The organism is Streptomyces sp. NPDC093089 (assembly GCF_044754405.1).
In the GTDB taxonomy this organism is placed as follows: domain Bacteria; phylum Actinomycetota; class Actinomycetes; order Streptomycetales; family Streptomycetaceae; genus Streptomyces.
Map to the genome: position 1 here is coordinate 57672 of NZ_JBIVPA010000022.1, position 56024 is coordinate 113695.

General features: G+C 69.2%; 49 protein-coding genes, 1 tRNA gene and 9 pseudogenes (2 of these 59 cut by a window edge). 28 read left to right on the forward strand and 31 right to left on the reverse strand.

Annotated features, from left to right (window positions below):
- Positions 1-79 carry the 5' portion of a peptidoglycan-binding domain-containing protein gene (locus ACIQFX_RS36400; RefSeq protein ID WP_402472248.1) on the reverse strand. The gene continues 332 nt to the left of window position 1, outside the view, so 79 of the gene's 411 nt are visible here — the first part of the coding sequence; it begins with the start codon at positions 77-79; the stop codon falls past the left edge of the window.
- A 164-nt stretch (positions 80-243) separates the two neighbouring features.
- Here ACIQFX_RS36400 and ACIQFX_RS36405 point away from each other — a divergent pair, with 164 nt between their 5' ends.
- Positions 244-1248, forward strand: a complete 1005-nt coding sequence (locus tag ACIQFX_RS36405; RefSeq protein WP_402472251.1) for a helix-turn-helix domain-containing protein — start codon at positions 244-246, stop codon at positions 1246-1248.
- Positions 1249-1570: 322 nt separating this feature from the next.
- On the opposite strand, the gene ACIQFX_RS36410 is transcribed toward ACIQFX_RS36405, so the two are convergent.
- From ACIQFX_RS36410 to ACIQFX_RS36420, 3 genes are all read right to left on the reverse strand, one after another.
- Positions 1571-2290, reverse strand: coding sequence for an SGNH/GDSL hydrolase family protein (locus ACIQFX_RS36410; protein WP_402472253.1), 720 nt, complete (start codon positions 2288-2290; stop codon positions 1571-1573).
- Complete coding sequence (locus tag ACIQFX_RS36415) at positions 2287-2757, reverse strand: cupin domain-containing protein (RefSeq protein WP_402472254.1); 471 nt, start codon at positions 2755-2757, stop codon at positions 2287-2289. The genes ACIQFX_RS36410 and ACIQFX_RS36415 overlap by 4 nt, the downstream gene beginning before the upstream one ends.
- A 111-nt stretch (positions 2758-2868) precedes the next feature.
- Positions 2869-3711 carry a helix-turn-helix domain-containing protein gene (locus tag ACIQFX_RS36420; RefSeq protein WP_402472257.1) on the reverse strand — a complete coding sequence of 281 codons (843 nt, stop codon included), beginning with the start codon at positions 3709-3711 and terminating at the stop codon, positions 2869-2871.
- Positions 3712-4500: 789 nt separating this feature from the next.
- Here ACIQFX_RS36420 and ACIQFX_RS36425 point away from each other — a divergent pair.
- Together ACIQFX_RS36425 and ACIQFX_RS36430 are read left to right on the forward strand one after the other, a co-directional pair.
- Positions 4501-5364, forward strand: a complete 864-nt coding sequence (locus tag ACIQFX_RS36425) for a hypothetical protein (protein ID WP_402472260.1) — start codon at positions 4501-4503, stop codon at positions 5362-5364.
- A 126-nt stretch (positions 5365-5490) separates the two neighbouring features.
- The gene (locus tag ACIQFX_RS36430; RefSeq protein ID WP_402472262.1) at positions 5491-6216 is read left to right on the forward strand and encodes a dienelactone hydrolase family protein; all 726 of its coding nucleotides are present in this window, start codon (positions 5491-5493) and stop codon (positions 6214-6216) included.
- On the opposite strand, the gene ACIQFX_RS36435 is transcribed toward ACIQFX_RS36430, so the two are convergent.
- Positions 6206-6373: a hypothetical protein gene (locus ACIQFX_RS36435; RefSeq protein WP_402472386.1), complete on the reverse strand. Its 168-nt coding sequence runs from the start codon at positions 6371-6373 to the stop codon at positions 6206-6208. The genes ACIQFX_RS36430 and ACIQFX_RS36435 overlap by 11 nt on opposite strands.
- A gap of 18 nt (positions 6374-6391) precedes the next feature.
- On the opposite strand from ACIQFX_RS36435, the pseudogene ACIQFX_RS36440 reads away from it, so the two are divergent.
- Positions 6392-6523, forward strand: a pseudogene (locus ACIQFX_RS36440) (transposase); the annotation flags it as partial.
- 51 nt (positions 6524-6574) lie between these two features.
- Positions 6575-6882: pseudogene (locus ACIQFX_RS36445) on the forward strand (transposase); the annotation flags it as partial.
- Positions 6883-6922: 40 nt separating this feature from the next.
- Here the strand turns inward: ACIQFX_RS36445 and ACIQFX_RS36450 are convergent.
- The gene (locus ACIQFX_RS36450; RefSeq protein WP_402472264.1) at positions 6923-7417 is read right to left on the reverse strand and encodes an HIT family protein; all 495 of its coding nucleotides are present in this window, start codon (positions 7415-7417) and stop codon (positions 6923-6925) included.
- A gap of 679 nt (positions 7418-8096) precedes the next feature.
- On the opposite strand from ACIQFX_RS36450, the gene ACIQFX_RS36455 reads away from it, so the two are divergent.
- Positions 8097-8927 (forward strand): class E sortase, encoded by an 831-nt coding sequence (locus ACIQFX_RS36455; protein ID WP_402472267.1) that lies wholly within the window; start codon positions 8097-8099, stop codon positions 8925-8927.
- Between the two features lie 44 nt (positions 8928-8971).
- Here ACIQFX_RS36455 and ACIQFX_RS36460 read toward each other — a convergent pair.
- Positions 8972-9376 (reverse strand): annotated as a pseudogene (locus ACIQFX_RS36460) (transposase); the annotation flags it as partial.
- Between the two features lie 284 nt (positions 9377-9660).
- Positions 9661-9948 (reverse strand): hypothetical protein, encoded by a 288-nt coding sequence (locus tag ACIQFX_RS36465; protein ID WP_402472269.1) that lies wholly within the window; start codon positions 9946-9948, stop codon positions 9661-9663.
- A 113-nt stretch (positions 9949-10061) separates the two neighbouring features.
- On the opposite strand from ACIQFX_RS36465, the gene ACIQFX_RS36470 reads away from it, so the two are divergent.
- Positions 10062-11027: a HEAT repeat domain-containing protein gene (locus ACIQFX_RS36470; RefSeq protein ID WP_402472271.1), complete on the forward strand. Its 966-nt coding sequence runs from the start codon at positions 10062-10064 to the stop codon at positions 11025-11027.
- 173 nt (positions 11028-11200) lie between these two features.
- Here ACIQFX_RS36470 and ACIQFX_RS36475 read toward each other — a convergent pair whose 3' ends face one another.
- Positions 11201-11836, reverse strand: coding sequence for a TetR/AcrR family transcriptional regulator (locus ACIQFX_RS36475; protein WP_402472272.1), 636 nt, complete (start codon positions 11834-11836; stop codon positions 11201-11203).
- Between the two features lie 77 nt (positions 11837-11913).
- Here ACIQFX_RS36475 and ACIQFX_RS36480 point away from each other — a divergent pair, with 77 nt between their 5' ends.
- Genes ACIQFX_RS36480 through ACIQFX_RS36490 form a run of 3 tightly spaced genes read left to right on the forward strand, consistent with a single transcriptional unit; the run spans position 11914 to position 13746 of the window.
- Positions 11914-12768: a class I SAM-dependent methyltransferase gene (locus tag ACIQFX_RS36480; protein ID WP_402472274.1), complete on the forward strand. Its 855-nt coding sequence runs from the start codon at positions 11914-11916 to the stop codon at positions 12766-12768.
- Positions 12765-13478 (forward strand): IS5 family transposase, encoded by a 714-nt coding sequence (locus ACIQFX_RS36485; protein ID WP_402472277.1) that lies wholly within the window; start codon positions 12765-12767, stop codon positions 13476-13478. Before ACIQFX_RS36480 ends, ACIQFX_RS36485 begins: the two co-directional genes overlap by 4 nt.
- Entirely contained in the window at positions 13405-13746 is a 342-nt protein-coding gene (locus ACIQFX_RS36490) for a DUF5713 family protein (protein ID WP_402472279.1), read from the forward strand. Before ACIQFX_RS36485 ends, ACIQFX_RS36490 begins: the two co-directional genes overlap by 74 nt.
- 51 nt (positions 13747-13797) lie before the next feature.
- Here ACIQFX_RS36490 and ACIQFX_RS36495 read toward each other — a convergent pair whose 3' ends face one another.
- Positions 13798-14277, reverse strand: coding sequence for a resolvase (locus ACIQFX_RS36495; protein WP_402472281.1), 480 nt, complete (start codon positions 14275-14277; stop codon positions 13798-13800).
- A 103-nt stretch (positions 14278-14380) separates the two neighbouring features.
- Here ACIQFX_RS36495 and ACIQFX_RS36500 point away from each other — a divergent pair, with 103 nt between their 5' ends.
- The gene (locus ACIQFX_RS36500) at positions 14381-15631 is read left to right on the forward strand and encodes an MFS transporter (RefSeq protein WP_402472283.1); all 1251 of its coding nucleotides are present in this window, start codon (positions 14381-14383) and stop codon (positions 15629-15631) included.
- 452 nt (positions 15632-16083) lie between these two features.
- Here ACIQFX_RS36500 and ACIQFX_RS36505 read toward each other — a convergent pair whose 3' ends face one another.
- Positions 16084-16296, reverse strand: coding sequence for a hypothetical protein (locus ACIQFX_RS36505; RefSeq protein WP_402472286.1), 213 nt, complete (start codon positions 16294-16296; stop codon positions 16084-16086).
- A gap of 92 nt (positions 16297-16388) precedes the next feature.
- On the opposite strand from ACIQFX_RS36505, the gene ACIQFX_RS36510 reads away from it, so the two are divergent.
- A complete protein-coding gene (locus tag ACIQFX_RS36510) occupies positions 16389-17105 on the forward strand; it encodes a hypothetical protein (protein WP_402472288.1) in 717 nt (238 codons plus the stop codon).
- Positions 17106-17116: 11 nt separating this feature from the next.
- On the opposite strand, the gene ACIQFX_RS36515 is transcribed toward ACIQFX_RS36510, so the two are convergent.
- Positions 17117-18214 (reverse strand): ArsR/SmtB family transcription factor, encoded by a 1098-nt coding sequence (locus ACIQFX_RS36515; protein WP_402472290.1) that lies wholly within the window; start codon positions 18212-18214, stop codon positions 17117-17119.
- A 213-nt stretch (positions 18215-18427) separates the two neighbouring features.
- Entirely contained in the window at positions 18428-19228 is an 801-nt protein-coding gene (locus tag ACIQFX_RS36520; RefSeq protein ID WP_402472293.1) for a M23 family metallopeptidase, read from the reverse strand.
- A gap of 232 nt (positions 19229-19460) precedes the next feature.
- Between ACIQFX_RS36520 and ACIQFX_RS36525 the strand changes: the two genes are divergently transcribed.
- From ACIQFX_RS36525 to ACIQFX_RS36535, 3 genes are all read left to right on the forward strand, one after another.
- Positions 19461-20684, forward strand: a complete 1224-nt coding sequence (locus ACIQFX_RS36525) for a hypothetical protein (protein WP_402472295.1) — start codon at positions 19461-19463, stop codon at positions 20682-20684.
- A gap of 51 nt (positions 20685-20735) precedes the next feature.
- Positions 20736-22022 (forward strand): hypothetical protein, encoded by a 1287-nt coding sequence (locus ACIQFX_RS36530; RefSeq protein ID WP_402472298.1) that lies wholly within the window; start codon positions 20736-20738, stop codon positions 22020-22022.
- A 543-nt stretch (positions 22023-22565) separates the two neighbouring features.
- Complete coding sequence (locus tag ACIQFX_RS36535; RefSeq protein ID WP_402472300.1) at positions 22566-24143, forward strand: peptidoglycan-binding protein; 1578 nt, start codon at positions 22566-22568, stop codon at positions 24141-24143.
- Between the two features lie 1519 nt (positions 24144-25662).
- Here ACIQFX_RS36535 and ACIQFX_RS36540 read toward each other — a convergent pair.
- From ACIQFX_RS36540 to ACIQFX_RS36550, 3 genes are all read right to left on the reverse strand, one after another.
- Positions 25663-26817 (reverse strand): hypothetical protein, encoded by a 1155-nt coding sequence (locus ACIQFX_RS36540; protein WP_402472302.1) that lies wholly within the window; start codon positions 26815-26817, stop codon positions 25663-25665.
- 938 nt (positions 26818-27755) lie between these two features.
- Positions 27756-29108: a hypothetical protein gene (locus ACIQFX_RS36545; protein WP_402472304.1), complete on the reverse strand. Its 1353-nt coding sequence runs from the start codon at positions 29106-29108 to the stop codon at positions 27756-27758.
- Positions 29109-29249: 141 nt separating this feature from the next.
- Positions 29250-29528, reverse strand: a complete 279-nt coding sequence (locus ACIQFX_RS36550; protein WP_402472306.1) for a hypothetical protein — start codon at positions 29526-29528, stop codon at positions 29250-29252.
- 529 nt (positions 29529-30057) lie between these two features.
- Between ACIQFX_RS36550 and ACIQFX_RS36555 the strand changes: the two genes are divergently transcribed.
- Positions 30058-30687 carry an HAD-IA family hydrolase gene (locus ACIQFX_RS36555; RefSeq protein WP_402472308.1) on the forward strand — a complete coding sequence of 210 codons (630 nt, stop codon included), beginning with the start codon at positions 30058-30060 and terminating at the stop codon, positions 30685-30687.
- Between the two features lie 52 nt (positions 30688-30739).
- Here the strand turns inward: ACIQFX_RS36555 and ACIQFX_RS36560 are convergent.
- A pseudogene (locus ACIQFX_RS36560) lies at positions 30740-30903 on the reverse strand (ATP-binding protein); the annotation flags it as partial.
- 68 nt (positions 30904-30971) lie between these two features.
- Between ACIQFX_RS36560 and ACIQFX_RS36565 the strand changes: the two are divergent.
- Both ACIQFX_RS36565 and ACIQFX_RS36570 read left to right on the forward strand, forming a co-directional pair.
- Positions 30972-31148 (forward strand): annotated as a pseudogene (locus ACIQFX_RS36565) (cold-shock protein); the annotation flags it as partial.
- Between the two features lie 65 nt (positions 31149-31213).
- A tRNA-Met gene (locus tag ACIQFX_RS36570) sits at positions 31214-31287 on the forward strand.
- A 312-nt stretch (positions 31288-31599) separates the two neighbouring features.
- On the opposite strand, the gene ACIQFX_RS36575 is transcribed toward ACIQFX_RS36570, so the two are convergent.
- The 3 genes from ACIQFX_RS36575 to ACIQFX_RS36585 all read right to left on the reverse strand — a co-directional run bounded on the left by ACIQFX_RS36575 (position 31600) and on the right by ACIQFX_RS36585 (position 35072).
- Positions 31600-31731, reverse strand: coding sequence for a hypothetical protein (locus ACIQFX_RS36575; protein WP_402472310.1), 132 nt, complete (start codon positions 31729-31731; stop codon positions 31600-31602).
- Between the two features lie 377 nt (positions 31732-32108).
- A complete protein-coding gene (locus ACIQFX_RS36580; protein WP_402472312.1) occupies positions 32109-32744 on the reverse strand; it encodes a hypothetical protein in 636 nt (211 codons plus the stop codon).
- Positions 32745-32978: 234 nt separating this feature from the next.
- Positions 32979-35072, reverse strand: a complete 2094-nt coding sequence (locus tag ACIQFX_RS36585) for an RICIN domain-containing protein (RefSeq protein ID WP_402472315.1) — start codon at positions 35070-35072, stop codon at positions 32979-32981.
- A gap of 1206 nt (positions 35073-36278) precedes the next feature.
- Between ACIQFX_RS36585 and ACIQFX_RS36590 the strand changes: the two are divergent.
- Positions 36279-36428, forward strand: a pseudogene (locus ACIQFX_RS36590) (IS5/IS1182 family transposase); the annotation flags it as partial.
- 582 nt (positions 36429-37010) lie between these two features.
- On the opposite strand, the gene ACIQFX_RS36595 reads toward ACIQFX_RS36590, so the two are convergent.
- Positions 37011-37316, reverse strand: a complete 306-nt coding sequence (locus tag ACIQFX_RS36595) for a recombinase family protein (RefSeq protein ID WP_402472316.1) — start codon at positions 37314-37316, stop codon at positions 37011-37013.
- A gap of 907 nt (positions 37317-38223) precedes the next feature.
- Here ACIQFX_RS36595 and ACIQFX_RS36600 point away from each other — a divergent pair.
- Positions 38224-38739 carry an NUDIX hydrolase gene (locus ACIQFX_RS36600; RefSeq protein ID WP_402472319.1) on the forward strand — a complete coding sequence of 172 codons (516 nt, stop codon included), beginning with the start codon at positions 38224-38226 and terminating at the stop codon, positions 38737-38739.
- A 166-nt stretch (positions 38740-38905) separates the two neighbouring features.
- Here ACIQFX_RS36600 and ACIQFX_RS36605 read toward each other — a convergent pair whose 3' ends face one another.
- The gene (locus ACIQFX_RS36605) at positions 38906-39415 is read right to left on the reverse strand and encodes a hypothetical protein (RefSeq protein WP_402472321.1); all 510 of its coding nucleotides are present in this window, start codon (positions 39413-39415) and stop codon (positions 38906-38908) included.
- A gap of 755 nt (positions 39416-40170) precedes the next feature.
- Between ACIQFX_RS36605 and ACIQFX_RS36610 the strand changes: the two genes are divergently transcribed.
- The 4 genes and pseudogenes from ACIQFX_RS36610 (at position 40171) to ACIQFX_RS36625 (ending at position 43567) form a co-directional block, all read left to right on the forward strand.
- Positions 40171-41244, forward strand: coding sequence for a hypothetical protein (locus ACIQFX_RS36610; RefSeq protein ID WP_402472324.1), 1074 nt, complete (start codon positions 40171-40173; stop codon positions 41242-41244).
- A 60-nt stretch (positions 41245-41304) separates the two neighbouring features.
- Positions 41305-41859: pseudogene (locus tag ACIQFX_RS36615) on the forward strand (transposase family protein); the annotation flags it as partial.
- A gap of 58 nt (positions 41860-41917) precedes the next feature.
- Positions 41918-43171: an IS256 family transposase gene (locus tag ACIQFX_RS36620; RefSeq protein WP_402472325.1), complete on the forward strand. Its 1254-nt coding sequence runs from the start codon at positions 41918-41920 to the stop codon at positions 43169-43171.
- Positions 43168-43567: pseudogene (locus tag ACIQFX_RS36625) on the forward strand (VOC family protein). Before ACIQFX_RS36620 ends, ACIQFX_RS36625 begins: the two are co-directional and overlap by 4 nt.
- Positions 43568-43700: 133 nt before the next feature.
- Here ACIQFX_RS36625 and ACIQFX_RS36630 read toward each other — a convergent pair.
- Complete coding sequence (locus tag ACIQFX_RS36630) at positions 43701-44783, reverse strand: DUF2867 domain-containing protein (protein ID WP_402472328.1); 1083 nt, start codon at positions 44781-44783, stop codon at positions 43701-43703.
- Between the two features lie 90 nt (positions 44784-44873).
- On the opposite strand from ACIQFX_RS36630, the gene ACIQFX_RS36635 reads away from it, so the two are divergent.
- The gene (locus ACIQFX_RS36635; RefSeq protein WP_402472331.1) at positions 44874-45431 is read left to right on the forward strand and encodes a TetR/AcrR family transcriptional regulator; all 558 of its coding nucleotides are present in this window, start codon (positions 44874-44876) and stop codon (positions 45429-45431) included.
- A gap of 258 nt (positions 45432-45689) precedes the next feature.
- Here ACIQFX_RS36635 and ACIQFX_RS36640 read toward each other — a convergent pair.
- Positions 45690-46076, reverse strand: a pseudogene (locus ACIQFX_RS36640) (transposase family protein); the annotation flags it as partial.
- A gap of 84 nt (positions 46077-46160) precedes the next feature.
- Between ACIQFX_RS36640 and ACIQFX_RS36645 the strand changes: the two are divergent.
- Positions 46161-46715: a hypothetical protein gene (locus ACIQFX_RS36645; protein ID WP_402472334.1), complete on the forward strand. Its 555-nt coding sequence runs from the start codon at positions 46161-46163 to the stop codon at positions 46713-46715.
- 35 nt (positions 46716-46750) lie between these two features.
- On the opposite strand, the gene ACIQFX_RS36650 is transcribed toward ACIQFX_RS36645, so the two are convergent.
- The 5 genes from ACIQFX_RS36650 to ACIQFX_RS36670 all read right to left on the reverse strand — a co-directional run bounded on the left by ACIQFX_RS36650 (position 46751) and on the right by ACIQFX_RS36670 (position 52057).
- Entirely contained in the window at positions 46751-47557 is an 807-nt protein-coding gene (locus tag ACIQFX_RS36650) for an IS5 family transposase (protein WP_402472337.1), read from the reverse strand.
- Between the two features lie 78 nt (positions 47558-47635).
- A complete protein-coding gene (locus tag ACIQFX_RS36655) occupies positions 47636-48298 on the reverse strand; it encodes a hypothetical protein (protein ID WP_402472339.1) in 663 nt (220 codons plus the stop codon).
- A gap of 2120 nt (positions 48299-50418) precedes the next feature.
- Complete coding sequence (locus tag ACIQFX_RS36660; protein ID WP_402472341.1) at positions 50419-50601, reverse strand: hypothetical protein; 183 nt, start codon at positions 50599-50601, stop codon at positions 50419-50421.
- A 219-nt stretch (positions 50602-50820) separates the two neighbouring features.
- On the reverse strand, positions 50821-51072 hold the full coding sequence (locus ACIQFX_RS36665; RefSeq protein ID WP_402472343.1) for a hypothetical protein: 252 nt from the start codon (positions 51070-51072) through the stop codon (positions 50821-50823).
- 280 nt (positions 51073-51352) lie between these two features.
- Positions 51353-52057, reverse strand: a complete 705-nt coding sequence (locus ACIQFX_RS36670; RefSeq protein ID WP_402472345.1) for a helix-turn-helix domain-containing protein — start codon at positions 52055-52057, stop codon at positions 51353-51355.
- On the opposite strand from ACIQFX_RS36670, the gene ACIQFX_RS36675 reads away from it, so the two are divergent.
- A complete protein-coding gene (locus ACIQFX_RS36675; RefSeq protein WP_402472347.1) occupies positions 52041-52619 on the forward strand; it encodes a fasciclin domain-containing protein in 579 nt (192 codons plus the stop codon). The two genes, ACIQFX_RS36670 and ACIQFX_RS36675, sit on opposite strands and share 17 nt — an antisense overlap.
- 138 nt (positions 52620-52757) lie before the next feature.
- The gene (locus ACIQFX_RS36680; RefSeq protein ID WP_402472349.1) at positions 52758-54869 is read left to right on the forward strand and encodes an MMPL family transporter; all 2112 of its coding nucleotides are present in this window, start codon (positions 52758-52760) and stop codon (positions 54867-54869) included.
- A 43-nt stretch (positions 54870-54912) separates the two neighbouring features.
- On the opposite strand, the gene ACIQFX_RS36685 is transcribed toward ACIQFX_RS36680, so the two are convergent.
- Both ACIQFX_RS36685 and ACIQFX_RS36690 read right to left on the reverse strand, forming a co-directional pair.
- Positions 54913-55809 carry an oxygenase MpaB family protein gene (locus tag ACIQFX_RS36685; protein ID WP_402472352.1) on the reverse strand — a complete coding sequence of 299 codons (897 nt, stop codon included), beginning with the start codon at positions 55807-55809 and terminating at the stop codon, positions 54913-54915.
- Between the two features lie 56 nt (positions 55810-55865).
- On the reverse strand, positions 55866-56024 hold the 3' portion of the coding sequence (locus ACIQFX_RS36690; protein ID WP_402472354.1) for a VOC family protein. 237 nt of this gene lie beyond the right edge of the window; the window shows 159 of its 396 coding nt (coding positions 238-396); its start codon lies beyond the right edge, outside the window; the stop codon is at positions 55866-55868.

Sequence of the window (56024 nt, forward strand, 5' to 3'; positions counted from 1 at the left end):
AGGTGGCCGAACCGAGCGTGATCATTCCGCCGCTCAGCGCCAGGACGGTCGCGAGCAGTGCGTTCACAGGCTTGCGCACAGGGAACTCCTTGTGGGGGATCGGACAGGACTGACGTCGCCAGCCGGTCGTGGTGCGGCGGCTGGACTTCGTTTGTGGTGCGGCAAGACCTTGTCAGCTGCGATCTCCGGCATCCATCATGTTTCGCCATATGTGAAAGATGCATGTCAAATTAGGGGAACTGCTTGCTCCGTATCCATTTCACTGATGCCGATCTCGCCCGTACGCGTGTGGCAGCCGCAGCGGATCCGTTCTGGGAGATCGCCTCCAGCCTGCATCGCTTCCAGACCCGCCGCGGCCGCTGGGCCTATGCCGAATGGCACCGCACCGCCCGGAGCCGCCTCCACGAGGAGCGACTGGAGGCGACCGTGCGCGGCATGCTGTTGCCGCTCTTCCCGCGAGCGGCGTATTTCCCCGATTTCCTGACTCCGGCCGCGGCGGGCGGTGGGTGGGATGCCGGTGTGGACGCGATCATGTCGGTGCCCGCCCCCCAAGTCCTCCAAGAGATCCAGACCCTGGCCCAGGTGAGTGGCGCTCCCACGTGGGCCCCGCGCCTGACCGAGACGAAGATTCGTGCCGAGCTGGTGCAGGTGCTGCGGGCCTACTACAACGCCGTTATCGCGCCCCAGTCCGACCGTGTCCAGGCAAGCCTGGAGGCTGAGCGGTGTCTGCGGGCTCGCGCCCTGCTCACCGGTGGCATCGACGGACTTCTCCAGAGTCTCCGCCCGGCCATGCGCTGGGAGCCGCCGGTGCTGCACGTGGACGCGCACGGCGACGATCGGGATCTGCACCTGGCAGGCCGTGGGCTGCTGCTCGTCCCTTCGTACTTCTGCTGGGGCTCGCCCGTTCCCATCGCGGACCCCGGATTGCCGCCGGTCGTTGTCTATTCGGTCCTCGACGGGGTGCCAAGCCATGACCGGGCCCCGGCCCTGACCACAGTGTCGGCGCTGGCCGGAGTCGTCGGACGCAGTCGCGCCGCGATCCTCCACGCCTGCGCAGCGGGGGCGACCACGAGTGAACTCGCGCGAGCCCTGGCGATCTCCGCCTCGGCGGCTACACAGCACAGCTCTGCACTGCGCGACGCCGGACTGATCAACAGCCGACGGTCGGCCAACACGGTGCTGCACACCCTCACCCCGCTCGGCGCGGCGCTCGTTCAGGCCAACCCCCTGGCACGCGCAGAAGACTAGGCAGTTTCTTTCGGGTCATTTCGCTGCCCAGATGGAGATGGCGGCGAGGTAGAGGAAGGCGGACCAGGATCCGGCCCAGTGGATGCCCCGACGCCGGGTGCCCGCTGCCGATGCGCCACGGAGTGGACCGCAGCCAAGCCTGCGCTGGGACCTGAACGTGGACCCGGCGGAGGCCGCCGCGCTCCAGGCGCTCGCGGCCGAGTGCCCTGCTGCGATGCTGTAGAGCCGTTGGTTGATCTTGGTGCCGTAGATGTTGGCCGCCTGGATCGGATGCCATCTCCGCACGGTGGATGGCATCCGACTGGCCGGGCGCCGGAACCGGCTACGGGCTCTGGACCAGCAGACCGGCGTCGATGACCTCAGCGATGAGGGTGGCGCCGCGGCTGTTCTGGTGGATGTGGTCGGTCGTGAGTACAAGACCACGGCGCCGCGAGATCGTGTCGAGGCTGCGGCGCAGCACCGCGTGCTGGACGAGGACGCCGACGACCGCTGCGGGAGTCACCTCCCGGTACGGAATCGGCGGCGGGTCCGCTTGGCGCAGTTCCTCGATCTGGCGTTCGTGGAGCGGAAGGCAGGCCACCTCGTTGGTGGTGGCGATCTCGGCGATCATCTGGCTGTACGCCTGCGACGCCTGTGCCGCTGTTCCGTCGATTTGTTGGCCGAGGACCGGGAGCGACAGCAGACCGATCGTCGCGTCGGTCTCCGCTCGCAGCCGTGTGACGACGGCTCCCAGACACTGTTGGAACCAGCCGGCTGACGGGCGCTCGGGGAGTTGTTTGCGCTTCATGGCCTGCTCGACGGGGTAGCCGGCGAGGCTCGCTCGGGCGTCGTTGGTCCCGATCAGCACGGTGATCACATCAGGCGGGTCCGCGACGACGGCATCGAGGCGCTGCAAGAGGTTGTAGGCGAAGTCGCCGTTGGCGCCGAAGCGGGCAAGCCGCAGGTCACCGGAAGGGTGGCGTCGTCCGAGGAGATCCAGGTAGTCGACGCTGAACTGCGCGCGGGTGAGGCTGTCGCCGAGGCAAGCGATGCGTGTCGTCACGGCGCTTCCTCCGGGCCGGGTGTGTCGACGTGTTCGGTCGGGTGGGTGTCGGTCCGAGGGCGGTGGTCGGTGCCGAGGCCCGCGGTGATGGACAGGATGGACGTAGGCCCCTCCATGTCGACCACGTGCCATACCCCGGCCGGGTTGATGGTGGCCTCGCCCGGTCCGAGCAGAACGCGGTCGGGAACCCCGTCCACGTCGCGGGTGACGGTCACTGACCCGCTGAGGCAGACGACCAGTTCGTCGCCTGCAGGGTGGCTCTCCCAATGGTCGCCGGGGCCGTCGCCGTCGAAGATCATCACCATCCGGCCCTCGGCGCCATCTGCCGCGACCGCGGCGCTGTAGGCCTGGAGCACCTCCGGGTCCCAGGCGAAGCCCTCGACGGGTTTCGCTCTCGATCCCAGTCCGAGGTGCACGGGGGTGGTCCGCAGATCCATGGCGTTGCGTTCGTGGTTGACGAGTCTCATGCCGACGATCGTCCACGACAGCGATCGGGCGGTCTTGAAGGAAAGGGAAGAGGAGCCAGGGGAGAGAAGCCAGAGGGGGAGAAGCCGACGCGACGGGCAGACGGTTGGCGGCTACCCGGCTCCGAGGAGGACTTCGCTGCGACGCCAGGCCGTCGGTGATCGGCCCGTGAACTCGCGCCAGTCCCGGACGAGATGGGCCTGGTCGGCGTAGCCGGAGAGGGTTGCCACATCGGCCCACGGGAGCGGATCGTGTGCCGTCGCCAGTTCGTGCGCGTGCTCGAAGCGCAAGACTCGGGCGAAAGTCTTCGGTGACAGGCCCATCTCACCGCGAAACCGCTCGGTGAGATACCGACGGCTCCAGCCGAGTTCCGCGGCGACCGCCCCAACCTGGACGCAACCCCGCGCGGCGACGAGACGACGCCACGCCTCGGCTACCTCGGGGCGCACCTGGCGCACGTGGTCGCCTCCGGCGCTCCGGCCGACGGCTCGGAGGAGCAATTCGTCCAGCGCGGCGAACCGCGCGGTCCATGTTGTCGCCGCTCGGAGCCGGTCGACCAACTCGACGGCAAGCGTCCCCAGAAGCTCGTCGAGCGGGACCAGTCGGTGGGCGAGCTCGGCGGCGGGCATGCCGTAAACGGCCCGGGCCCCGAGCGGTGTCAGCGATACCTGCACGCCTTGCTGGCGTCCGTCATGGTGAATCGCGACGGACCGGCACATCAGACCGCCGGCCACGCTGCTGAATCGGGTGACCGGTGACCCGTCGTCGACGCCCGCCGCCACCTCCAAAGGGTCGGACAGGCTGATCACCGTAGTGAGCGCGCGACTCGGCGGGCCGCAGTGCACCCCGGTCGGGAGCCCGCGGAGGTCGAAACCGACGTACGAGTCGACGTACTGCCGCAAGGCGGGCACCGGAAGCGCACCGATCCCGGTGGCCGTGTCCGTGTGGTCCTCCATTTTCGTCAGTGTACGAGCCGCCCAGTCCGGCAAGACCACCACGGGCACGGCCGGGCGCGACGACGACTCCGATGGCGACGACACCGGCGAGAAGGCCCCGCCCCTTCCGGAGAAGGAGGACAGGAACTACGTGAAGGCCGCGTGCCAGTGCTCCCCGCCAGCGGTCATCCGGGTCTCGCCCAGGACCTTCGCCAAGCGAAGGATTCTGTGCAGCGAGTGCATGCAGGACTTCACCTTGCCGGAGCCCGTCGAGTGGTCCCCTTGCGGCCAGCTGTCCGCCCGGCCCGCAGTCTCGCGTCACCGGGCGGCTGCGCTTGAACGGTCGGCGGCCGTGAGTATCGGCGAGAGGGTGTGCCGGTCTCGCGCACGTGCGGGGACGCGGGACCGGCAGTGGGCGCCCGTCCTGAGGGGGGGGCGTGACGACCGTACGGCGGCGCGGAGTGGGGTGCAGGTTCTGATCGGCCGACAGGTGGGGCTGGCCAGTTGGATTCCTGCTCCTTGCAGAGCGCCCCCTACATCGACACCGACCTCGAAGACACCGTCCAGAACTCGAAGTGGAGGACGGTCCGCAAACTCCTCGTCCGCTGCCACGAGCTCAACGGTGTCCGGCGTCTTGTCGCCCTTGGACCAAGGCACGCGAGTTCACGGAATCCTGAGCCTGAAGGAGCTTGACCTCGGCCGACGGTAGCGGCTCGTGCGGTCGTGCCGAGCAAGGCCCCACGCGTTCAAACACCTGATCGGATGGCCGTGAGAGTCCTATAACATGACCGGCTGTCTGGGAGGGCGCACATGAACGACAAGAAGCGGAATCTCATTCCGTGGGTAGTGCTCGTGGCCGCGGCCGGCGGCCTGGTCGCCTACCGCACACCGTGGCTCGACCCGAGCCGCTCCGAGCTCCCCGGACCGGCGAGCGCATCCAGGCCCGCCCACTCGGCCTGGCCTCCATCCCCGGCCCTGCCCACGACCCCGCCGAGGCCGGTGGCCGATGCGGCGCTGCCGGGCGGTGGCACGTTCATCGGAAGCCGGTGCGGTTCCAAGGGCTTCCACCACTTCACACCGCCGGTCACACCCGCCCCCGACCCTATTGGTCGGGGCGAGCGGCAAGGGGGCGGAACACCAGGACCGCAGTTGGTCCTCGGCTCCTACGGCTTCGAGCGAAACGGGGCCCACGACCGGGGAAAGTTCACCCTCGGCCTGCTGCTGGCCCCTGGCACGGAGCGAGTGCTCGAACTGTCGAGCCCGCTCGGCCCGGAGGGCGTGGCCGTGGAGATCGAGGGACCGCAAGGGATCGTCGGCGGCGCGTACGGCCTGCCGACCACGTCCTCCGACGACGGGGCCCGACCCCCCGACGGCAAGATCCGCATGACGCCGGACAGCGGCGGATCAGCGGTGGTCATGCTCCCCGCGCAGGCGCTGTGCCCGGGATACGACGGCTTCGCCCTCCAGCAGATGCTCGAGGCGCCGATCGACTCCTCGAACACCACCATCGGCGAACCGCCCTACCGGCTCACCGTCTCCATCTCCGACCCTGCGATCGGCGCACTCCGACACGCATCCGGATCACCCCTGACCGGCGACGTCCTGAGCGCGGACAACCGGATCGACCCGGAGCACGACGCCTCGGCCGACGACCCTGCGGGGACGTCGGTCTGAGTTCCTCTCAAGCCGCCCCCGCCCCCGCGCCGCTTGAGTTCTAAGCGATGCAGTCGGGACAGACTGCTGTCTGCCATCGGTGAACACCACCCCGAGTGGGCGCAACGGTCATTACCGTCCAGTCGCATGACGACGGTCACAACCCGTACGGTCGAATACCCGGCCGACAACTTGACGATGATCGGATACCTCGCGCTCCCGGCCGGTGCCGAGCGCCGGCCCGCAGTCCTGATCGGACCGGAGGGGATGGGGCTCAGCGATGTCGAGCGTCGGCGGGCCGAGGCTCTGGCCGAGCTGGGGTACGTGGCGCTGGCCTTCGACCTCCACGGCGGACGCTATCTGGAAGAGCCAGAGGAAATGCTGGCCCGTTGCATGCCACTGCTCGCCGATCCCGACCGCATGCGAGGGATCGGTCACGCCGCGCTCAACGTGTTGCGTGCCGAACCACGGGCCGACCCCGACCGGACCGCCGCCATCGGCTACGGCACCGGGGGCGCAATCGCACTGGAACTCGGTCGCGATGGCGTCGACCTGCGCGCGATCGGGACAGTCAACGCACTGACCACGGGCCGACCGGGCGAGGCGGCACGCATTCGCTGCCCGGTATGGGCCGGGGTCGGGTCGGAAGACCCGATCATGCCGCCCGCGCAACGGGAGGCGTTCACCGCAGAGATGCAGGCCGCGGGCGTCGACTGGCGCCTCGTGGTCTACGGAGGAGCCCTTCACGCCTTCCACCACCCGCCGGTCGACCACCCCGCAGTTCCCGGCGTCGGCTACCACCCACAGCACGCACAGCGCGCCTGGCGTGACATCATCGCCCTGCTCACCGAGTGCCTGCCCGTCACGGATTGATCCGATCGGCTCCTGATCCCCATTCCTGCCTGCCGTCGTCCTCTTCGTCCGGCTCTGGGGCATCCGGGTCGCGCAGCGGGCGCAGGGCACCGGCGGCCAGGGCGGAGGCGGTGAAGCTGTAGCGGCCGAGCAGGCCGGGGCGTTCCCCTCGGATCATCTGATCGTTGGTTGATGTGTGTTGTTGGCTGACGCCCAGTGCGCGAGGATCGAGCCGTTGCTGCCGGACCGGACGCCGAAGCGGGGCGGGCGGTGGCGGGACCACCGGCAGGTGATCGACGCGATCGCGTTCAAGTACCGCACCGGCACTCCGTGGATGGACCTGCCCGAACACTTCGGGTCGTGGGAGGGCGCCCACGACCGGCCCAGGACTGCCACGGGTGTGGTCCTAGCCGACAGGCGTATTCGTCTCGGGCGATCCGCAGTCGTCTCCTTCGGCGCGGGATCAGAGCGGTGACTCCGCAGCCGGCCGACCAGGCCGCGAACCGCAAACGGCGCGGCTGGCTCGGCGGCCGTCCGCCGGCCTTCGACCGTAGGACATGCAAGCAGCGGAACACCGTCGAGCGGTGCATCAACAAGCTCAAGCAATGGCGCGGCCGTGCCACCCGCTACGACAAGACCACCACCATCTACCTCGCAGCACTCCACATCGCCGCCATCTTCATCTGATCAGCGAGATGGTCCAATAGAAACTGCCGGACGCTGCCGGTCATCCCGGCCCGAGCACACCCCGGGCGATGACCGCCTCCCGCAGACGTGCGGCCATTGAGGCCGCCTGCTCCGGCGACGGCGTGAGAACACCGCTTTCCGTCATCAGAGCGTGAAACTGCTGCTCAGCATAGGGAACTCCGGGTGGTAGGGCCGCGATGTGCCAGTGCAGATGCGCATTGCCCTGCTGGCTACCGAGCGAGTACAGGTACGTGCGCTCCGGCCCGTAGACCGCCTCGACGGCGAGGGCGATCTCCCGGACGAACAGCATGAGCCGGCTGTAGGCCGCCCCGTCCAAGTCGCGCACGACGTGCTCGACGTGCGCCTTCGGTGCGACCAGGACTTTGCCCGGCAAGGTGGGCCACCTGTCCAGGAACGCCACGTGATCGGCATCCTCAAACACTGTCGCATGCGAGTAGTCCGGGTTTCCCGCCAGGAACGCACAGACAAAACACGGGCCGCTCCGGGTCCGCTCGACATACGCCTCAAGATCCATCGGCTGTCGATCCGTCGGCACCGGCGCACCTCTCCATAGGGGTGCACCAGTCTGCCGCAGCCCTACGCGCTGTACCGGCTGGCTACGTAGGTGAGAAGGGGTTCCGGCTCAACTTCTGTGGTGTGCCGCTTCGGCGGCAGAGGATGTCGGTCCGACACGAGTCCGATGTACCAGCTTCCAGGTCCGGCAGGCAGCGATGACCGCAACCGCGGCTGCGAACGCAGTGAGGAAGCCGACCGCGATGGGGCTCTTGCACCTGGCCGTGATCACGACCAGGTAAACGAAGACAGCCCAGTCCCACCAGGTTCGCTTCAACGTCTCTGCCCCGCCACTCACGCCACTCATGGCACTTCCCGGCGAGACAGGAGCCCACTCGGCGTAGTGCGCCACTCGGCGTTTGCGCATCACAGAAGCTGTGCCTGAGCCAGAACGGGTTCTGGCTCAGGTTCCACGCAGTGGCCACTCTCAGTGACGGCTGAGTGCCTGCGGGGGGTGTTCAAGGTCGCCCAAGAATGAGCCGAGGTCGCCCAAGAACGAGCTGTGGTCAAGGCAGCCCGGCTGGCATTTCGGGGCCGAGTAGACGCCCGCTGATCGCCGAGGCGCGCCTTTTGTTCGGGAATACGTATTCGTTTTCCAGTGTTCTGGCGGCTGACGACCGTCGAATACCCTTCGGAAGGCCATGCAGACACTTCGAGGCGCCTGTTGCGTCCTTGCCGCGACCGTCACAGCCGTACTTGTCGGCTGCTCGGCGGCGGATGGCGCAGGTGGTGTGGCCACCACGTCCCGTACGGCCACCTCGTCCACCGCATCCACCTCCTCCACCGCATCCGGCACGTCCACCGCATCCGGCACGTCCACCGCATCCGGCACGTCCACCGGATCCGGCGCGCCCGCCGCATCCGGTACGGCCGACACGGCACCCGCAGGCTCCGCGTCCACGTCACCAGCGGTGCCCCCGGCGCCATCGCTGCAGGCCCTTGAGCCCGACCCCAGCAAGCGGTCCCGTGCCGCGGTGATGGCCATACCGTCGATAGGAGTCGAGAAGCTCACCGTAGTGCCCTATGAAGGGACGACCGACGACCCGGCGGGCACCCGCATACAGGATCGCGGCGTGGCCGCCAGCCCCTACGGGAGCCGCGGCGGCGTCGGTCCGGGAGAGACGGGCAACTATCTGGTGACCGCCCACCGGCTCTCCGCCGGAGGGCCCCTGCGCGACCTGCCCGCGGTCGACGTGGGCGACAAGGTCTTCGTCACTTTCGGTGACGCTGTCTACGAGTACAAGATCACTGAGACGCGGGAGACGTCCTTCCGCTCCGCCCGCTCCCTCGCCGAGCAGCGCGCCGCGGTGCCGGGTGAGCCGGGCGAGAAGCCCACCCGAGCCATGATCACTCTCTCCACCTGCGCGACGCCGGAGGACAACGCGGTGGGCAACTTCTGGCGAGACGCCCAGGGCAACCCGGAACACCGCATCGACAAGATAGGCGTCCTGACGGCGACCCGTCCGGCTTGAGTCGAGGGCGAGGAAAGCGAAGGGACCAGGTTCTGTCCGGTGGATCATCGCCGGAGCCGGAGCCGGAGCCGGAGTCTGATGGCTGCTGTGGTGATGGTGCCGTGGAAGATGTAGGCGCGTTTGTCGTAGCGGGTGGCGACGGCCCGGTGGTGTTTGAGCCGGTCGATGGTCCGTTCGACTTCGTTGCGACGCTTGTAGAGCTCGCTGTCGAATCCGATGGGCTGGCCACCCTTGCTGCCACGGCGTTTGCGGTTGGCCCGCTGGTCCTTGGGCTCTGGGATCGTGTGCTTGATCTGGCACCTTCGCAGGTGGCCGCGGTTGCGGCGTGAGCCGTATGCCTTGTCGCCGCTGACGTGGCCCGGCCTGGTGCGGGGATGCCCTCCACCAGGTCGGACAACACGAATCCGAGCAAGGACTTCGGTGAACCGGGGTGCGTCGCCCCCTGGACCGCGGCCGGCATCCGTCTGAACGTCCTGTCCAGCGCCCACCTGCGAAGTGCTGGAGCAGGCCCACCGGCTGCCGCGGCGCAAGGAGGTGTTCGCCAAGGACTCCTCGGTCGCGTACCGCCGGGCGAACGCCTTCACCGCGACTCCTCGCCGAACGCAGCGACAAACTCGGCGGCCTGCTCCGCCGCGAGGGCGGCCGGGAGTCCGGCCGAGCCAGGAGATGTGCCGGAGGAATGCCTTCGCCCCGCCGGGACGCCGGCGGGGCGAAGGGGATCTGGGGAGGAGTGTCAGATACGGACGCGGTAGCCGGGGGCTCTGGTGCCGGTGGCGATCACTCCCTTGGTGCCGGTGGTCAGGTCAGTCGTATTGAGCCAGGCGCGGACGGCCCCGTTGTCCTCCACCACCTGCTCGCGCACCTGCAGCCGCTGTGCGAGCGCGACCCGCGTTCCTTCCGGTAGCGCGTACCGCTTCCACCTCGGCAACGGGTCCAACGCTGCGACCGCCGCCAGGATCCGCTGCTGTACGGCTCCCGAGTGCTGGTAGGCGTGGCCGGACATCACTGACCGCACTGCCACCGGATTGCGCCTCCGCCGCCGCGGCGATCTCCTTCGTGTGGTCCGCTGGCGCCCGCTGCTGCCGACGCCGCACCCCCACCGCTTACCGTGCGCGAGCTCGTTAGCATCTCCCCATGGCGACCTTCGTGCACCTGACACCCGCCGCCTGCGCGGCGGGCATTCGGCGGAGCGGGATCAAGGCGAGGGGGGAGCGGCGGGGGGTCTACCTGTTCCCCGTCCTGGCCTCGTACGCGCTGACGCACCAGTGGCTGCGGGAGCTGGCCCGGCGGCCTGGGGCGCGGGGGATCGTCGCCGTGCAGGTGCGGCTGCCGGACGGGGAGCCCGTGGCCGTGGGGCGGTACGGGCGGAGTTTCGACGAGGTCACGGCGGCCGAAGCGGTGCGGCACATAAGGGAGTTGGGGGACGGGGCGCTCGGGTGGGAGGTGTTCCTGCCTCGGGCGATCGCGCGGGGCGAGGTGCGGCAGGTGCGGGCGGTGCGGCAGGTCGCCGGGTGGCGGTACTTCCCCGGGGCCCATGGGGTCACGCCGTGCGTCTGCGCGGGGTGCGTCCAGCCCGGCGCGTACGGGTCCCGGCGGCTGCGGGAGCGGCGGCCGCACCCGTTGGACGGGCCCGCGCCCGCCTCGCGCGTACTCCTCGCACGGCTGGAGCGGGCCGAGGCGCGGGCGGACACGGCCGCGTTGCGCGACACGCTCCAGTGGTACGGGCTCCGCCGGCGCGGCCCGGTGGAACGGCTCGCGCCACTCGCGGGCCACCCGGACGCCCGCGTCCGGCAGGGGCTCGCGCGGGCGGTGGCCCACTGGTCGACGCCGGGGGCGGACGAGCTGCTGCGGGAGCTGGCGGGCGACGCCGTGACCGACGTACGGCAGACCGTCGCCGAGGCCGTCGCCTATCGGCGTACCGAAGCCGCCGCCGCCCTCCTCACGGCGCTCGGCCGCGACCCCTCTCCCGCCGTCCGCGACGCCGCCGTGGAAGGACTCGTCGAATGCGGGACACCTGCGGCGGAGGCCGTGCTCGCACTGCTCGCGGACGACCCCGACGCCACCGTACGCACGACCGTGGCCCTGCTCACGGAGGAGTGAGCAGGGCCGGGTCCGGTCCTGGCTGCCGGCACTCCAGCGGCCAGGCATCGTCCCAGGTCGGACACCAAGGTCCTGCTGGAGTACCAGGGTCTGTCTCCTCGATCACCATCAGAGCCCCCGATGCATCGGCGCTGGCCGATTGCGGATGATGTCGCCCTCAAAGGCCGAGTTACTCAGAGCCCGTTGTCGACCAACAGCTGAGAGCCGAGGGTGTCGTACGCCCATTGCTCCCACTTGGCCGGTGGCCACGCGCGGTCGCGAGTGAGGACCAGGAAGAGCTCTGGACTGAGAATGGCGTAGAGGATGTCCGCCGCTTCTTCGACGGGGATGGCGGGGCGGGCGCCTGGTTTCATGGTCAGGGACTTCGCCGCCGTCGCGATCACTGTGTACCGCGGGTCTGCCTGATCCGGCCACAACTCTCGGATCTCCGGGTTGGTTGCCGTCGCGGCGCGGACCATCTCGTTGATGGCCGCGACGCGTTCGAGTGTCCTGCGGGTGCCGGCGACCAGTGCGGCCAGTGCGGAGTCGGCGGTAGGCGCGGCCGTGACCTCCATGAACCAGGGGCGATCCATCGTCGGCACGGGTTCGTCGTCGCCGGCGATCGCGACATCGACAAGTTCCTTGAGCAGCGAGGGCTTGTTGCGAAAGACGAAGTAGACGGTCTGCACCGCCACCCCTGCCCGGTCGGCGATCTCCTGCAGCTTCGTCGCCCCGTAGCCCTGCTCCACGAAGAGCGCGCCGGCCGCCTCGATGATCCGTCGCCGTGTCTCCTGAGCCTTGCTGCTCTGCTTCCCCTTGCCCGCAACCATGACTGGAGTCTATATCTAGAAGTGAACTCTAGAGTTCACCTCTAGAAGTGAACTCTGACATCGTTGGAGGGCAAGCCGTGCACACGATCGCCAACCGTCAGCAGGCAGAGGCATGGAACGACTGGGAGGGCATCCTCTGGGCCGAACACGCCGAGCGTTACAACGGGATGATGGACTCGTTCAACACGCCCCTCTTCGCCGCCGCGGACATCACAGCCCAGAACCGGATCCTCGACGTCGGCTGCGGCACCGGCCAGACGACGCGCCTCGCAGCGCAACGGGCCTACGACGGAAACGTCGTGGGTATCGACCTGTCCGCGCCGATGCTGGAACGTGCCCGCCGTGACGCAGCCGCGGAAGGTCTCGACAACGTCACCTTCGAGCAGGGTGACGCACAGGTGCATCCATTCCCCGACCGCGGATTCGATGTCCTCATCAGCCGCGGCGGTGTCATGTTCTTCGCCGACCACGTCGCAGCCTTCACCCATCTCAAGCACGCGCTCGTGCCCGCCGGCCGCCTCGCGTTCCTCGGCCCACAGCCCGCGGGCCCGGACAGCGCCTACGCCCGCGCAACCGCCGCACTCTCGCCGTTCCTGCGCGAGGCATCCCCCGCCTCCAGGGGCATGGGGTCGCTCCTCGACCCGGCGCGCATCCGCCAAGTGCTCGCCGCCGGCGGGTTCGCCGACATCGAGGTGGATCCAGTCGAGGCGCCCATGACCTTCGGCGCCAACGCGGGCGACGCCGCCGACTTCGTCTTCTCCATGGGCCCGACGCGCTACAACCTGCGCAATGTCGACCCGAGCACCATCACCCGTATCCGTGCCGAAGTGCATGACGCGCTCACGGAGTTCGAGACCGCAGACGGTGTCTGCATCCCGGGGGCAGTCTGGATCGTCACAGCGACGCGTGAGCGTAACTCTTCGGGCGAGTGACGCATCGTTCCGGAAGCGATCAGCAGGGGGATCTGACCGACGACGAGTGGGCGCTGCTGAAACCGCTGCTGCTGGCGAGCAACAACCGGTGCGGTCGGTGGCGGGATCACCGTCAGGTGATCAGCGGCATCATCCACCGGTTGGGCACCGGCGCGCAGTGGCGTGAGCTGCCGGAACGCTTCGGGCCGTGGCAGACCGTTTGCAAACGGCACGCGCTGTGGTCAGCCGACGGCACCTGGGAGATGCTGCTTCAGCATGTCCAGGCCCAGGTCGACGCCGAGGGCGGCATCGACTGGGACGTCTCGGTCGATTCCGCCGTGATACGTGCCCACCAGCACGCCGCCGGAGCGCCGAAGGCGGCTCCGCCCCCCCCGCGGCCCTCAGAAAGGGCTGCAGAGTCCACTTCAGGGCCTGCGGCGCCTGCTGGCGGAGGCCGTGAGGCAGGCGAGTGTCCGGGCCGCTCGCGTGGCGGGTTCACCACCAAGGTCCACCTGAGCGCGGAGTGCCGTTGCCGCCCGCTGCCGGTACTGATCACACCCGGACAGCAGGCGGACTGCACTCAGTTCGAATGGGGGGTGTTGTCAGTGGGGCCGTGCATGATCGGCGCGTCAGCTTTCGCGGAGGTAGGAGAGTGCCATGCCGATCACAAACCAGCAGGTAGTGGGACACGCGTTCTTGCGGCAGATGTACGACGACTCGTACTTCCCTGATCACGTGGTCGACCAGGGGAAGGCGATCCTGCTGCGGCTGTGCGAACGCGTTGAGGTTGAGAATCCGGCGGACCCGGAGAGCTTGTATGCACTCACCCAGGCTGCAACGGAGGAGTTCAACCTGCTGGACAGCGAGTTCGTGGCGGCCGGAAGCGAGATCGAGACGGTGGCGCGGGAGTGCATCTGTGACGAGTTCCGCTTCGTCGCGTCGGCATACGGTTTCACGGAAGCGGATGCGGAGGAACTGACCGCCGGCCGGGACTGGTGAATGAGGGGCGTGACCCGGATGCGTCAGGAACCCGCCACAGGATGATCTCGGTTACTGGTCGAGATCGCTGACCCGGTTCGCATACATGCGGCGGGCCTTGCGCTGTGCCGGAATGGCTCCGGTCCCGTCCAGGCTCTTGCAGTGGTCGAGGAGTTGGCGGTGGAGCGCGGGTGCGACGGTGACGCGCAGGGTGTAGCCCGTGCCGCGCCGTACGGCCTGGCCGTGGTCGAACGTGGCGCGCTCGGCGGGCTCCAGGTCGGCCGTGCGGAGGAAGTCGGCGATCTTGCCGGGCATGTCGAGGGTGATGGGAAGCTCCGGGGCCGGGACGGCATCGGCGGCGTGCCCGGGCAGGAGGTCGGCGACGGCGGTACGGATGGCGCCGCGGCTGACGTAGTGCTCGCGGGCCAGAGCGGCGATGGAGCGGCCCTCCAGGTATGCGGTGCGTACGTCGTCGGTTTTGTCTGCCGGGACAGCCGGGCGGCGCCTGCCTTTGTGCCCTTGGACACCCGGCGCACCTTCGTTTGCCGACACCGGCCTTCAGGGGATGGAACACGCGTCGGGCCTGCGTCGCCGTCAGGACACGCGATCTTCGTACGACTGCGGCGGGTTCTGCGGCGCTGTTAGCCTGCGGTCCATGATCAAAGACGGTTTGACAGGTCGAATAGGCCGGATGGCGGGGGACAGCGGGCCGGAGCGCGTGCTGGTCGCCGCCAGTTTCGTCAACCGGGTCGGCAATGGTCTGTTCAACGCGGCGTCAGCACTCTATTTCACCTTGGTCGTGGGTCTGCCTGCGGTGCAGGTCGGCGCCGCGCTCACCATCGCCGGAGTGATCGGCTTGTGCGCGGGGATACCTGGGGGGCATCTCGCTGACCGGCGCGGCGCACGCGTGATCATGATGCTGGCCCTTGTGGTCCAAGCGGTATCGATGGCGGCTCTCGTCCTCGTCGAGAGCTGGGCCGCGCTCACGATCATCGCAACGGTCGACCAGATCGCCGCGGCGGTCGGAGGGGCGGCGTGGGGGGCTCTGGTGGCCCGGGTCGGGGGTGAGCGACCGGCCATGTTCCGGGCGAAGCTGCGCACCTTCGTCAACCTGGGCGTCATCCTGGGAACGATGGGTGCCGGGCTAGCGCTGGCCGCGGACACCCGCGGCGCCTATGTCACGCTGATTCTCGGCAACGCGGCGAGCTTCGCCCTGTGCGCGGTGCTGTTGCTCCTGCTGCCCCGCTATCCGGTGCTGGCGGCGCCGCCGCAGCAGCGGCGCTGGCTCGTCTTCGCGGACCGCCCGTTCCTGACGTTCACCGCCCTCTACGGGGCCATGGGACTGCAGTACCCGGTGGTCTCCCTGCTCCTGCCGATCTGGATCTCCGAGCACACCGAAGCGCCGCGTTGGACGGTGGCCGCGCTGTTCGGAGTCAACTCCGCCTTCTGCGTACTGATGCAGACCAGGATCGGCTCCCGTATCGAGACCCTGGACGACGGCGGCAGGGCGTTTCGCACCGCGGGGCTGCTCTTCCTCGTCAGCTGTCCGATGATGGCGCTGGCGGCGTACGCCCCTGTCTGGGCGGCAGCGGGACTGGTCCTGGCGGCGATCTTCGTCCACAGCCTGGCAGAGGTCTGGGAGTCCTCGGCGGCCTTCGCCCTGGGTTTCGGTCTTGCCCCCGACCATGCCCAGGGCCAGTACCAGGGTGTCTTCGGCCTCGGCTTCAACGCGGGCCAGGCTCTTGCCCCTGCGATCCTCACCACGGTGGTACTCGGCCTCGGCACGGCGGGCTGGCTGCTGCTGGCGTTGTTCTTCGCGGCGCTGGGTGCTGCTGGTCCATCTCTTGCCCGCTGGGGTATGCGGACCCGGCCGCAGCCGGGCGTTGCTGCGGAAGCGACGAGATGACCAGGGAGTAGGTGTCAGGAGCCTTCCGATAGGTGTGGATTCTGCGGGAGATGTACGCCTTGTCGGCCCGCACGAGGTCGGGGCGGACGCGTGGCCGGCCCGGCTGATGCGGGGTACGCGGACCTTCTCCAGTACGGGTTCGAACCGCGGCGAGTCCCCGCGCTGTCCTGCCGTGATCACGATCGACATGGGTTTCTGGCCCTGCTCGACGGCCAGGTGGAGCTCGGTGGTGAATCCGCCGCGCGACTGTCCCAGCCCATGATCATGGGGCTCGGTGAAGGCGCCACCCGGTGGTTCCTTCTACAGGTCACCCCGCTTGCGGGCCCCGGCCGCGTGCTGGTGGGCGCGGCAAACCGTGGAGTCGACGCTCAGGTCCCAGTCAACGAGGTGTGACCGTTCTCGGCGAAGCTTGACCGGTGCCGACATCGGGCTCGGCCTGAGCTTCAGGCGCGCTAGAGGATCCGGCCCCACCAGGACTGCCGTGCAGGGGGCGCCGGGGTCTCGGTGGTGACGGGGCCGAGGCGGCTCTCGACCGGAATGTCCCACTCGATCAGAGCGCCGGGGAACCAGGTGACCGGCTTGGTGTCTCCACGAGTGTTCGCCCAGGCGGCGACTTGTAGGGCGGCCTGCCGGTCGGGCAGCAGACCGCGTTCATCGGTATCCACTCCGAGGTGGAGCCTGCCCTCCTCGTACAGGTCGTTGCAGAGCCAGGTGTGGAGCAGGCCGCAGTCGTAGCCGAGTACCCCCAGCCGAGCTCGTGCCCGCCCTCGGCCACTTCCCGGGCGGCCTCGCCGGCGCCCTGACCGTCGAGGTGGGCGAGCAGTACCGGTTCGTCCGTCCCGGCGGCGCGGATGTCGGCGGCGAATCCACCTACATGTTCGGAGGGCACCAGCAGGGCGTACAGGCGTGCCTCCACTGGCAGCTGGAGAGGCAGGCAGGCCGCGAGTGCCTCCTGCGCCGTGCCGAACCAGCAGTCATCATCCGGAAACCGGTTGATCAGGCAGTCGGACGCCGACGTCAGCCGCTCCGTACGGGGCAATCCCGCGACCGTGAGCCGCTCCGGCACCGCGACGAAGTAGCCGGCGAGCAGCATCCTGCCGGGCACGTCAACGTCGGAAGGAAGACCCTCAATCATGCCCGCACCGTACCTGACCTGCGACGTCAAGGTCCGATAGGTGTTGATGTGGTCGGCCGTGCGGGCAAGGACCCGGCGGCCCTCGGCAGCCGGGTCCTGCTGATCTCTGAAAGGTCAGGTGCCGTCGTTGCCTGCCCTGATCATGGGTTCGCCGCAGCGGACCTCTGGCCGGCAGAAGGCGAGAACGCCGCCGTCCTGGCCCGCGCCGGGATCGAAACCACCGCCGTCGACTTCTCCGCCGTGCGGGTCGTACGCGCCCGCAGGTTCCGGGCCGACGAACCGCGCCTTACCTTCGTCCATGCCGAGGCATGTGCCTGCCTGGACGAAAGCACCAGCTGATGAGATGCGATCTACTCGACCTGGGGCGCCGTCTGGTTCACCAACCCCGAGGAGCTGTTCCCGCGGATCGCCGCACGCCTCGCGCCGGGCGGCGTGCTCCCCTTCTCCCACCGCGAACCGACCGCCAGGGCCCCATCGAGTAGTGCCTCGCCCAGCCGGGTCCTGTGATGGAGCACCCGTACGCCCTCACGGTGCGACAGCAGCAGCCCTGCGTCACGGAGCACCGATGCGTGCCGGCTCGCCGTGGAGGGGGCGAGCCGCAGTGCGACGGCGAGGTCGGTGGTGGTCATGGGGCGGTCCAGCATCCGCAGCAGCTCGGCGCGCGAGGGGCCGATGAGCTGCGCCGCCGGGCCGGTCGGGGTGCCGCGCCGACGTTCGAGCCAGCCAGGTGCGGGCGCGAGGGGATGGACGAGGACGGGCGGCAGCGACTCGTTCACCAGGGCCAGCGGGGCGCGCACGCAGAAGAAGGCCGGCACCAGGGTCAGCGCCCTGCCGCGCAGCAGCAGCTCACGGTCCACGGGGTACGGGGCGCGCAGCCGGCCGTGACGGTACTCCCACCCGGGCAGGTCGTCGTAGCCGGTCAGCATGCCCTCCGCGCCATGGGTAAGTGCCGCCTCGGCGCGCTGCGCCCGGTCGGACGCCGCATGGGCCCGCATCGCGGGGAGGTACGGCTCGACGGCAACGCGGTAGTAGGCGCGCAGCGAGTCGCCGAGTCGGCGCAGCGTCCGGGGGCAGCCGTCGGCCAGCAGTCGCACGCCGGGGGGGACCGGGCCTCGGGTATGGGTGTGGAGCCGGGTCAGTTCGGCGAGGAGCCGTCGGCGGGGGGTCGCGAGCAGCCGGTCGAGACCGGCCTCAATGTCGAGGTCTCCGCGCCCGGGTGTCAGGAAATCGGGGAAGTAGGCGCCGTCGGGGCACAGTCGCATGAGGTCGTGTGCGGCCGGCAGTAGTCCGGTGCGGCGTAGCGCGGCGCCCACCTCTCGGCGCCAGGGCCCGAAGGTGAGCGGGGCGGTCCGGTTCTGGAGGAGATGGAGGCTGAGCGCGGTCTCCCAGAGCGGGTCCACGCCGGCGGCCACGCGCAGCCGGACCAGCTCCTGGTTGGTGAAGTCCACCCGAAGCACTGTGCACCCCCAGGAAGTCAGGGGCGCCTGATGGCGCCGGTCCGAAAGTCTACGCGCGTTGAGATCTAGGTGTGGGCATGTCATGAGACTTTTGCCGGCATGCGCCGCCGCGGCTCGGTGCGTGCACCGGCGGGACCGCCAGGGCTCCCCGCCCCGACGGTCCCGCCGGTGTGCACTGCCGCGGCTCTACGGCCCGGCGCCGCGTCAGCAGAGCGGCACGCCGGGGAGCTGGGCGCTGGGGTGATCGATGTAGATGTTGCTGATGAAACCGTTCTGATCGCGGAGCTTGCTCCACCAGTTGTTGGTGTAGCCCTCCGCGTTGACGGTGTCGCCCTGCTTCTGGCAGAGCACGCGCACGGCCGTCGGGCCGCCCAGAGTGGTCACGACCGCGGCGGACAGCCGCGCGTCGGCACGGACTTGGACGCCACTGCCCCAGGTGGTGAACGGGGCGCCGCTACCGCCGCAGCCGTTGTCGCTCGTCAGGTACGCCTGGTTGTAGCTGCCCGGGTAAGACAGCCCGGCACCGTTGATGACGATGTTCTGGCCCACGCCGTTGTAGAGCTGCTCGTAGTGGATGTGCGCGCCGGAGGAGTTGCCGGTGCTGCCGGTGGTGCCGACCTGCTGACCCTGGCTCACCCAGGCGCCGCTGGCCACCGAGTACGCGGCCAGATGGAAGTAGTACGTCTTCCAGCCGCCACCATGGTCCACCACGATGTAGTTACCTGCACCGCTGGGCTGGGAGTACCGGGTGGCCGTACCCGCCGCCGAGGCGAGCACCGGGGTGCCTGCCGTCGCGCCGCCGTCGGCGCGGACGAAGTCGAGGGCGCGCCGGACCTCCGCCGAGTGATGGCTGTAGGTCCACCGCTGCCCGCAAGGGAACGGCGCCTTGAAGGTGGGTGCGGCCGTCACCGCCGCCTCTCCCGCGTGTGCGGGGGAGACGGAAAGACCGGCCAGTGCCAGCAGCGCGGCAGCGGCCAGTGCCGGAAGGCGTTTGAGGAACCTCACGACTGCTCCTAGGTGGTGGGGGGGGTGCCGGGCTGCGACGCTCCGGACGGGGGTGCTGTGAGACGTCGGGAACGTAGCGGGAGGGCATGGCCCTGACAAGCGCGCCTCGTGCTTCTTCGACCAGGAACGAAACCCTTGCGCCGGAGCGCTGTCCCTCCCCACGCTGGCGTCCGCGCACCGGATGCCCGACGCCCCGTCAGCCGTCACCACGCCACCGAGGAGCCATCGACCCATGCCCTGGCATCACCGGCCCTGCGCACCGCGGCGGCACGGTGCCCTACCGGCCATTGCCGCGCTGTTCGTCCTGCTCGGAGCCCTGCCGGCCGGGACGGCCGCCGCCTCTCCCGCATCCCACCGGGCGCCCGGTTCCGTCGTGGAAGCGACGGCCGCCGGGAGGACGGACGCCCGCACCGTGCCCGACATCCCCGCCGGCACGACCGCGGGCGTCGCCGTGTACGACCGGAAGACCAGCAGGTTCACCGAACTCCACGACCCCGAGCGGCAGTTCCGGTCCGCCTCGCTGGTGAAGCTGCTGCTCGCCCTCGACGTCCTCGGCGACGACGGCCCCGCCGCCCTCCCCGAGGCCGACCGGGTGCGCCTCACCGCCATGCTGCGCAGCAGCGACGACGCCGCGGCCGGCCACTACTGGACCACCCGAGGAGGGAGCGCCCTCGTCACCCGCACCGCCTCCCGCCTCGGTCTCACCGGCACGGCCCCGCCGCCCGCATCCCACCCCGGCCACTGGGGCCACACCGCGACCACGGCGGCCGACACCGTCCGCGTCTACCGTCACATCCTCGACACCGCACCGGCCCCCGTGCGCACCTTCATGGTGGACGCGCTGCACTCGGCCACCCGCTGCGGGAACGACGGCTTCGACCAGTACTTCGGCATCCCCTCCGCCTTCGACGGCCCACGGGCCGTCAAGCAGGGATGGTCCGGCTTCACCTCCGGCGGCTGCACCGCAGCCCCCGCTGCCCGCGCCGTCCCGAAGCCCACCCCGGCAACTGCCCCCGACACCCGCGTCGCCTCCCTGGACCTGGTGTCCGAGGCGCTCCACACCACCGGCACCGTCGGCCCCGACGACCGCACCGTGGTCGCCGTCCTCACCCTCCACCCCGACGGCACGCCCTACGGCACCGCGTACGGCAAGGTCACCCGGCTCACCGACTCCCTCGACGTACCGGGCGCCGTCCGCCCGGCGGGCACCCGGTTCGGCACCTGGGGCAGCGGCGTACGCGTCCGGGCAGCGGCGCACACCGGATCCGCCCATCTGACCACCCTCCCGGCCGGGGTCGAGGTCCTGGTGGGCTGCCGGCGCCGGGGCGAGCGCGTCACCGTCCCTCCGTACACCAACGACTGGTGGGCGTACCTGCCGCAGTACGGCGGCTGGATCACCCAGATCTACATCAGCTCGCCCGCCGACAAGTTGCCCGGCGTCCCCGACTGCCCCTGACCCCTCTCCCGCGCACCGTCCTCACCCCCCACGACCCGAAGGAGGCACACCATGCGCCGAACCGGCAGACCTCGCTCCGGCCGCCGCCTGCTCGTGCTCGCCGTCTCACTGACCGCCCTGTCCGCCTTCGCACTCGGCTTCGGTCCGGCCGGCGTTCAGGATCCGGCAGCCCATCGCGCCGCGGGGCCGGTGACCTGGCGCGCCGATCTCAAGGCCGGCTCCGGTGACGAGGTCAACATCATCCGCGCCGGCGGCTCCCTGCGACTGCGTGACGGGCGTCTGCGGCCCGCCTCGGTCCGTACCGGCCAGGCCCAGGGCACCACCGTGCTGCCCGCCCGGGTGCTCGACCAGGCCGTGAACCGCATCGCGGTCGACCTCGACGCCACCTCGCCCGCCGGCACCAGGACGGCCGTCGACGTCCGCGGACGCGACGGACTCGGACGATGGACCGAGTGGCGCGAGGCGCGCGCCGGCGAACCCGCCGTGCTGCCCCGGGCCGTCACCGAGGTCCAGGTCCGCCTCACCCTCGTCGGCACACCGGCAGGCGCCACGCCGGAGATCCGCGGCCTCGGGCTGAGCGCGGAACTCGGCGCGCCCGCCGCCGATGCCGGGGCGAGCGGTGCGGCCGCCTCGGCCGCCGCCACTCAGTTCTCCGCCCGGGTGTTCGCCACGCGCGAGGGCCTGGTCGGCGGGACCACCGCCAACGGCCACGTGATCGTCCCCAACGACCACTTCGTCGCCCTGCCGTCACGGCGCGGGCTGTCCCCCAAGGGCAGCGCCCAGTACTCCGTGCGCGTCTGCGGCCCGGCCCGGTGCGAGACCGCGCCGGTCTGGGACGTCGGCCCCTGGAACACCCACGACGACTACTGGAACCCCTCCTCCGTCCGCGAAACCTTCAAGGACCTTCCCCAGGGCAGGCCAGAAGCACAGGCGGCCTACGAGAACGGCTACCACGGCGGCCTCGACGAATTCGGCCGTCGGGTGCTCAACCCGGCAGGCATCGACCTGGCCGACGGCACCTTCTACAACGTCGGCCTCAACAACAACGGCTGGGTGACCGTCACCTACCTCTGGACCGGCGACGCCACCACCCGGTCCTTCCCCACCTGGGGAACCGGCGTGAACATCCGCAAGCAGGCCACGTCGGCGTCCACCCAGGTCGCCCAACTCTCCGGCCCCACCACCGTCCGCGTCCAGTGCCAAGTGCACGGCCAACTCGTGCAGGTCGACGGCTACAGCAACGACGCCTGGTCCTACCTGCCGGACTACGGCGGCTACATCTCCAACATCTACATCGATGTCCCCGAGGGCTGGCTCCCGGGCGTCCCGACCTGCTGAACCACCCCGTCGGGCCATGAGGACGGCGGCACCGGGGCCCGGGTTGTCCGTAGTGCCGCAGTGAGCGGCAACACCGCGGACGCCACGGCCTGGCGGGACTCCGCCCGGCCATCGTCTGCGAGAGCGTGGCGGTGCCGGCCGACGGCGCCCACATCAACACCGGGCTCGTCGTCCCGCACCGCAAACGCCCCGGCAGGGCCCTCCTGCCCGGCGAGGAGGAGGACAACGCCGAACAAGGGAACCACGTCCACGGAAGCTCGTCCGACACTCCTTCGGCCACGCACCCAGAGCCGGGCGGGGCGCACCCAGTTGATGACCAGTAGGCCTCAAGGACCAAGAGGGAAGGGGCTCTGTCATGGGTGCCATCAATGACGGAGTCGAAGGAGCCGAAGTCCTCGCGCCACAGCGACCAGCACACCATGTTGACGTGAGCATGCAATGTTGGTTGGAGTGGCTCCCTGCACACACCGGAACGCCGTGTCGCGGTCCTAACTGGATCGTCGTGACACCGTTCGATTCGACGCCACCGAGGGGAAACCACCAATGAACCGACGCCAGCGATCATGGAGATACACCACCTCGCTCGTACTCGGTACCGCTGTCGCCGTCCTGCTCACCGGTACGGGCGGGCCTTCCGCCGCCGCGACGCCCGCCGCGCACGACACCGTCGGCCAGTCCTTCGCCCGGGCCGGCGCCGAGTTCGGCGTCCCCCGCGATCTGCTCGTGGCCATCGGGTACGGCGAGAGCCGACTCGACCCCCACGACGGCAAGCCCAGTCACGCGAACGGGTACGGCGTCATGCACCTGGTCAGCAACCCTCGCTCGCACACCCTGGAGCGGGCCGCTGAGCTGACGGGCGCGGCACCGCACGCGCTGCGACACAATACCGCGGCCAACATCCGCGGCGCCGCCGCCGTCCTGCGCTCGTACGCCGACCGGCTGGGACTGCGACCGGAGGACCGCGACGACGCTGGCGCCTGGTACCCGGCGGTGGCCGAGTACAGCGGCAGCACGGACGACCGCACGGCCCGGCTCTACGCGGACTCCGTTTACGACTTCCTCGCGAACGGCGTCCGCGCCACCACGCCCCTGGGCGAGACCGTCGCCGTACACCCTCAGGCCGTACGTCCCGAACGGGGCCGCTACACGGATGTACCCGCCCTGGACGAGGGGGCCTCGGCCGCCGTGGGGCCTTTGAGCACCGACTATCCGCCCGCGCTGTGGGTGGCCGCGAACAGCGGAAACTACACCGTGGGCCGGTCCGCCGCAATTTCCGCCGTCGTCATCCACGTCACCCAGGGGTCGTACGCCGGGTCGATCAGCTGGTTCCAGAACCCGAGCTCGAACGTCAGCGCGCACTACGTGATCCGTTCGTCCGACGGGCAGGTCACCCAGACCGTCCGCGACAAGGACACCGCTTACCATGCGCGTTCGGGCAACGCCTACAGCGTCGGCATCGAGCACGAGGGGTACGTCGACAACCCTGCCTGGTTCACCGACGCCATGTACCGGTCATCCGCCGCCCTCACGCGTCACCTGGCCGACAAGTACGGCATCCCCAAGGACCGGGCGCACATCGTCGGGCACTCCGAGGTCCCGAACAACGACCACACCGACCCGGGGCCGAACTGGAACTGGACCTACTACATGCAGCTCGTCGGGGGCAGCACGAGCGTGCCGGTCAACCTCGACTTCCCGGCCTACAACACGCTCCGCAGCGGGTCCACCGGCCCCCAGGTTGCTGCGGCGCAGACACTGCTCAACGCACAGGGGTTCGCCGCCGGTACCGCGGACGGCGTCTTCGGCACGAAGACCGAGACCGCCGTGAAGGCCTTCCAGAGCGCGCGCGGCCTGTCGCCCGACGGGGTCATCGGCCGTCAGTCCTGGACCGCACTGCTCTCGGCAGGAATCAAGCCCGTCTTGCAGGAGACGTCCTCGGGCGCCGACGTCAAGCGGCTCCAACGGTCGCTGACGGCCGCACTGGGCCGGACCGTAGAGATCGACGGCAGCTTCGGCCCCAGCACGGCGCAGGCTGTCAGGGACTTCCAGACCAGCCGGTCGTTGACGGTGGACGGCGTCGTGGGCCCGGCAACGTGGACGGCTCTGCAGGCCGGCCGGTGAGGTGAACGCGCGCCGGGGCCGGACGCCGGCCACCCGGCTCGCTGGGGTTCGATCCGGATGGCCGGCAGCGTCGTGGCCAGCTTGCGACCCTTGAACACGACGCCCTTGGCCTGACAGGCCGTAGGTCCACCGCTGCCTGCAGGGGAGGCCAGCACGTCGTGCCTGGGACGGGCCCTGAGGAATCTCCTGCGCCCGTGGAGCTTTGAACAGCCTCTTGCGAAGCAGGCCGTCAGACTGCCTGCGAGATAGGCCGCGGCAACTCGACACCTCAGCGCTTGGCCCGACGAGCAGGCATCGCCCGTGGCCGACGGCACAACCTGCGAGGTCCACCTCGGCGAGACGGGCTTCTACCGTCAGATCTGCACGGTTATCTCAGAGGATGGCAAATGTGTGAGCAGTGCGGTTCGGCCAGCACCTCGGCTGAGGCCCCGCGGAGCGGCCGGGTGCAGGGACCGACCCGCCGAGGTGTACTGGCCGGTGCGGGCGCCGGCATCGCCATGGCACTTACGGGATGGCCGACCCTGATGCCGTCGGCTGCGGCGGCCACGCTCAAGCACGGCCGCTGGTGCAACCCCGCCCAGGACTGCTTTCCCGCAGGTGGGCACTACGGCGCGCCACGGGTGCAGTGACCTGGAAGGCTCTCGCCGGATGACGCAGATGCCGCGGTCGGGAGCCCGACCGCGGCATCTGCCCGCGCGAAGAATTGCCCACGGATGAACTGCTCTGACTCTCTACCGCTCCGCTGCCCCTGGTGGAACACCCGCCGGCCAAAACACTGGCACCACGCCTACGCCCAGGCCCTGGCAGCCGCCCGCGCCGACAGCCTCACCTTCCCCGACCTGCGCCCCGACACCGACGAAGCCCCCCCTTGCCCGCCGGCTCGACACCCAGATCGACGCCCTCCCTACCCTCCACAGCGACCAGCATGAACTCCTGGGTACCCTCCCGTTCCGCCACTCCCTGTCCCCCAAGCTCTCGCGCAAGGCGGCAGGTGAAGCCATGAGCTGCTGGTGCGTGGGGGAGTGATGGAGGGCGAAACCGTACCCGTAGTAGACGAGCACGTTGGAGCGAGCCCGCGCCGCTTGGCGCCACTGGCTCGACGAGCTCACCGTTGCGCTGGCGATGACGGTCCCGTCGTCGTGTCGCAGAACCAGCTTTTGACCGGACAACACGAGGGCGACATGCGGAGGCGAGGGGACGGTGGGCTGAGGGCCAACGAACCGGCGCATGCCCTTCTCACATGCCCGGTGGAGCTGAACCTCGACGGATTCGCCCGTGTCCATTGACGTCATGCCGATCACCGTGCGGGGCTGAAGGATCGCCACCGCCCTCGGACGCCGAAGGAACGACCGGCTTTCGGGAAGCAGGACTTCAAGCGACGGGCGCCCGGCGAGACCCCCGTAGACCGGGGCGGAGGACAGGAACAACAGCGCATGACAGCGAGCCCGGGTGAATTCGTCGCGAAGTACCGGATCCTGCTCGAACGAAGGGAGACCGGAAGCCATGATGGCGGCAGGCCTCATCCTGCTGCCACCGATGGATGGTCTCGCTCGCCACGCCGGCGAATCGGGATGAAAGCCCGGCATGGATCCGTTCCCAGACATTTCCGGGATCGTGCGGGTCGGTGAACGTCTTGTAGGTGAGCTGCCGCATCAGCTCCATCACCGTGGGAGAGTCGCCCCTCCTCGGTCATGGCCTTCCAGCCGGTATGCGCCACGCGCAGGAGGGTGAAGCGGGCCACGTCAATGGCCGTCTCGAACACAGGATGCTCCAGGACACCAGTCTCATCGAGCAGCCGGCCGAGCAAGCTCACCACCCGCACGTCTCCCGTGAGCACCCACTTCCAAGCAGACTCGCACCCGACGCTATGCACGAGATGGTGAACCGCCTGCCCATGCAGCGTGTGAGGCCCCGCATATGGCAGGAAGTCCGTCAGCGCGCTACTGGCCTGCTCCCACTTGTCCTGACGGGCCAGCGCCTCGACGAGCAGCCGCTTCAGGTCTGCAACATGAGCGGACCACGGTTCACTGACCTTGGAGAGAGCGGTTAGAATTGCTTCCTCGGCCCTCTCTGCCCCGCCGCTCTGCTGCAGCAGCCCCTGAATCGCAAACAACTCCAGGGCCACCTGCGTCCGTTCCGACGACGGCCCACCGGGAGCCAGATCGCGAAACGCCTCCAGCAGCCGCACCAGCCCCTCATCCGAGCCCGTACGCAGCTGCATCTGCACGATCATCGCGGCCACAGTCGCGAGATCCGACACCTGTTCGCCGGGCGGACCTTCCCAACCTTGCAGATAGCGCAACACCGGACCCAGGTACCGCAAGATACCTGGGACCGCATCGCTGTCCTGACGCAACAGGACAAGCTGCGCCAGCATCACGCCGGCCTGAGCTCTCAAGCCCGGGTCTGGGTCGCCTGCCCGATCCAGCCACTCCAGCTCCAACTCCAGCAGCTCGCGCGCGGCCTCGTACTGGCCGTGGGCCTGGTGAAAAGCCGCAAGATTCCCCATGAGCAAGGCCGTGTGCTCGTCCACGATCTGCGCCGCCTGGATGTGGCCGACGAGAGCACCTGCGTGCTGGGCCAGCTCCCACGACCGCTCCGCTTGTCCAGTGAGCAACGCCCCACGCAGCCACCGGTCGGTATGGAAAGCCAGTTCCGACAGACCGCCCGTCATGGCAGGCCGGGCAAGCCCAGGTGCCGGGACACGAGCTCCTGCAGCATGGAGTACCTCACCGCAATGAGGGGATTCGAATCTGCTCGGCATGAAACGGACAGAGCCCCCTCCGGATGCTGGCGTGATGAGTTGAGATCACCGCGTCAACGACGAGGGGCTTCGCCATGCCGTCACTCTTGAAAAGCGCGGCTCACCTATCGATGGGAAACTCTTCAGATCTTTTTCGTGAGGCACTGATCTACGGCATCGTGTGCCGGCGGAGTGAACCGTGAGGGTTTCCTGATAATGGCCTCTTAATTTCTATCCATGGCGTTCGCGAGAGAAAGAAGCAACCCGCGAGAAGGGCAATGGTCGGTCCGATGATCAGAGCCATGGGTGTCAGATCTGCAATCAGGCAGGCTGTGAGTGCTCCAGTCTGGACTATCGTGGCGAGCCTGACGGGCGGACGTGGAGGCGTGGATCCACTAAGGGCCTTTATGAGTCCGCAGCACGACCAGGCGTTCGCTGCGATTCCAAAGATCCCACAGGCGATCGAGAGGACTGAGCCCGAAGTCCCGGAGGAGAGGCCTGTCTCCTCCGGGACTTCGGGGCCAAGCCCTCCTGCGAGCATGGGAAGGATGAGGAAGCAGTATAGCGCCAGCAGAATCGTCTGTCCGGCTATAAGAAGCAAGGCTCCGATTAGAGAAAAGCGGTAACTGGTTTTCACGATTCTCCTCGACTCGGGTGTGGTTCGGAGTCGATACGAATCCCATTCAGAGCTGCCGCCGAGAATCAGCATTTCAGGGTGTAGAGTTCGCCGTCCTTGACGGAGAGCATGCACCAGGTTCTGACGTTGGCAAATTCCACGACCTGGGCGACATCATGCACGTTTCATCACAGGCGCATGATCGGCCGGACAAGTCCAAGGCCGTTTCCTCGGAATCATCGGATCGTTCGGCCTAGAAGGGCGGGCAGTCGCTGTAGCCCGAAGGAGCCGGCGGGGGGACTTCGGGTACCGGAGTGCGGAGCAGGGCCACCGCCTCCCCTACGCGGCCCAGTTCCACCAGGAGGGGTGCGAGCGCCTGGCGGTGTCGGAGGGGGTCCGTCTCCAGGAGAGCCGCTGCTTCCTCCCGGTGGCCGGAGCCGGCCAGGAGGCGCGCCAGTTCCTCCACCGCGTACCAACTCGCGCCTTCGGGGTGCGCGCGGGCCTGCTCCCTCGCTTCGTCCAGCCGTCCGCAGGCCGCCAGCAGCGGCCCTCGCAGCCGGAACAGCTCCCATTCCTCCTCGCCGCGGCGGGACTTGAGAGCATCCAGGTGAGCGAGGCCCTCCTCGGCCCGGCCCTCGGCGGCGAACATCCCGCACAGCAGGTCGAGAGTGCAGTCGTCGTGGCTATCGCGCGCCCGCATCACCTCGATGGCCTCGCTTCCCCGGCCGTGACGGGCCAGGAGTTGCGCGAGGAGGATCCGGGCGTGCCCAAAGTCCTGCTCAGCGTGCGGCCGGTAGACCTCGGCCGCGCCCGCCACGTCACCCTGCTCCTCCAGATGCTCCGCCAGCCGACGGACCGCCGAGGGGTGGTCACCGGAGGCAGCGTAGGCACGGAGTTCCTCGATCCGGCCATGCTTCACGAGCAGTTCGGCGAGCGGGTCGCGGTTGTTGACAGGGGTCGCGCCGTACGCATACAGAACCGCGATCGCCTCCTGCGTGCGCCCCTGCCGCTCGCGCACAGACGCGATCAAGTTCACCGCGTTGAACGGCTCGGTGCCGCGCCGGGCGCATTCCGAGCTCCCGCACTGCTCGCACGGGCGGTCGGGCGCGAGCCGAGCCGTCAGCAGTTCCGCGACCTCGTCGCCCCGGCCCAGCGCCAAGGCCACGTCGGCCAGAGGTTCGGCCAGATACCAGTCCGCGATGAGCGGCACGAGCAGTGCGTACGCCTCCTCGGCCCGGCCGTGACGGACCAGCAGCGGCGCCAGCTCCCACAGCGCGGAACGTTCGCCGTCCACTGCGAAGGGGTACAGCAGGCCGATGGCCTCCTCGTCCCGGTCCGCCGCGCCGAGCAGCCGAGCGGCTTCCTCCGCTGCGGTGACCCAGCCCGTAGCAAGGTAGGGGGCGAGTACGGAGAGCGCTTCGTCCGCCTCGCCCTGCTCGGCCAGCCGGCGTGCCCATGCCCTGGCGCAGAACCAGTCGCCGTCCTCCGCCAGGGCCTGCGCGCGCACGATGTCGGAGTGCCCGAGGGCCAAGAGCCGCTCGACGAGGTCGGGTGGCACGCATCCCTGCTGCGTGAGGGTGCGGTGGTCAAGTGCGGTGGCGTCCATAGGGTGCACCCTAGGTCGAGACGGGAGGCGACGCGGTGGGGCATCTGCCAGCGGTAGTCGGGGCCGCCATCGACCGACGAGGGCCCAGTGAGGCGCGGTGCAGGGCTCTGCGGGCCCGGCTTGATCCGAAAGGCACCCCTGTTAGTAGCCCCAGAGCTGACCCACGCTGTCGTCGTTGCGGCAGTGAATCGCGCGGCCCTTGGCATCACGCCCGGAGGTGCCGGCATCGACCTTCCGGCATATCTGACCGGCCCGGTAGCAGATACCGGCGTTGGACAGGGGATAGCAGCTGGTGGCCACCAGGGAGGGCTCGGGTGCGGTGGCCTTGGTGGTGGGCGCGACGGAGGGGACCGAGGAGGTCGGCGTTGCAGGGGTGGGCGCGACGCTGGAGGTGACACTGAGACTCGGGTTCTGTGTCATCGAGGGACTGGTGCTCGCGCTGGCGGTGACAGCGGTGTTGGCGGGTTGGCCGGTTCGCAAGCGGCGAGCGACAGGACGGCGGCGACGACGGCGAGGGCGCCTATGTGGCGCTTCGGCATCGGTCCTTGTTCGAGTTGCTCGGCGGCCAGCGCCACCACAGATAGGACGCAGCCGGCCACACCATGGACGACTTCCTACCGCACAGCTGCTCAACGATCTGGGCCCGTCACAGCCACACGGCAGCCGGCTGTGACCATCCCGCCCGGGCGACCCGGCGACCGGGTAGGGGACATGCGGAGGCCCTGCTGGCTTCGATCGCTTCCTGCGGCATTGTCCGGTCGAGGGCTCCGCAGATCGTGAAGGCACCCGCTGGCTGAAGGCAGTCGGGTCGGCGGGTTGCGACAGGGCTGCCACAAGCTTCGAACATCCCTTGACCTTGCTCCACAGGGAGAGACGACAGTGTCCTTCTGCCGATCACATGAGCGGGCGGTCTGTGCTCGCTGGTCAAGGACGAGGAAGGGGAGTTCGCGTGACCGCGACCTGCGTCGTTCTCGACATCGGCGGCGTGCTGGAAATCACGCCGGAAACCGGATGGGCGCAACGATGGGAAGCGCGGCTGGAGCTGCCGCTGGGCACCATCCATACGCGGATGCGCGACGTGTGGCGGGCTGGGAGCGTCGGGAGCATCAGCGAGCGCGAGGTGCACGAGCAGGTGGCACTCCGGCTGGGTCTCGATGCCCCCCAGGGTGAAGCCTTCATGGCCGATCTCTGGGCGGAGTGTCTAGGGACGCCGAACGAGGACCTCATCGACTATGTGCGGGGGCTGCAGGGACGCTGCATCCTGAGCAACAGCTTCGTCGGCGCTTGCGAGCGGGAGACGGCGCTGTATCACTTCGATGAATTGGTGGAACAGATCGTCTACTCCCACGAGATCGGCATTGAGGAGCCCGACCTGCGTGCCTTTGAGGCCGCATGCGCCGGCTTGAACGTGCGGCCGGAGAGCTGCCTGTTCATCGACGATGTTGCAGTCAACGTCGAGGCCGCCCAGGCGGCGGGCATGCAGGCGCATCTGTTTGAGGACAACGTCCGGACCATCACGCGCATCGCAGCTCATTTGGACGCTAGGCCCATGGCTCCAGGGCGTGTCCCGCTCGCATGACGTCGGCCTGGCCGGTCTTCGGCGGTCGCCGACCAGGCGTTGAAGTGGTTGATCAGCCCGCTGCGGTCTGTTCCGCTCGTGCCCGTGTGCTGGCGAGGCGGTAGGAGCGGTGCAAGTCTCGATGATGGTGCCCTTGAAGGTGAGGCGGTCGACGATGGCCGCGCAGAGACGAGGATCGGTGAACGTCTTCGTCCAGCTGCCGAACGATTCGCCACTCACGGTGCCGCTGGCCATGCGCACGTGCGTTCGATCTTGCCGGGGCCCCGGCCCTTGAGGAGCAGGGCTTCAACGCCGAGAAGGGCTTCGGGTTCATCGCCCAGGACGGCGGCCCGGACGTCTTCGCTCACTACTCCAACATCTCCGGCAACGGCTACCGCGAGCTCGCCGCGGGCGAGACGGTCACCTTCGATGGGACGCAGGGCCAGAAGGGCCTCCAAGCCGAGGACATCGTCCGCGGCTGACCCGCCGGGCCCCACAGATAGTGACCGCCGTCCGCGTCGGCTGGCGTGTAGAGTGGTGTCACCGACGCGGGGTGGAGCAGCTCGGTAGCTCGCTGGGCTCATAACCCAGAGGTCGCAGGTTCAAATCCTGTCCCCGCTACGAAAGACAGGGGCTCGGCATCAGCCGGGCCCCTGTCGCGTACCCCGCCGCGAGCGACAAGCGAGCCGCGGCTGGGCTGCGCGGGGCCGCGTTTACGACGCCCCGGCCGCGCCGGACGCGTACCGACGGGGCTCGGCGACAGCCTTTGCGAAGCATGCTTGGACCGGCGTCAGCTCTTGGCGCGTACAGACGTCGCCGTAGCCACGACAGCGGACGCCGCCACGATACCGGCGAGCATTCCGAACAGCTCCGAACAGCCTCCCAGGATCGAGGCGAGGGTGGCGGCTGTGAAGGGCGCGAGTGTTGAGGCTGTCATGGCGGGGGACTGAGGAGGGCGGAGAGTCGGCCGTAGTGCTGTGTGCCCCAGCGGTCGGTGATGGCGGTGGCCCGGACGAGAGTGAGGTGGCCGCGGACCATGCCGGCCGCGACTGACACCGCGATCACCAGGTTGTACGGGCCTGGTTTAGGACGAGGGCTGCGGTGGTCAGGGTGCCGAGGGCGATGAGGGTTGTAGCGCGGACTGTCGTGCCGGTGTGGCGGGAGAGCGGGACATAGAGGGTGCGGCCGAGTGTCTGGCCTGCGCCGCCGAGGCCGAGTCCGGATTCTGGCAGCACCCCCGAGATCGAGCTGCTTCCCCGCACCCGCGGGGGTGGTTCCTGGCGCCCCCTCGGCAACTGCACCTCGCTCGGTGCTTCTTCGGGCGGGTTTCGGGTGTGGCGGTTGGGTGGATGCGCACCGGTAGGCGGGGTCGGCGTCATTCGTGTGTTTCGGGCTGTGGTGTGTTCGACGGCCCGGTCGCTGACGGCCCAGCCCCTGGAACGTCAGCGGGTGCGGGTGCGGGTTCGTCGGAGGAGCATGCCGGCTGCGGCGCCGGTGAGCGCGATGCCAGCCAGGCCCGCGAGGGGCCATCCGGTCGCGCGGTCATCCCGCTTGTCGGCCGGGTCCGTCCGCGCCGGTGCGGGCGTGGTGGAGGCCGGTGCCTGCGCGGTGGGTGTGGGTGCGGGCGTGGTGGAGGCGGGGACGGTTGTGGTGGGTGTGGGGCGGGGGGCGGGGGGTGAGGGGTCGATCACGGGAACCTGGACCTCGCGTTCGGTGTGGCCGAGGGCGGGGAAGCCGACGTCGACGGTGATGTTCCAGGTGCCGGGGGTGAGGGCTTCGGTGGTGGTCCAGCCGGTGCGTGTGCCGGGGGTGCGGACGAGGGGCCATGGTCCCAGGGTTCGGGTTCCGTCGGGGCTGGTTGCGTTGACGGTGGCGGCGATGGTCTCTTCGACGGTGTCGCCGTCGTTTTCCCAGGTGATCTCGGTGGTGACGTGGCCGTCGCGTTGACCGGTCACCACCACTTTGACGGTGTCGCCGTGGGCTTGGGCGGTGGCGGGTACGGCTAGGGCCTGGGCGAGGATGATGAGGAGGAGGAGGCTGAAGCCTGTGCCGGCATGGGCGGCATGGTGTGTGCGCATCGTTGCTGTGCTCCGGGTGCGTGGGATGCGGTGCGTGCGGAGGGCCGGGGCGCCGGTGGACGGTCGTGGTGACCGTCCACCGTCCACCGTCCACCGGCGCCGGACCGGACCGGGACCGGGACCGGGACCGGGACCGGAGCGGACGTGACCGGGACCGGATCGCGGCCGGGGCCGGACCGGACGACACTGGGGCTGTTTGCCTGGCTCTGGTGTTGTCCGGTCGGGTGGTTGGGGTCAGTTGGCTTTCTGGACGGTCCATGTCTGGGCGGCGGTGCTGGTGGTGTGCTGCAGGTCGAGCAGTCGGCTTCCGTAGTAGGGACGGTTGCTGACTGTCAGGGCGTAGTTGCCGCTGGGGTCGGTTACGGTGACCGCTCCGTCGCGGGCGGCCAGCTTCCACTTCTGTGTGGCCGCGCCGCCGCACGTCTGCTGGGCGATCCACATGCCCGCGGTGGGGGCTCCGCCCGTCTGCAGGCACTTGCCGGAGACGGCGGACCGGATGCGGACGAGCCCGTTGCCCGCGTCGTCGAACAGCCACTGCTGCTGGGCGTAGCCGGTGGCCGGTGCTCCAACAAGTACGGTGCCGTCGGCGGAGCGGCCGCTCCAGACCTCGGCGGCCATACCGGTGCCCGTGTTGGCGAGGGTGTAGCGGGTGCCGGGTGTGGTCGTGCCGTCGCCCGCTCCTGCCGTACGGAACGTGGTCGTCCGCCCGGCTCCGGTGTCGCGGCCGGAGCGGTCGCGGACGGAGATGGCGACCTGGTACTGGGTGCCGGGCCGGAGGTTGTAGATGCGCAGTGACTGTGTCTGGACCCAGGTGAGGTGTCGGCCGTCCAGCAGGACCTGGTACCAGGCGGCGCCTTCGACCTTGGGCCAGCTCACGACGACGGCCGTGGACTGGATCTGACCGGCCGTCGGCGTCGGTCCGCCGGTGGGCTGCCTGGTCGGCGTCGGGGTCGGGGTGGGAGTGGGGGTGCGCGTCGGGGTCGGCGTCGGGGTGGGAGTGGGGGTGGGGTTCGGGTTGGGGGTGGTGCCGCCCGTGGAGCGCATCAGGAACTGGTTGTCGGCGATGTTCCAGTGCGTGGCCAGGTAGCTGCCGGCTTTGGGGCTGGTGTGGAAGTAGTCGTCGTGGTTGCAGTCCAGGATGTTCTCGGCCGCCCGGTTGGAGCACACGTACCGCATCTGCGGGTAGTACGGGGTGTCCGAGTAGCACATGACGTCGTACTCGTCCGTGCAGTGCGCGCCGCGACTGGTGTTGGGCGCGCTGTTGTTGACCGCGCCGAGGTTGTGTCCCAGCTCGTGCGCCGCGGTGTGGCCGCCCCAGCAGCCTGCGTCGGTACGGCCGTAGGAGGGTCCGAAGTTGCTCTGGTTGTTCTGACCCGGCCGTTCGTCACCGGCGAACGTGCCGATGCCGCAGTAGACGTTGGTGTCCGCGAAGATCATGTACTTGCGGTCGCGGCGGTTGAGGCCCTTGGCGGCGAGCGCGTTGTTCGTCGCGCTGAACTCGGAGAGCGCGGAGGCGGGGAGCTCGATGTTGAGGACGGTCGGCGTGCAGTCGGCCGCGGTCACATAGCGGATGTGCCGTACGCCGCCGGTCTCCTTCGCGCTCATGGAGTAGATGAGGTCGGCGTCGGCCGCCCACTTGCGGAACGAGGCGACGTACTCGGCGTACCGGTCGCGGCCCGGGCCGTGCACGTACACGACCTGCACGCGGTTGCCGGTGCTGCCGTCGCCGTCGCACTGGACGGTCTGTCCCGCCGGGCCCGCGGCGAGTGTCTGGTCGGCGGACGGCGCGGCCGGTTTCGGGGCCGCGGCGGCTCCGGTCCCGGCGCCGTCGGCGTCGGCGGCGGGCGCGTCCTGGGGGCTTCCGGCGCCCTTCCCGAAGCCCTTGTCCCCGGACGCGGGCTTCGCCGGGTCGGCCGCGGTGGCCTTGGTGGCGACGGCGGGAGGCACGTTCGCCTTGATGTCCACGCCCTTGGGCGGAGCGTCGGGCCCGTGGGTGCACAGGCCCGCGTCGGTGCGGTAGGTGCCCGTGCAACGGTCGCCCCGAGGAGCCGGCTTGAGTCCGTCGTAGACCATGCCGCGCCGGGTGTCGTTGGCCGGCTTGCCCACGATGGGCTCCGGCGTCTCGTCGCGGGCCGGGGCGGCGGCCGGCGCGAGGGGAACCGTCGCGGGTATGCGGGCCTGCGCGGGGGTCCCTGGCCCGGCGTCGTTCCCGATGCCGGCGTAGGCGGCCCCTCCGGCGATCGCCGCCGCCGACGCCACTGCGGCGGTGAGGAGCATCAACCTCCGGCTCTTGCGCCGGTGTTCACGCTTCCTGCGATGTCTCGTCATGCGCACCTCAAATCCTTGGTCGGAGGAGTGGGTGCGCGGAAGCCTGCCAGATGCGTGCGGTGGAGAATCCGGGCAAACGGGAATGCCCGCCGAGATATCTGACCGTTACCTACGATGCCGTATCTGATGAACAGTCAATGTACTTTAGGATAAGGCTAGTTGGGCTTTCAAAGGTGAATGGTCCAGGCCTTTTTCCGGGATCTCGTTATCGAACCGAGATGTGCGTGGCAAGGTTATTGACGGCAATTCAGTAAGGTATTCATCTATTTATCACCTCTCGAATTCCCCTCGTCACCAGCCGTGAGGAACCCGTCCGTGCGCAGCCGAGGACGAAGCGTTCCCTCGCCCCTCCCCGGAGCCTTGCTGCCGAAGACCGGTGGGACGGCCCGCCCTGCCATACGCGCGGGCAGCGTTAACCGCCGACCGGCGACGTGCCGCCCGCTCCGCGACACCCTCAGACAGCGCCATCAGGACACCGCCGCTCCCGGTCTACGCCAGCGAGGGACAGGCGAAGTCCGCCTCCTGGTCCTCGCGGCACCGCAGCCGGAAGGACTCCCGCCTCCGCTCGCCGCCCGCCACTGACAAGGCGTGCCCGGCGGAACGTGCGCACATCCGTCGCGGAGGCAGACGAAGAGCCCCGCCGCGCGGAACGTCAGACCGAGCCATCCACTGTCCACGACCGGCCCGGCGCGTCCGGAAGCCGCCCACCACGACCTGCCCGCCGACCCGCACGCCCCTACGGCCACTGAGACCGCCGCGCGCCGGGGCTCCGGCCACCCTTCTCCGGTCTCCACCGCGACGTCCACCGGACCTCGCCCAGTACCACCCCCCACTCCACCTGAACCGCCCCGCCGCCCGGAGTCACCTCTGCGGAATCGATACGCGTCCTTCTGGCACACAGAAGGGGCACGACCTCCAAAGGTGGTCCACACGCCTCGTACGCCTGGGACGGTGCGGGTCGGGTCGCAGGCAGGGGAAGCCCCTTGCGCTCCGGTGCCATGCGCTGATGGGACACCGAGGGTGTGGGGGAGATGCTCGCGGACTGCCGGATCTTGCGCACCGACGGCGGGTAGCTGCGCTGCTTGCTCAGGAAGGGTGCGGGCGGGTCGCCCGCGTTCCTCGCCGCTCATGCTTGCCGGAGTCATCATCCGATTCTGGGCCGTGCCCCGATCGGTCGAGGGTGGATGGGCGGGCTGCCCGGGAGAGCGGAAGTGGCCCGCCGACGGCACCTGGGAGAAGGTCTTCACCGCCCTGCTCGCCCAGGCCGACGCCGAAGGCGCCCTCGACTGGGTCGTCGCGGTCGACTCCACCATTGTCCGGGCTCATCAGCACGCCGCCGGGGCCCGCCAAAAAGGGCCCCGGCAGGGCGCCCCGCCGCGCCCCCGTCAGGGCTACGCCCTGAACCCTCCAGCCCCGTCCGGCCCCTTCGGGGCGGGGCGGCTGCCGTGAGGCAGGCCACGGCCCTGCGCCCCGCTCTCCGGGTGTGAGTGGGGCTGGTGGTGGCGCCGCACGGTCGTCAGCAGGGGATGGGGCAGCCGTCCCGGCGTGTGCCGGGTAGGTGCAGTGATCATGGCTGTCGTGAGGTGACCGTGCCGGTGCTGTCAGACGCCCCTTGCGTGACTGACTGACTGTCGTGGGTGTGCCGGTTCACAGTGTGCGGCAGGACTCCGGGGTCGGCCGAAGGCGTGGCGCACCGCGCGTCCGCGCCGGTACCGCGGACGCTGAGCGGGCGGAGCCCAGACAGGGGCGCGCAGCTGAAACTCACCGGGAAGACGTTCTTACGCCGACGTCAGACCAGCCAGTTTCCTGCCTCCAGAAGGAGACAGTCCAGCGCGTCAGGACGAGTTTGCGGATGCCTCGCGCAGAAAGCGGCCCTCCCTGCGCAAGGCATCGGTATGCACACATCGTGCGGACCACGCCAGCGGCCCGCCCTGGTGCTCACGTCGTCATAGGACAGCCCTCCTCATGGGCGCGCAGCAGTTTTACGGCATCCTGGGTGCGCAGGAGACGGGACACATGTGAGGGGTACCAGAAGGGGCCACCGCCCGGAGTGGAGGTGCCGGAGCGGTTGAGCGCGTCTGCGATGTCCGCCAGCGTGGTACCCCCCAGCCGCAGCAACACCACACAACGGAGCACGCTGTCGGGACAGACGCGAGGCCGCCCCAACCGGACTCCCGCGGCGCGGCGCTCAGCCAAGGCTGTGATCGTGCGGGCTGAGATGACCTCAGACGTAGCTTGACTCATACGGCGCCGCCCGGGTCAGTAGGCGGCTGCGCAGGCTCGGCAAGCGGGACCGGCGGCTCGATAGGTGATGCCCCGCTGGAAAGGGATACGAAGACAGCCCAGTCCCGAGGGCGGAACGCGTGGGCGACCGATGGTGTGATCCGCAGCCCTTCCGGGCCGTGCCACTTGGCGATGAAGAGGTTGAAGATGAGCCAGGACACCCAAGCCAGGAAGGCCAGAGCGATAGGCGCCAGCGTGATGAAGGCCCAAGAGGCCATGAGATTCTCCCCAGACTCGTCAGTTGATGTCATCGCGTGAGAGCCCGCAGCGCTCGATCACATCCCACCGGTCCATGCCAGGCGGGCGTGAGCTGTGCCGCGTACACCTTCATGCTTTTCACCTGCAGGCGGTGTACTCCCGCAGAACAGGCCCTCCCTACTTCGTTCGGCCTGAGGGGGCAGCGTTGCCCAAGCTGTCGACTTCCATAGAGGCATACTGACACGGCCGGACACCGTTCCCGCTAAAGGCTGTTGAGCATGCCTATGCTTGAGAGTGGTACCTCGCCGCTGGGGCGCAGTCCCCACCCCGGACGCCAGTGACCATCAGCGACGCCCTCGAGGCGCCCCTCTGCCAGGACTCTGCTGCGCGATCGAGGTCTTCGCGACGGCCGCCGACTACAAGGCCGGTGCCGCCTCCCTCGGACAGAGAGCACCACACCGCCCGGGACCCGCGTACATACCGAGTACTCGACCCGACGCCTGCTCCCCGCACCCGCGGGGACGTTCCCTTTCCCCTTCCCGCTCGTAGGCCCCGACGCCATGCGCACCTGGGGCGACATCACCGACTGGCAGGCACGCCGGCCCGGGATGGGCAACTGCCGCACCCACCCCGCAACCAACACCTCTACCGACGAAGGGCATGCCACCTAGTGAACGACGAGACACCGTTCCACCGCATCAAGATCCGTGTCGCCGCACTCATCAGCAACGGCGACGAGATCGCCCTCATCAAACGAGTCAAAAACGGCACCGAGCAGTACACCGTGCCCGGCGGCAACGTCGATCCAGGCGAACCGATCCCGACCGCCCTCGCCCGGGAGCTCAAGGAAGAACTCGACCTCGACATCGAGCAGGCCGACACCGCTCCCCGCTTCACATGGCTGATCGACGCCATGGTCAGCCGCCCGGGAAACACCCCGCCCCGCAAACTCCACATGGTCTTCCGCCTGAGCATCAGCGACCATGTCCGAGAGAACCTCAGCCCGACGGAACACGACGACACCGCCGGCGCCGGCGAACTGATCTGGATTCGATGGCAGGACACCGAAGGCATGGCCCTCTTCCCGCCCGTACCCGTCGCAGGCCTCGCCGCCCCAGCCGCCGACCTCGAGGCCGGCGCCGCTCTCCTACCGGGACTCGACGACTCCAACTACCGCTGGATCTGAACCGGACCGGGCGCAGCGCACGCCCCCACAACCGACCACGCGGCAGACAGCCGGGGTGGCTTCGTTCACGTGAAGTGGTTCTGGCTCAGGTTCTGTGGTGCGGCCACGTTGAGTGAGCGGATCACCTCGCGGTTGACCGTTCCCGATGTCGAGAACGAACCCCGGTTTAGTCTCCTGCCTCGGCTGCAGGCCTCTTGCTGAGGAACTGCTTCGCTGCCTCGACCGCTTCTCCGTTGAGTTCCTCGACGGAGACTCCCCAGCTCTCCTCCCAGCCGTCGAGGTTGTGCGCGCAGTGCACAAGGGGTTTCAACTCTTCGGGGTAGCCGAGGTCATAGGCGATGTCTGCCCAGATGAGGTGGGTGCCTGCGGCGGGATCCAGGGATCCGTCGGCGATCTGACCGGCGATCCAGCAGGCCATCGCCCACTTTGCGGCCCGGGGGTCCGCGGGCGGGCGGAAGAGCAGTCCCAGCTCCTCCAATACTTGGTCGAAGAGCTCCGGCGCTTCGGGCTCTTCGCTCCGGAGGAGTCCAGCCAGCATGGCCGGGGACGGGCCCTCGATCCCCGCTATCAGCGCGTCCAGACCTGCCTGAATGAGCCTGTCCGACCCGACATGCCTGCCAAATGCCCTCTCACGCGCGATGTGTCTGAACTGATCGAGGGCGTCGTCGCTGGTCATCAAAGTCTTCTCCGTCGGCATCTGGGACGGGAAGGCTTGCACACCCGCCGCCGCTGCCATCGCCTTCCTCCCGTCGTCGGTGATCAGGACATGAGGACGCGCTTCCGCCCCTGACCAGAGGGACTCTCCGACGGCGACACCAACACCACCGGGACCATCACAGAATCCGTCGCGAACCTTGCCCGGCTGACGGGGTGCTGAAGGTCCCGACGGCCCGGAGCGCCAAGCGCTCCGGGCCGTCGTCAGTCAGCCTTTCGGCAAGGACTCAGATCAGAGGATCAGGTCCAAGGGGCTCCAGCCCGTGCCGACCAGGGTGCGGCCTGTGGAGAGCCAGTCGTAGAGTTTGCCCTTGTCTGTCAAGCCTACCGATTCTGCCGCGCCGTCGCTGTCGAGGTCCGTGGTGTAGGGGGTCCAGGCGCCGTTCCACCAGCTGGCTTTATTTGACGGGTTGTGGTTCTGGCTCGCTTTCCGTGGAGGGCTGACTGAGTGTGATGTCAGTGGCAGGGGAGAGGATGCCGGTATGACACTGCTGCCGATCACCGTGCCCTCGTCCCTGCTGGACGTCCACCATCTCGACCCCGAAGCCGGCGGATGGGGATTCAGGGTCGATCACGCGGTGGCGACGGCGGCTGGCGACACCTACGTGCTGACCGGCCTGCGGGCATGCAGTCGGCTCGGCCGACCCCGCCGAGCAGGATTTCGGCTACCAGCTGATCACCCGCTACGGCTCGGACGGAAAACCCACCGCCACCGCCGTGTTCGGACAGGCGGTTCCGGGCTGCGGCCCGTCGGCCGTACCTGAGCGCGAGGGGACGACCCTGGCCGTCCTCCCGGACGGCGCGGTCGCCGTCAGTTCCAAGCCCGGCAGCACCCACCTCCTGTCCCCGGACCTGGACGAGGTCCTCGCCTCCTGGCCGATGTCCTGGGGCTGGGAGAACCGGCAGGATCCCGCGGAGGATCCGTTCGCCGCGTCAATCGCCGTCACCCCCTCGGGCCGGCTGCTGTGCATGACCTCCGAGTACGGGCTCAGCAACTGGGCCGGCGCCCACGCCAACATCGTCGCCGTCTCCGAACCCGGCATCACCCTCGGCCCGGGCCGGAAGCCCGTGCTGCGCGCCATAGCGACCCTGGACGCACGCACCGATCACCAGAGCGACACCGACTCGTACGCACACGTGCGATACGGCGACGAGCCGGTGGGACGCGGCAACCGCCCCTCGCCCTCGTTGACCGAGGCCCTGTCGGAACTGACCGGGACCAGCGGCAGCCTCTACGGTTACCTCGACTCGACGATGACCCGCCCGGCAGCACTCGGTGACGTCCTGTTCGTCGTCCCGGTGTTTGGGAAGACCTACCGTTCGACCAACCGTGGGCAGGAGTTCAGCTTCGCCCTCGTCGACGACCGCGGGGTGTTGCAGGGCCGGCTGGGAGGCTTGCACCTGCGCGAGGACAGCCCGTTCACCGGCTTCGACTTCACCGTCGTCGCCGACCCGTACCGTGCCCGTGCCTTCCATCTCAACCGCTACGGCCTGTACGCGTGGAGCGCCGACGGGGTGTTGCGCGCCCGGATGTCCACTGCGGAGAAGCCCTTCAAACCCCTCGTCCACTTCGCCCTGCTGGAGTGCACCCCCGCAGGTGAACTGCTCCTCGCACACCGCAAGCAGCGCCTGCTGCTGCGGGTGCCAGTGCCGCAGGACCTGGACGACCTGGCGGCGGCGGTGGAGACCACGCTGAAGGGCTACGGTCGCGAGCGCGCCGTGCTGAAGAAGCAGTACTCACCAGTGAACTGGCTCTGGTCGGACAGCGCGGCCACCGTGAACCATCTCTGATGACCCATCATTTCGATCGCAGTACCGGGTGCGGTGTGGTTGTTAGGGCCTGTATCGAATCTGCTGCGGGTCCTGCGCGAGACGGATCACGCTCACGTCCTGCTCGACGGAACACTCGCCGAGTGCGACCGGGTCGGCGACAGCCGGGCCGACTTCTCGCAGAAGCACCGCCGCCATGGTGTGAACGTGCAGGTCGTGACCGATCCCACCGGCAAGCTGCTGTGGATCTCGCCCGCGCTGCCCGGCCGCACCCATGACCTGACCGCGGCTCGCGCCCACCGCATCATTCGGATCTGCGAACGCCAGGGCGTCCCGATCCTGGCCGACCGCGCCTACATCGGGGCCGGCTCCTGGGTGACCACCACGCCGATCAGACGGCTTCCGAACCGGGACCTCACCGCGACCCGGCGGACGATCAACCGGGCCCTTTCAGGGGCACGAGCACCGGTCGAACGAAGCATCGCGTGACTCAAGTCCTGGCGAATCTTCCGCAGAGCCCGCTGCAGCCCCAACCGCATGACCGTCATCGCCGCAGCCATCCTCCACCCTGAGCAATGCTCAAGACCTGTGGATCGGAATCGGGTTGGCACGCGAAGGGCATACCTTCCCGAATGATCCTGTGATGGTCATCGAGTAGGCCGACGTTCGCTGCGTCGGTCGGGAAGGCGCGTCCGTGCTCACGGTAGTCAACGAAGACGGAACGACGCCACACGGCTCCCTGATTGACGAGATCGTCCGCGAGGGCGCGAGGCGGATGCTGGCCGCCGCCCTGGAAGCGGAAGTCAACACCTACATAGCCGAGTTGGCCGATCAGCGGGACGCGTCCGGTCGCCGTCTGGTCGTCCGCAACGGCTTCCATCAGCCGCGGAAGGTGACGACATCGGCCGGGGCGATCGAAGTGAAGGCTCCGCGCGTCAACGACAAGCGCATCGACGAGACGACCGGCGAACGCAAACGGTTCTCATCAGCGATCCTGCCGCCCTGGTGCCGCAAGTCCCCGAAGATCAGCGAGGTGCTGCCCCTGCTCTACCTGCACGGCCTGTCCTCCGGTCACTTCATGCCCGCGCTGGAGCAGTTCCTCGGCTCCTCCGCCGGCCTCTCCCCGGGGACGATCACACGGCTGACCACGCAGTGGCAGGCCGACCACAAGGCGTTCATGGACCGCGACCTGTCCGCCACGGACTACGTCTACGTCTGGGCCGATGGCGTTCACCTGCGCATACGTCTGGAGGAGGCGAAGGCCGCCGTCCTGGTCATGGTCGGCGTGCAGGCGGACGGCACCAAGGAACTGATCGCGATGACCGACGGCTACCGCGAATCCTCCGAGGCATGGGCGGGACTGATGCGGGACTGCGCCCGCCGGGGCATGCCCGCCCCCGTCCTCGCCGTCGGCGACGGCGCGCTCGGCTTCTGGAACGCGCTGAACGAGGTGTTCCCCGCCACCCGCCATCAGCGGTGCTGGGTGCACAAGACCGCGAACGTGCTCGACGCGCTGCCGAAGGCGGCCCAGCCCGCGGCCAAGCGCGCGATCCAGGAGATCTGCAACGCCGAGGACAAGGAGCACGCGGCCAAGGCCATCGCGGCGTTCGCCAGGCAGTACGGGGCGAAGTACCCCAAGGTCGTCAAGCGGCTCACGGACGACGAGGAGGAACTGCTGGCGTTCTTCGACTTCCCCGCCGAGGACTGGATCCACCTGCGGACCACGAACCCGATCGAGTCGACCTTCGCCACCGTCCGGCTACGAACCAAGGTCACCAAAAGGGCCGGCAGCCGGGCCGCCGCCCTCGCCATGGTCTTCAAGCTCATCGAGTCCGCTCAGGAACGCTGGCGGGCCGTGAACGCACCCCACCTCGTCGCCCTGGTCCGGGCCGGAGCCTGCTTCGGACGTGGCCACCTCGTCGAACGCCCCGAGGAGGTGGCGGCGTGAACCGGCCGATCAGCGGAACGCTGCATCACGTCGAGCTGTGGGTGGCGGACCTCGACCGCGCGGTCGCCTCTCTCGGCTGGCTGCTGGAGGCACTGGGCCGCACCCGTTTCCAGAGCTGGAACAACGGATGCAGCTGGCGGCTCGGGCCGACCTACCTGGTCCTTGAGCAGTCCCCGGCCCTCACCGCCGACCGGCACGACCGCTGCCGGCCAGGGCTGAACCACCTGGCCTTCACGTCGAAGACGACACCGCGGTCGCCCGCACGCCGGCGGCGCGCAGCACTATGCCGCCTACCTGGAGAACGACGATGGGAGTGGCTCCGTTGGAGGGACGGGTGGAGTCGGAGGTTTTCCACGCCGGCCTCGTACTGTGCGGCTGCCCACGAGGCAACGCTGAAGATGCCCGTGATGCTGGAGTCGACATCCTTGCACCTGGGCGAGTTCACCGCGTCAGCTCAGGCGTTGACGGAGCAGCGCTCAACCGCGTCGCTCAGGCGGTCGGCGGCTCTTCGCGGGGATCCGTTTCCGCATCAGGCCGCCCGAACGACTGCCACCGCGTCGCGGAGCAGTCCGGGTGTCAGTCGGCGGTGGATGGCGGACAGAGGGGGCCACACAGCGCGGCCCAGACGCCGGTCGTAGCGCAGGAAGGTGCCCAGTGTGACCCGTCCCTGGGTTGCCTGCACGAGGAGGTTGCCGGTCAGGAACCAGGAAGCGGACTCGAGCCGGATCCAGTCCTCGCCGCGTTCGGCGATCTGCCATCCGGCCACGGTCTCGTGCGACCGCCCCCGGCTGAGCCGGAGCCCGAGGAGCCCTCGCCAGATCAGCTGCTCCGCGGCGGTGGCGACGTCGCCGAACATCGCACGGGCCCACTGCTCCGGTGTGATGCTGGCGTCCTCGCCTGTCTGGAGGGTGAATGCGTCGGCGTAGTCGATGTGGGACAGCGAGCTGAGAGCGCGGATGGACTCGGGAATGTTGTGCGCCCCCACGACACTGTCAACGTCGGCTGCGTCGGCGCTTTGGGGTCCTGGGTGGCCGTGGTCCCGCCACGCGCGTTCCCACTGCCGCAAGAACGCCGGGAAGACGATCAGGCGGCGGAACGGCGTGATGGCCGCCATGTACAGCCGTCCGAGCAGGCTGGTGGGTTTCACGAGGACCGCCATGCGGAGTTCGTGTCCGCCGCTTGCCGTCGGCACCCACCCAAGGTGCAGCACCGCGTGGACGGTCCTGGTGGCCAGTTCGAGGACGCATTCGTTGTCGAGCTCGTAGACCGAGGTGAGCGGCGCGAGCCCGGCGTCCGAGCCGCCAGTGGCCTCGCCGAGGTCACTGGGCAGGTGGTCGCGCAGCAACGTGCCGTGCGCCCCGGTGCCCGACGCGGGCGTGTCCCAGCCGAAGAGACCACCGAGCTTCCAGCGCACCGCGAACAGGAACCGGGTTGGCAAGGGTTCCTTCGTGCGTCCGGCGGCGGTCTGCATCGCCGCGAGCATCGTGGGGAGGTCGTCCGGCCCGGCGTCAGGGATGCGGACCGCCCACACGTCCTCAAGCGTGAAGCCGCGGGTGATTTCGTGGATTCGCCACGGGCGGTCGGCGTGGACTGCGTCAGGAAGTCGGGGCATAATGAGGGATCCTCCTTCTATACGGCATCGTATAGAAGGATCTTATCCACTTCTATACGATGCCGTATAGGAATGCGTTGGAGGTTTTTTGTGGCAAGCGCCACGACGCCACGGACGGCTTGGATCCACTCAGGGTTGCGCGCGCTTGCGGCCGGAGGGCCGGATGCGGTGCGGATCGAGGCCCTGGCAAGGTCGCTCGGTGTCACCAAGGGCGGGTTCTACGGCTACTTCGCCGACCGTGACGCACTCCTGGAGGAGATGCTCGACACGTGGGAGCGCGCTGTCGCCGACGACATCATCAACAGCGTCGACGCCGGGGGCGGTGACGGACGAGACCGGCTGCGCAATCTGTTCCGCATCGCGGGAAGCCGGAAGGGGGTGACCACTGATGTGAGCACAGAGCTGGCGATCCGAGACTGGTCGCGGCGCGACCCAGCTGTCGCGCATCGTTTGCGGCGCGTCGATAGCCGGCAGATGAATTACTTGCGTGAGCTGTTCCGGGAGTTCTGTCACGACGAAGACGAGGTGGAAGTCCGCTGCGCCATCGTGGCATCGGTACGGATCGCTTCCCACCTCGTCGCCTTCGGCCACGGTGTGCGAACGCACGGCGATGTCGAGCACATGGTGCTGGAACGGGTCCTCGCGTAGCCGCCGGGCCCGGAGTCCGCAGGAGTGTGCGGCTTCATCGGAGGGACCGCCTCACCAGTACGGGCAGCTGCACCGTATGGGGCTGACTCGGCAAACGCCCAACTCGGCCCACCCCTCCAAAGGAGCCACACCCAACGACGATGGCTTCGAGGTCGAACTCGTCGCGATCAACCCATCACAACGAAACTGAGATCAACGGATCCACAGGTCTTGACGATTACTCCCTCACCCTGGAGCGTCCACGCTGAGAAAGCTCATCGAGTAGCGGTAGTTCTCCGACTGCTCGGCTACCGTGTGGTCGCGTATGGGGATGAGGGTTCCGTCCACGATCAGCACAGTGTTCTTGCGGAACCGCTTGCGCGGCCGGAGCGCAAGCAAGGGGCCGAGGTGTCTGATGACGCGGTCAGCAGCGGACTTCGATGTCCCGAACAGCGGGGCGAGCCGGCGCAGCGTCAAGTTAGTCCGCCAGTACGTCGTGACCAGCAGCACTCGGTCCTCTAGCGGCAGCCCCCACGGCCGATCCCGCTGCACCTCATCGGCTCCCTCACTGCGTAGCGCGGTCACCAGCTTGTCGAGACAGCGTGGGCTCAGCCCAGTGAACGGGGCTGTCCAGGACGGAGCCGACGCCGTGACCACTCCAGTCACAGCAAGATCATGACGCCAGGCAGGGGCCCTGTAGCACTGCTCCGTCACAGGCCGCCTGGCCAGGGCTGTACCCATAGCTGCACCATGCTCAAGATGCTGCCGGGGCCGGCACGACGATCTAGTGAGGAGCAGGATGTGGGAAGTCTGTTGAGGGGCGTCTCCGGGGTCCGCTGGGGAGAACTGTGCGACGCGACGGGCGCCGCGGCCAGCGGTATCCCCCCTCTGCTGTCCCGGATCGCCTACGGCGATGGGGACACGGCCCGCATCGCCATCGATGACCTGGGTGACGCTGTCTGTGCGCTGGGGTTCGTCGTCGGTGAGGTGACAGCTCCCACGGTCCCGTTCCTTCTCGAACTGGCCGGGTCCCCGCGAGTGTCCTGCAAGGCCGAGTTGTTGGACCTGCTGGGAAGTATCTACCGGACCGACCAGTGGCACTCCGCTGCTGCGTCGACCCAGGATCGCAAGCACGATGCGAGCTATCAGCAGCAGATCGGCTGGGAGGCAGCTGCAAGGGCTGCCGTGTATACAGGCCGGTCAGTCATCGAGGGTGTCGCTTCCTCCGTGCGTCCGGAGGAGGCGATGCCTGCGCGGAAGTTGCTGCAGGTGATGGACGACACCCCACCGTTCCCGGAGCTATGAGCGGTCATTGTAAGACAGCCCTTACTGAGCCTCTTTCATCCTGAATAGCTGCAGGTCAGGATTGTGTGGACGGCCTGGACGATGGTGCTGATGCGGCGGGTGGAGCATGGCGCTCGCCGGAGCAGGCGCCAGGACTTCAACTGGGCGAAGGCCCGTTCTCCCGGCGCTCGCAGGCGGGCGTGGTCTCGGTTGAACTGCTGGTAATGCTCGGGCTGTTCGCGGTGGTGGGAGTACGGAGTGCGGAACGTGGCGCCGGCTCCCTGGTAGGCGCGGTCGGCCAGGACGAGGATCTGCCGGGTCGGGCAGGCCTGGACGATGCCGTGAGCGCGGGCCGCGGTCAGATCATGGGTGCGGCCCGGTGTCGCGCGCGAGAACCACAGCGGCGTGCCGTCGGGCCGGGCGATGACCTGCACGTTCATGCCGTACTTGCGGTGTTTCATCGAGTAGTACGGCTCGTCCGCACCGATCCGGTCGATGGGGATCAGGGTGCCGTCGACGATGACGTGGTCGCCTTCACCGAGGCCGGTGAGGGCTTCATGAAGGCCGGGTGCCCAGCCGGCCAGGACGTCCAGGGTCTCGTCGACGTACCGCCAGGCGGTGGCCTGCGATATACCGAAACCGGCTCCGAGCTGTGAGAACGTCTCATTCTTCCGCAGGTGCACCAGCGTGAGAAGCGCCTGCTGGAAGCAGCCGAGCCTGCGCCAGCGCGTGCTGCGGGCCCGGCGGTGCTCGTACAGCAGCCAGGCGACATGCTCAACCAGCTCGTGCGGGACGTCGAGCATGGCAGGATACGGAACCACCAGGGCCCCTTCGGTCGCCGGTGTGATGAGTGAGATCACCACGCCGACGACGAGGGGCCCTGCCCTGTCACACCCCCGCCCGCCAGGCCATTTCACCCTCCAGTGCAGGATGAAAGAGGCTCAGTGCCAGCCGGTGCACCAGACGAGGTTCGTGGTGTAGCTGTACAGGCATCCGCGGGAGACGTAAGGAGGGCCGTCGTATATCGAGTCACCCCATCCTCTGTTGTTGACCACAAGACCCAGCTGGCCTTGCCACGAGGCCCCGCCGTTTGATGAGCGGTCCATGTAGGTTTTGTAGGTCTGCGACGAATCGTAGAGCCATCCCTGCTGGGTGATGTATTCGTGGTGGTCGGACCCGAGCGACGTCGCGATGTTGATCGTGCCGAAGTTCGGGACGGAGTTACAGTTCGACCAGTACGCTCCGATGACGCAGCCGGAGGCAAGCTGGGCGGTGTTGCCGTTCGCCGCCTGCGCCGAACGATTTCTCTTGCTCTCCAGCAGTCCCTTGACCTGCTTCGAACTGAGCAGCGCCTGGTCTTGTCCGCCGATGATCAACGGGTTGTCCGCGCTGCCCAGAGGCGCGTTCGGGTTGTAGGTGCGGCTCGCAGGCGTGCTGCGGCCGGCCTGCTCCCGGGCGTCGTCGTGGGCCGCCTGTGCGGGGCTGACGGCAAGGCCTGCGACCACAGCGCCGGCGGCCAGGGCGGCACCGAGGGTGGAACGTAAGGGCATCAACTGCTCCTCAACTCCTTCATTGGCGGGAATCCTGAAATGGAATTTCGCCATCCGAATTCAGGTCCTGATGGATTGCGACTCTCGGAATCCGAGCGACTGGGATCTTGTCAGGGGCGCCTCATTGTTGCAACGACATCAAACTGTCGAGGTCGCGATCTCGCCAACGCCACCACGCGGCGCGTCGCGCCGATCCGCTACGCCCGGAAAGCCCGGCGGACCGGGCTGGAGTGAGGGGCGGACGGGTCGGGGAAGGCAGTGCAAGGCCGTGCGGGGCAATGCGCAAGCCGTGGATCCTCCGCGTCGCCGGAAGGGCGGCGGCCTGCCGTCCTGCACCCCGTAGCGAAATGATCTCTGGGTGCTCATGCGTCGCCGACTGCCCCGCTGACACCACACTTGACCAGCTCATTCGTGTCGCCGACGGCGGTGGGCACGCAAAGAACGCTTCCCGTCCGCCAAGGCGAGCGCGGCCTGGGATACCACCGGGTCCGGTGGTATCCCAGGCCGGCACCGCCACATGACCTCGGCCGTGGCCGCCATGCCTGCCTCACGCTCCTGCGGGCCTGCCGGCTATGCGCCGGGAAAGCAAAAGCGGACTCTTCGGCCCCGCCCCCTGATCCTGGCCGAACTCCGATGCCTGATCGAATCCCGTATTGGTCCACACAAACAACGAGGTCGGACCCCTTCTTGTGCATACGTACGGCAGCAACGGCGTTTGCCACCGGGCTCGTTCTTCGACGCGTACACGAAAAGGGCGGACGGTTCTCGGCCTTGTCACCGGCACCCGCATGCGGCGTCGCATCCTGCGTGTGGGGACGGGCGCCATCCACCTGCATCCGTGGTCCGAGTGGCACGGCCGTTCCGGAAGACCGGGCGACCTCGCACCACAACCGGGAGACCCCCGTCCCCGGATGCTCACTGCCCCAGGCTGCTCTGCGCGATCGGGTGCGGTGGACCGTCAGGTGAATGCAGGTGCACAGCCGGAGGGGCGCCAGCACGGCGGAGACCTGGGGAAGGACCCCGTGGGAAACCTCGGAGAGTGCGTCCTCCGGACTTCCTTCGTACGAGAGGACGAGGGAGAGGAAGAGGGAGAGACCGCTTCCACGGCGCGTCAGACGGCATCGGGCGCGCGTGATTCGCGGGACGGCCGAGCAGGGGCCTGGACCACTCGGCGGACGGCCCGACCGTCGAGGGTGTATTCAAGCGCTGGAGGGCGCAGGTGCCGAGCACTCGCCTCGGCACCTGCGCGGCCGGCAGACCGAGTCAGGCAAGCACTCCCAGGGCGCTTCCAGGGGCCGCGGAGTCGGGACTCGCCGCTTCCAGGTGCCTGAGGCCGGCCCCGAAGAGGCGGTCCTCGCCGTTGAGCCTGCGATCCCCGAGAGGGCCAGGAGGCTGAGCCCGGCGAGCGCGAGCACCATCCGGTCGACCAGGGCCGAAGAGTGACGCATCAGCGTCCTTCCTGTCGCACGGCGAGATGCGGATGCTGCGCACCCGAAGTCCTGCGATACCGCCGAGTGCACCGCGCAGCAGCCGGGCCGCACTCCTGCGTGTCATGCGGGCCCGGGCGGGCGGTGCGCAGCCGAGTGGCAGCGCGCCGCGGTGGCTGCGAGCAGGAGCAGCCATCCTCCCAGCAGGGCGACAGCCATGAGCGCGCCGCGGTGTACGACGGGTCGGCCGGCGGCATCGCACAGCGAGTTCGCCACGTGCCACCAGGAAGGACCGGCCGGGCCAAGGGACGTGCCGCGCGAGAGCCGCCCACAGCAGCACCGCGCACAAGGCGGTCACGGCAACGGCCAACCAGGTGGTGGCGAGACGCCGACGGGACCAGATCCTGCGTGCCGTGATCCGCGAGGGTTCCGTCGCAGGCAACCGAGAGCCCGGGGGAGCGGCGGTGAGCTCGCGGATCCGGATGCGTGTCGCCACGGTGTCCAGGCCGGTCACATGCCGTGTGCGGTGGGTGAGATCGGCCTGAAGAGGAACCGTCCGGCCCGGATCGGCGAGTGCCGAGATCGGCAGACCCACCTCGATCATCACCGCGTCGCAGCGCCCGGTGCGAGACGTGGTGCCGCCGAGCACCCGGCCGCCGAGCCGGGTGGTCGCCTCGGCGGCTGCCTGACGGGCGATCTTGGCCGCGGCCCGACCGGCGACGGTCGGCACGCCTCTCCGGGAGCCGCTCATCGGCGGGTGCGGTCGGTGCTCAGGAGGTCGCGTGGGTCCCCGCCTTGCTCCAGGAACCTGCCGGTCGCGTAGCCGACTCCGCCAAGAGCGGAGATCAGGAGGAAGGCACCGAAGCCTCCGAACCAGCCGGCGAAGCCCAGGGCCATTCCGCACATCAGCCCGAGAGCAGCCTTGTCCATGCCCTGCCTTCCTGTCAGCGGTTTCCTTGCGGGTGAGGGTGCGCGATCACGCCACCCGCGTTCCGGCGGGTTCGGTCACCTCGGTACGTCCCGCCTCCCTGCCGGCTCCGTTCACGTGCTCGCAGCGGGTGAGCGCCCTCTCCTGATGGACGTGGTCCGCCTGGAGCTGCGCCCGGGCCGCAATCTGCCGCTCGGAGAGACGGACGAGGACAGTTGGATCTACGAGTCCGTCGCCGCGCGCACCTTGCGCACGGTCGCCGAGCGCGTGGCCGACGTACGCGCCGGCAGTTGCCGCATCACCCCGCCCGGTGGCCGTACCCCTGTCCGCGGCCCGTCACCGTCCGCATCGAGATCTCCGTTGCGTACGGACGCGACGTGCAGGCCGTTTCCGACGCGGTCCGCGACGGCCTCGGCCGTGCCGCCCGAGAACTCCTCGGTCTGGGCCGTCACCGCGCTCGACGTCACGGTCATCGACCTCCACGACCCGCCGGATCATCCTCAGGGGCCGGCAAATGAAGGACCGGCGGGCACAGACCCTCTCCCGAGCGGTGGCCGAGGCAGTCCTGACCGTCCCGTGCGTCGTGTGCCTGCGCCCCGGTCTGCGCAGCCTCCTGCGCGCCCGGGACGCCCTTCCCCCGCCGCCCACGATCCGGCGACGTCCGGCGGCGCACACAGACGGCGGCCCACAGCAACCGAAGGCGCCGGATCCGCCCGGCCGACACGGGATCGGCCCCGTCGCGGCTGACGTTCTTCACTCGCAGTACCCCGGCGCCGGCCGGACGGGCAGGCGACGCGGAGAGCGGAGGCGCACCCGCCCTTGCGGCGGCCGGCGGATGCGCGGCACGGGTGGTGTCGCATGCCGGACGCCGAACCCGGCCTGGGAACGAACCGGCACTCCAGCGCCGCTGTGAGCGCCGTGCTGGGCCAGCCCCGCAAGGAACCGCCGGTCCGCCTCCTTGCGGCCGCCCCGGGGTGTCGAGCGCCCACCCTCCCAGGAGCGAACCGTAGCCGGTGTCACACCGAACGCCGCGGCCACCTGACGGGTCGACAAACCTCGTTGCTCACGCAGCCTGCGTCGCTCGCTCGGTGCGGGCAGACCCCATGGCAACGGTGAGGACGTCGCGGCGAGGGATGAACTCCGAGGGGGAAGACCTGATGCGCTGTTGCCGTACTGGTCCGACAATCCATGTTCCGTGCTTGTGATGCGCCATCCGACCGGTTCACCCGAACGCACGCGAATCCGAGCCATGCCCCCGCATGCGCGGCCGCCGAACCGATCGGGGGAGACCACTCCTCGTGGGACCGGACGCCGGACGTATTCCATTTCGTTGTGCCGCGGCCGCATCCGGCAGGGGGTGTGGTGTGGAATGGCTCGTGAAGACAATTTCCGCCCATGGCCGTTCCCGTCACAGGGGCCGGGCCCAGGAGGACGAAGTACCATGAACACTTCGCACATCACCCGCCGCCTCGTTGCCGCCGCCGCAGTCGTCGTTCTGCCGGTTTCGCTCGGTGTCCTCGCCCCGCAAGCCCTGGCCCAGGGGACGGACGGCCCCTTCGGTCCCGGTTGCGCGTCACTCCCGCAGGAAGGCGCCGGCAGTGTCGACGGCATGGCCGACGACCCGGTCGCGACCGCCGCGTCGAACAACCCGGAGCTGTCCACGCTCGTGTCGGCCGTCAAGGCCGCCGGTCTGGTCGACACGCTGAACAACGCCAAGGACATCACCGTCTTCGCACCGACGAACGACGCCTTCGCCAAGATCCCGAAGGCGGACCTGGACAAGGTCCTCGCGGACAAGGCGGCCCTCACCAAGATCCTGACCTATCACGTGGTGGGGGAGACGGTCGACAAGAGTGACCTCGCCGACGGCTCGTTCAAGACGCTGCAGGGCGGCACGCTGACGACTCAGGGTTCAGGCGACGCCTACACGGTCAACGACACCGCGAAGATCGTCTGCGGAGACGTGCCCACCTCCAACGCCACCGTCCACATCGTCGACACGGTCCTCATGCCGAAGTGACGGAGGCCGGGCACCACAGGCGATCACGAACACAGCCGGAGGCCTCCGCGGGCCTTCGGCTTTCGGCCCCTACCTCCGTATCCCCGTTGTTCGGACATGTGCTTTCGATCCATGCGAAAGGCGTCGTGAAAAGCTCACATGAGAAGCTCATCGCGCTGGGCCCGCTGGGTGATCCCGCTCGCGCTGCTGGTGGTCTGGCTGGGCATCGGCGGCACGCTCGGCCCGTACGCCGGCAAGCTGGGCGAGGTCGCCACCAACGACCAGGCGGCCTTCCTGCCCCGCAGCGCCGAGTCCACCCAGGTCCTCGAAGCCCGTAGGGCGTTCGAGCGGTCGGAGTCGCTACCCGCGATCGTCGTGTGGACCGGAGAGGACGGGCAGGTGACGGCTGCCCAGCGCGAGGCCGCCGCCCGCGCGATGTCCGGTCTGGCCGGCCGTACGGGGATCGAGGGCGCCCCCTCGCCGGTGCTCCCCTCCGAGGACGGCCAGGCACTCCAGGCCGTCGTCCCCCTGGCCCCCGATCTGGGGGAGGAGCTACCGGTCGTCCTCGACGACGTCCGCCAGGCCGCTCGGTCGGTGCCCGACGCGCGGGTCGAGATCGCCGGACCGGCCGCCGGCCGGGCGGATCTCTCCGACGCCTTCGCCGGGATCGACGGAATCCTCCTGGGCGTGGCGCTGGGCGCCGTCCTGTTGATCCTGCTGCTGGTCTACCGCAGCGTCCTGCTTCCCCTCGTGATCATCATCAGCGCCGTCTTCGCCCTCGGTCTCGCGTGCGCCGTGGTCTACGCGCTGGCCGACCGCGACGTCGTGCGGGTCGACGGCCAGGTCCAGGGCATCCTCTCGATCCTGGTCATCGGCGCCGCGACCGACTACGCCCTGCTGCTCGCCGCCCGCTACCGCGAGGAACTCGCTGCCCGCGGCGATCGCGCGGAAGCGGCCGTATCGGCGGTGCGCCGGTCCGCCGGAGCCATCGTCGCCAGTGCGGCCACCGTGGCCCTCGGGCTGATCGCCCTCCTCGCCAGTGATCTCACGAACAACAGGGCGCTCGGCCCGGTGGGTGCCATCGGCATCGTCTGCGCGGTGCTGAGCACACTGACGTTCCTTCCCGCCGTTCTCGTGCTGCTGGGGCGCGCCGCCTACTGGCCTGCCACCCCCAAGCCCTCGGACGCGACGGCGGAAGGTCATCGTGTGTGGCGCCGCGTCGCCGCACACATCGACCGCTCGCCCCGGCGGGTGTGGGTCTCCACTGCCCTCGTGCTCCTCGTGCTCGCCGCCTTCGCGCCGGGCCTGTCCTCCAAGGGCGTGCCGCTCGACGAGATCTTCGTGAACGACGCTCCGTCCGTGAGCGCGCAGAAGACCCTCGGGCGTCACTTCCCCGGGGGATCGGGGAACCCCACGGTGATCATCGCCGACGCCGCCCAGGCGGAGGAGGTGACGCGGGCGGCGGTGGACACCGAAGGCGTCGCGTCCGCGGCACCCGTCACCGAGGCGGGGCGCCCGGGGACCGGCGCGCCGCTCGTCGTCGACGGCCGCGTCCGCATCGACGCGACACTCGCGGCGGCCGCCGACAGCGACGCGGCCAAGGAGACCGTGCGGCGGCTGCGCGACCGGGTGCACGCCGTTTCCGGTGCCGACGCCCTCGTCGGCGGCTACACGGCTCAGCAGTACGACACCCAGCGGACCTCGGAGCGGGACCGGGCCGTCATCGTGCCCGTCGTCCTCGGCATCATCCTCCTCATCCTGGCCCTGCTGCTGCGCTCGTTGCTCGTACCCCTGCTGCTGGTGGCCACCGTGGCCCTCAACTTCTTCGCCACGCTGGGCGTATCGGCCCTCGTGTTCGAGAACCTGCTCGGTTTCAGCGGCACCGACGCGTCCGTTCCCTTGTACGGGTTCGTCTTCCTGGTCGCCCTCGGCGTCGACTACAACATCTTCCTGATGTCACGTGTGCGCGAGGAATCGCTCACCCACGGCACGCGGCAGGGAGTCCTGCGCGGACTCACCACGACCGGCGGCGTCATCACCTCGGCCGGGGTGGTGCTCGCGGCCACTTTCGCGGCGTTGACGGTCATTCCGCTGGCCTTCCTGGTTCAGATCGCGTTCATCGTCGCCTTCGGAGTCCTCCTCGACACCCTGGTCGTCCGCTCCCTGCTGGTACCCGCGCTGGTCATCGACATCGGTCCCCGCGCTTGGTGGCCCAGCGCCCTGGCACGCGCCACCCCTGCCGACGCGCCACCGCCCGCGCACACCACCTGACGAGTGCCGCCGTCACCCGAGGCGCACGCCGACCGAGCCCGGGTCACCGCGAGGTCGACGCGGGCCGGGCTTCCTCGCGTGGCAGGTCCGGTGTCGCCCAGCGGATGGCAGCGGTGAGCGTCCGGCCTCCTCCCCGAGCCGTCGGCAGCAGGAGGCGTGTGGTCAAGGGCGGTTCGAGCGAGATCCTGGCCCAAGGCGGCAGCAGCTCGACCGCCGCGGCGGCGAGAAAGGCATAGGGAAGCAGTGCGATCTTGGGCAACGCAGGACTCGCCAGGAGGTAGCGGGCTGTCGCGCGGGACTCCCGGGTGGACCGCAGCTCGGCGCGGTAGCCGGCGAGGCACGTCATGAGCTCGGCCCGTGATTCCGGCGGCCGCTCCACACCCAGCCGCCGGGCGACACGCGCCATGTCGGCCACGTAGCCGTCCTCTCCCGCGGGATCCAGCGGGCACTCCCCGTAGCGTTGGTGGGCCTTGAGGAAGCAGTAGGCCTCGGCCGCGTGCACCCAGGCGAGCAGGTGAGGATCGGACGCGCGGTACGCCACGCCGTCCGGCGTGGTGCCGGCGACACTCTCGTGCACGTGCCGCACCCTCAGCACCGCGCGCTCGGCGTCCTCCGCCGTACCGAACGTGGTCACCGCGAGGAACGTGCTGGTGCGCTGCAACCGGCCCCACGGGTCCCCTTGGAATCCGGAGTGGGCCGCGACGGCGGCCATGGCCACGGGGTGGAGCGACTGGAGCAGCAGCGCGGACAGGCCGCCCACGTACATCGACGCATCGGAGTGCACCACCCGCACCGGACGGTCCGGGCCGAACCAGCGAGGCCCGGAGGCGCCGTGGATACGGGCCCGCTTCTCGTGCGCGGAAGGCCCCGCGACCCGGTGCAGCAACGCCTCACCGGCCCGCTCGCGCAGCCTCGGGACGACACGCGATGGCAGGAGCACACCTCCAGTATGTGCCGGAGAGGCCGGGCCGCTCACGCCCCGGTCCGGGGAGCGGGTCACCGCGTCCGGCCCGGCGCGTAGGACCCGAAGGTCCATTCACGTCCTTCGGGATCGAGGACGCGGGCGCGCCGCGCGCCCCAGGTCGTTTCCTGAGGCGCGCGCACGGTGGCGGCGCCCGCCTCGACCGCACGCCGGTAGAAGGCGTCGGGATCCTC

Excerpts from the sequence above, each read along its gene's own strand:
- ACIQFX_RS36540 (WP_402472302.1), bottom strand. The coding sequence starts at position 26,817 with ATGACGGGCGGTCTGTCGGAACTGGCTTTCCATACCGACCGGTGGCTG.
- ACIQFX_RS36500 (WP_402472283.1), top strand. The coding sequence starts at position 14,381 with ATGATCAAAGACGGTTTGACAGGTCGAATAGGCCGGATGGCGGGGGAC.
- ACIQFX_RS36675 (WP_402472347.1), top strand. The coding sequence starts at position 52,041 with ATGAACACTTCGCACATCACCCGCCGCCTCGTTGCCGCCGCCGCAGTC.
- ACIQFX_RS36420 (WP_402472257.1), bottom strand. The coding sequence starts at position 3,711 with ATGGAGGACCACACGGACACGGCCACCGGGATCGGTGCGCTTCCGGTG.
- ACIQFX_RS36550 (WP_402472306.1), bottom strand. The coding sequence starts at position 29,528 with ATGACACAGAACCCGAGTCTCAGTGTCACCTCCAGCGTCGCGCCCACC.
- ACIQFX_RS36475 (WP_402472272.1), bottom strand. The coding sequence starts at position 11,836 with ATGGTTGCGGGCAAGGGGAAGCAGAGCAGCAAGGCTCAGGAGACACGG.
- ACIQFX_RS36670 (WP_402472345.1), bottom strand. The coding sequence starts at position 52,057 with ATGTGCGAAGTGTTCATGGTACTTCGTCCTCCTGGGCCCGGCCCCTGT.
- ACIQFX_RS36425 (WP_402472260.1), top strand. The coding sequence starts at position 4,501 with ATGAACGACAAGAAGCGGAATCTCATTCCGTGGGTAGTGCTCGTGGCC.
- ACIQFX_RS36680 (WP_402472349.1), top strand. The coding sequence starts at position 52,758 with ATGAGAAGCTCATCGCGCTGGGCCCGCTGGGTGATCCCGCTCGCGCTG.
- ACIQFX_RS36530 (WP_402472298.1), top strand. The coding sequence starts at position 20,736 with ATGCGCCGAACCGGCAGACCTCGCTCCGGCCGCCGCCTGCTCGTGCTC.
- ACIQFX_RS36470 (WP_402472271.1), top strand. The coding sequence starts at position 10,062 with ATGGCGACCTTCGTGCACCTGACACCCGCCGCCTGCGCGGCGGGCATT.
- ACIQFX_RS36645 (WP_402472334.1), top strand. The coding sequence starts at position 46,161 with ATGCTCAAGATGCTGCCGGGGCCGGCACGACGATCTAGTGAGGAGCAG.
- ACIQFX_RS36595 (WP_402472316.1), bottom strand. The coding sequence starts at position 37,316 with ATGAGTCAAGCTACGTCTGAGGTCATCTCAGCCCGCACGATCACAGCC.
- ACIQFX_RS36660 (WP_402472341.1), bottom strand. The coding sequence starts at position 50,601 with ATGGACAAGGCTGCTCTCGGGCTGATGTGCGGAATGGCCCTGGGCTTC.
- ACIQFX_RS36430 (WP_402472262.1), top strand. The coding sequence starts at position 5,491 with ATGACGACGGTCACAACCCGTACGGTCGAATACCCGGCCGACAACTTG.
- ACIQFX_RS36535 (WP_402472300.1), top strand. The coding sequence starts at position 22,566 with ATGAACCGACGCCAGCGATCATGGAGATACACCACCTCGCTCGTACTC.
- ACIQFX_RS36455 (WP_402472267.1), top strand. The coding sequence starts at position 8,097 with ATGCAGACACTTCGAGGCGCCTGTTGCGTCCTTGCCGCGACCGTCACA.
- ACIQFX_RS36450 (WP_402472264.1), bottom strand. The coding sequence starts at position 7,417 with ATGGATCTTGAGGCGTATGTCGAGCGGACCCGGAGCGGCCCGTGTTTT.
- ACIQFX_RS36665 (WP_402472343.1), bottom strand. The coding sequence starts at position 51,072 with ATGACCGTGACGTCGAGCGCGGTGACGGCCCAGACCGAGGAGTTCTCG.
- ACIQFX_RS36415 (WP_402472254.1), bottom strand. The coding sequence starts at position 2,757 with ATGAGACTCGTCAACCACGAACGCAACGCCATGGATCTGCGGACCACC.
- ACIQFX_RS36655 (WP_402472339.1), bottom strand. The coding sequence starts at position 48,298 with ATGGCGAAATTCCATTTCAGGATTCCCGCCAATGAAGGAGTTGAGGAG.
- ACIQFX_RS36605 (WP_402472321.1), bottom strand. The coding sequence starts at position 39,415 with ATGACCAGCGACGACGCCCTCGATCAGTTCAGACACATCGCGCGTGAG.
- ACIQFX_RS36580 (WP_402472312.1), bottom strand. The coding sequence starts at position 32,744 with ATGCGCACACACCATGCCGCCCATGCCGGCACAGGCTTCAGCCTCCTC.
- ACIQFX_RS36490 (WP_402472279.1), top strand. The coding sequence starts at position 13,405 with ATGCCGATCACAAACCAGCAGGTAGTGGGACACGCGTTCTTGCGGCAG.
- ACIQFX_RS36630 (WP_402472328.1), bottom strand. The coding sequence starts at position 44,783 with ATGCCCCGACTTCCTGACGCAGTCCACGCCGACCGCCCGTGGCGAATC.
- ACIQFX_RS36545 (WP_402472304.1), bottom strand. The coding sequence starts at position 29,108 with ATGGACGCCACCGCACTTGACCACCGCACCCTCACGCAGCAGGGATGC.
- ACIQFX_RS36435 (WP_402472386.1), bottom strand. The coding sequence starts at position 6,373 with ATGATCCGAGGGGAACGCCCCGGCCTGCTCGGCCGCTACAGCTTCACC.
- ACIQFX_RS36585 (WP_402472315.1), bottom strand. The coding sequence starts at position 35,072 with ATGACGAGACATCGCAGGAAGCGTGAACACCGGCGCAAGAGCCGGAGG.
- ACIQFX_RS36525 (WP_402472295.1), top strand. The coding sequence starts at position 19,461 with ATGCCCTGGCATCACCGGCCCTGCGCACCGCGGCGGCACGGTGCCCTA.